The sequence below is a fragment of the Kitasatospora sp. NPDC051702 genome (genome assembly GCF_040681575.1).
Taxonomy (GTDB): Bacteria; Actinomycetota; Actinomycetes; order Streptomycetales; family Streptomycetaceae; genus Kitasatospora.
On record NZ_JBFAZB010000018.1, the window covers coordinates 46,779 to 102,867 of the forward strand.

Annotated in this window: 51 protein-coding genes (1 of these 51 running past the window's edge); 20 read left to right on the forward strand and 31 right to left on the reverse strand. The window is 76.7% G+C overall.

Annotated features, from left to right (window positions below; genetic code table 11):
• Positions 1-111: 111 nt before the first annotated feature.
• From AB0N04_RS17465 to AB0N04_RS17490, 6 genes are all read right to left on the reverse strand, one after another.
• Positions 112-708 carry a TIGR03086 family metal-binding protein gene (locus AB0N04_RS17465; protein WP_360209685.1) on the reverse strand — a complete coding sequence of 199 codons (597 nt, stop codon included), beginning with the start codon at positions 706-708 and terminating at the stop codon, positions 112-114.
• A gap of 236 nt (positions 709-944) precedes the next feature.
• On the reverse strand, positions 945-1,694 hold the full coding sequence (locus tag AB0N04_RS17470) for an SDR family oxidoreductase (protein WP_360209780.1): 750 nt from the start codon (positions 1,692-1,694) through the stop codon (positions 945-947).
• A 303-nt stretch (positions 1,695-1,997) separates the two neighbouring features.
• Positions 1,998-2,762 carry a transglycosylase family protein gene (locus AB0N04_RS17475; RefSeq protein WP_360209683.1) on the reverse strand — a complete coding sequence of 255 codons (765 nt, stop codon included), beginning with the start codon at positions 2,760-2,762 and terminating at the stop codon, positions 1,998-2,000.
• Positions 2,763-3,316: 554 nt separating this feature from the next.
• Entirely contained in the window at positions 3,317-3,985 is a 669-nt protein-coding gene (locus AB0N04_RS17480; protein ID WP_360209681.1) for a response regulator transcription factor, read from the reverse strand.
• Positions 3,986-4,057: 72 nt separating this feature from the next.
• Positions 4,058-5,704, reverse strand: a complete 1,647-nt coding sequence (locus AB0N04_RS17485) for a histidine kinase (protein WP_360209778.1) — start codon at positions 5,702-5,704, stop codon at positions 4,058-4,060.
• Between the two features lie 93 nt (positions 5,705-5,797).
• A complete protein-coding gene (locus AB0N04_RS17490) occupies positions 5,798-8,305 on the reverse strand; it encodes a SpoIIE family protein phosphatase (RefSeq protein ID WP_360209679.1) in 2,508 nt (835 codons plus the stop codon).
• Positions 8,306-8,388: 83 nt separating this feature from the next.
• On the opposite strand from AB0N04_RS17490, the gene AB0N04_RS17495 reads away from it, so the two are divergent.
• The 3 genes from AB0N04_RS17495 (at position 8,389) to AB0N04_RS17505 (ending at position 10,802) form a co-directional block, all read left to right on the forward strand.
• The gene (locus tag AB0N04_RS17495) at positions 8,389-8,709 is read left to right on the forward strand and encodes a DUF4326 domain-containing protein (RefSeq protein ID WP_360209677.1); all 321 of its coding nucleotides are present in this window, start codon (positions 8,389-8,391) and stop codon (positions 8,707-8,709) included.
• A gap of 108 nt (positions 8,710-8,817) precedes the next feature.
• Positions 8,818-10,137, forward strand: a complete 1,320-nt coding sequence (locus tag AB0N04_RS17500) for a PQQ-binding-like beta-propeller repeat protein (RefSeq protein WP_360209675.1) — start codon at positions 8,818-8,820, stop codon at positions 10,135-10,137.
• A 29-nt stretch (positions 10,138-10,166) separates the two neighbouring features.
• Positions 10,167-10,802 carry a uridine kinase gene (locus tag AB0N04_RS17505; RefSeq protein ID WP_360209673.1) on the forward strand — a complete coding sequence of 212 codons (636 nt, stop codon included), beginning with the start codon at positions 10,167-10,169 and terminating at the stop codon, positions 10,800-10,802.
• Here the strand turns inward: AB0N04_RS17505 and AB0N04_RS17510 are convergent.
• From AB0N04_RS17510 to AB0N04_RS17530, 5 genes are all read right to left on the reverse strand, one after another.
• Entirely contained in the window at positions 10,750-11,607 is an 858-nt protein-coding gene (locus tag AB0N04_RS17510; protein ID WP_360209671.1) for a DNA-formamidopyrimidine glycosylase family protein, read from the reverse strand. The genes AB0N04_RS17505 and AB0N04_RS17510 overlap by 53 nt on opposite strands.
• A gap of 37 nt (positions 11,608-11,644) precedes the next feature.
• The gene (locus tag AB0N04_RS17515; RefSeq protein ID WP_360209669.1) at positions 11,645-12,100 is read right to left on the reverse strand and encodes a universal stress protein; all 456 of its coding nucleotides are present in this window, start codon (positions 12,098-12,100) and stop codon (positions 11,645-11,647) included.
• Positions 12,101-12,169: 69 nt separating this feature from the next.
• Positions 12,170-13,141, reverse strand: coding sequence for a zinc metalloprotease (locus tag AB0N04_RS17520; protein ID WP_360209667.1), 972 nt, complete (start codon positions 13,139-13,141; stop codon positions 12,170-12,172).
• Between the two features lie 70 nt (positions 13,142-13,211).
• The gene (locus tag AB0N04_RS17525; protein ID WP_360209665.1) at positions 13,212-13,868 is read right to left on the reverse strand and encodes an AAA family ATPase; all 657 of its coding nucleotides are present in this window, start codon (positions 13,866-13,868) and stop codon (positions 13,212-13,214) included.
• Between the two features lie 113 nt (positions 13,869-13,981).
• Positions 13,982-14,908, reverse strand: coding sequence for an LLM class F420-dependent oxidoreductase (locus AB0N04_RS17530; RefSeq protein WP_360209663.1), 927 nt, complete (start codon positions 14,906-14,908; stop codon positions 13,982-13,984).
• A 141-nt stretch (positions 14,909-15,049) separates the two neighbouring features.
• Here AB0N04_RS17530 and AB0N04_RS17535 point away from each other — a divergent pair, with 141 nt between their 5' ends.
• Together AB0N04_RS17535 and AB0N04_RS17540 are read left to right on the forward strand one after the other, a co-directional pair.
• Complete coding sequence (locus tag AB0N04_RS17535) at positions 15,050-15,403, forward strand: DUF6401 family natural product biosynthesis protein (RefSeq protein WP_360209661.1); 354 nt, start codon at positions 15,050-15,052, stop codon at positions 15,401-15,403.
• 145 nt (positions 15,404-15,548) lie between these two features.
• On the forward strand, positions 15,549-16,322 hold the full coding sequence (locus AB0N04_RS17540; protein WP_360209659.1) for an alpha/beta fold hydrolase: 774 nt from the start codon (positions 15,549-15,551) through the stop codon (positions 16,320-16,322).
• Between the two features lie 16 nt (positions 16,323-16,338).
• On the opposite strand, the gene AB0N04_RS17545 is transcribed toward AB0N04_RS17540, so the two are convergent.
• The 8 genes from AB0N04_RS17545 to AB0N04_RS17580 all read right to left on the reverse strand — a co-directional run bounded on the left by AB0N04_RS17545 (position 16,339) and on the right by AB0N04_RS17580 (position 25,395).
• Positions 16,339-18,171 (reverse strand): serine/threonine-protein kinase, encoded by a 1,833-nt coding sequence (locus tag AB0N04_RS17545; RefSeq protein ID WP_360209657.1) that lies wholly within the window; start codon positions 18,169-18,171, stop codon positions 16,339-16,341.
• A gap of 204 nt (positions 18,172-18,375) precedes the next feature.
• Positions 18,376-18,798, reverse strand: coding sequence for a hypothetical protein (locus AB0N04_RS17550; protein WP_360209655.1), 423 nt, complete (start codon positions 18,796-18,798; stop codon positions 18,376-18,378).
• On the reverse strand, positions 18,795-19,559 hold the full coding sequence (locus AB0N04_RS17555) for a class I SAM-dependent methyltransferase (RefSeq protein WP_360209653.1): 765 nt from the start codon (positions 19,557-19,559) through the stop codon (positions 18,795-18,797). The genes AB0N04_RS17550 and AB0N04_RS17555 overlap by 4 nt, the downstream gene beginning before the upstream one ends.
• On the reverse strand, positions 19,556-20,335 hold the full coding sequence (locus tag AB0N04_RS17560; RefSeq protein WP_360209651.1) for a DUF2071 domain-containing protein: 780 nt from the start codon (positions 20,333-20,335) through the stop codon (positions 19,556-19,558). The genes AB0N04_RS17555 and AB0N04_RS17560 overlap by 4 nt, the downstream gene beginning before the upstream one ends.
• Before the next feature lie 134 nt (positions 20,336-20,469).
• On the reverse strand, positions 20,470-21,432 hold the full coding sequence (locus AB0N04_RS17565; protein WP_360209649.1) for a DUF3419 family protein: 963 nt from the start codon (positions 21,430-21,432) through the stop codon (positions 20,470-20,472).
• Complete coding sequence (locus tag AB0N04_RS17570; RefSeq protein ID WP_360209647.1) at positions 21,429-21,830, reverse strand: DoxX-like family protein; 402 nt, start codon at positions 21,828-21,830, stop codon at positions 21,429-21,431. Before AB0N04_RS17570 ends, AB0N04_RS17565 begins: the two co-directional genes overlap by 4 nt.
• 303 nt (positions 21,831-22,133) lie before the next feature.
• Positions 22,134-23,558: an MFS transporter gene (locus AB0N04_RS17575; RefSeq protein WP_360209645.1), complete on the reverse strand. Its 1,425-nt coding sequence runs from the start codon at positions 23,556-23,558 to the stop codon at positions 22,134-22,136.
• 7 nt (positions 23,559-23,565) lie between these two features.
• Positions 23,566-25,395, reverse strand: a complete 1,830-nt coding sequence (locus AB0N04_RS17580; RefSeq protein WP_360209643.1) for a glycoside hydrolase family 15 protein — start codon at positions 25,393-25,395, stop codon at positions 23,566-23,568.
• A gap of 242 nt (positions 25,396-25,637) precedes the next feature.
• Here AB0N04_RS17580 and AB0N04_RS17585 point away from each other — a divergent pair, with 242 nt between their 5' ends.
• The gene (locus tag AB0N04_RS17585) at positions 25,638-25,838 is read left to right on the forward strand and encodes a hypothetical protein (RefSeq protein ID WP_360209641.1); all 201 of its coding nucleotides are present in this window, start codon (positions 25,638-25,640) and stop codon (positions 25,836-25,838) included.
• A gap of 87 nt (positions 25,839-25,925) precedes the next feature.
• Here AB0N04_RS17585 and AB0N04_RS17590 read toward each other — a convergent pair whose 3' ends face one another.
• Positions 25,926-28,601, reverse strand: coding sequence for a LuxR C-terminal-related transcriptional regulator (locus AB0N04_RS17590; protein ID WP_360209639.1), 2,676 nt, complete (start codon positions 28,599-28,601; stop codon positions 25,926-25,928).
• Between the two features lie 436 nt (positions 28,602-29,037).
• Here AB0N04_RS17590 and AB0N04_RS17595 point away from each other — a divergent pair, with 436 nt between their 5' ends.
• Positions 29,038-29,559 (forward strand): hypothetical protein, encoded by a 522-nt coding sequence (locus tag AB0N04_RS17595; RefSeq protein ID WP_360209637.1) that lies wholly within the window; start codon positions 29,038-29,040, stop codon positions 29,557-29,559.
• 88 nt (positions 29,560-29,647) lie between these two features.
• Complete coding sequence (locus AB0N04_RS17600; protein ID WP_360209635.1) at positions 29,648-30,148, forward strand: hypothetical protein; 501 nt, start codon at positions 29,648-29,650, stop codon at positions 30,146-30,148.
• Positions 30,149-30,219: 71 nt separating this feature from the next.
• Here AB0N04_RS17600 and AB0N04_RS17605 read toward each other — a convergent pair whose 3' ends face one another.
• The 3 genes from AB0N04_RS17605 to AB0N04_RS17615 form a co-directional block, all read right to left on the reverse strand.
• Positions 30,220-30,495: an SHOCT domain-containing protein gene (locus AB0N04_RS17605; RefSeq protein ID WP_360209633.1), complete on the reverse strand. Its 276-nt coding sequence runs from the start codon at positions 30,493-30,495 to the stop codon at positions 30,220-30,222.
• Positions 30,496-30,569: 74 nt separating this feature from the next.
• Positions 30,570-31,037: a DUF6325 family protein gene (locus tag AB0N04_RS17610; protein ID WP_360209631.1), complete on the reverse strand. Its 468-nt coding sequence runs from the start codon at positions 31,035-31,037 to the stop codon at positions 30,570-30,572.
• Positions 31,038-31,242: 205 nt separating this feature from the next.
• Positions 31,243-31,833, reverse strand: coding sequence for an isochorismatase family protein (locus AB0N04_RS17615; RefSeq protein ID WP_360209629.1), 591 nt, complete (start codon positions 31,831-31,833; stop codon positions 31,243-31,245).
• 161 nt (positions 31,834-31,994) lie between these two features.
• Here AB0N04_RS17615 and AB0N04_RS17620 point away from each other — a divergent pair, with 161 nt between their 5' ends.
• On the forward strand, positions 31,995-33,020 hold the full coding sequence (locus AB0N04_RS17620) for a helix-turn-helix domain-containing protein (RefSeq protein ID WP_360209627.1): 1,026 nt from the start codon (positions 31,995-31,997) through the stop codon (positions 33,018-33,020).
• On the opposite strand, the gene AB0N04_RS17625 is transcribed toward AB0N04_RS17620, so the two are convergent.
• Together AB0N04_RS17625 and AB0N04_RS17630 are read right to left on the reverse strand one after the other, a co-directional pair.
• Positions 32,992-34,491 (reverse strand): HAMP domain-containing sensor histidine kinase, encoded by a 1,500-nt coding sequence (locus AB0N04_RS17625; protein WP_360209625.1) that lies wholly within the window; start codon positions 34,489-34,491, stop codon positions 32,992-32,994. The two genes, AB0N04_RS17620 and AB0N04_RS17625, sit on opposite strands and share 29 nt — an antisense overlap.
• Complete coding sequence (locus tag AB0N04_RS17630) at positions 34,488-35,204, reverse strand: response regulator transcription factor (protein ID WP_360209623.1); 717 nt, start codon at positions 35,202-35,204, stop codon at positions 34,488-34,490. The genes AB0N04_RS17625 and AB0N04_RS17630 overlap by 4 nt, the downstream gene beginning before the upstream one ends.
• A 229-nt stretch (positions 35,205-35,433) precedes the next feature.
• On the opposite strand from AB0N04_RS17630, the gene AB0N04_RS17635 reads away from it, so the two are divergent.
• From AB0N04_RS17635 to AB0N04_RS17645, 3 genes are all read left to right on the forward strand, one after another.
• A complete protein-coding gene (locus tag AB0N04_RS17635; protein ID WP_360209621.1) occupies positions 35,434-36,789 on the forward strand; it encodes a ferredoxin reductase family protein in 1,356 nt (451 codons plus the stop codon).
• A gap of 147 nt (positions 36,790-36,936) precedes the next feature.
• Positions 36,937-37,443 carry an FMN-binding protein gene (locus tag AB0N04_RS17640; RefSeq protein ID WP_360209619.1) on the forward strand — a complete coding sequence of 169 codons (507 nt, stop codon included), beginning with the start codon at positions 36,937-36,939 and terminating at the stop codon, positions 37,441-37,443.
• Positions 37,444-37,450: 7 nt separating this feature from the next.
• Positions 37,451-38,221 carry an FAD:protein FMN transferase gene (locus AB0N04_RS17645; RefSeq protein ID WP_360209616.1) on the forward strand — a complete coding sequence of 257 codons (771 nt, stop codon included), beginning with the start codon at positions 37,451-37,453 and terminating at the stop codon, positions 38,219-38,221.
• 46 nt (positions 38,222-38,267) lie between these two features.
• Here the strand turns inward: AB0N04_RS17645 and AB0N04_RS17650 are convergent, their stop codons facing one another.
• Positions 38,268-39,257, reverse strand: coding sequence for an NUDIX domain-containing protein (locus AB0N04_RS17650; RefSeq protein WP_360209613.1), 990 nt, complete (start codon positions 39,255-39,257; stop codon positions 38,268-38,270).
• Between the two features lie 233 nt (positions 39,258-39,490).
• Here AB0N04_RS17650 and AB0N04_RS17655 point away from each other — a divergent pair, with 233 nt between their 5' ends.
• The 6 genes from AB0N04_RS17655 (at position 39,491) to AB0N04_RS17680 (ending at position 47,044) form a co-directional block, all read left to right on the forward strand.
• Positions 39,491-40,327 (forward strand): alpha/beta hydrolase, encoded by an 837-nt coding sequence (locus AB0N04_RS17655; protein WP_360209610.1) that lies wholly within the window; start codon positions 39,491-39,493, stop codon positions 40,325-40,327.
• 374 nt (positions 40,328-40,701) lie between these two features.
• Positions 40,702-42,579, forward strand: a complete 1,878-nt coding sequence (locus AB0N04_RS17660) for an amidohydrolase (RefSeq protein ID WP_360209776.1) — start codon at positions 40,702-40,704, stop codon at positions 42,577-42,579.
• 84 nt (positions 42,580-42,663) lie between these two features.
• Complete coding sequence (locus tag AB0N04_RS17665; protein WP_360209607.1) at positions 42,664-43,326, forward strand: hydrolase; 663 nt, start codon at positions 42,664-42,666, stop codon at positions 43,324-43,326.
• Positions 43,327-43,385: 59 nt separating this feature from the next.
• Positions 43,386-43,910, forward strand: coding sequence for a DoxX family protein (locus tag AB0N04_RS17670; RefSeq protein ID WP_360209604.1), 525 nt, complete (start codon positions 43,386-43,388; stop codon positions 43,908-43,910).
• A complete protein-coding gene (locus tag AB0N04_RS17675; protein WP_360209602.1) occupies positions 43,891-44,634 on the forward strand; it encodes a YoaK family protein in 744 nt (247 codons plus the stop codon). The genes AB0N04_RS17670 and AB0N04_RS17675 overlap by 20 nt, the downstream gene beginning before the upstream one ends.
• 124 nt (positions 44,635-44,758) lie before the next feature.
• Complete coding sequence (locus tag AB0N04_RS17680) at positions 44,759-47,044, forward strand: helix-turn-helix domain-containing protein (RefSeq protein WP_360209599.1); 2,286 nt, start codon at positions 44,759-44,761, stop codon at positions 47,042-47,044.
• Here AB0N04_RS17680 and AB0N04_RS17685 read toward each other — a convergent pair.
• The 4 genes from AB0N04_RS17685 to AB0N04_RS17700 all read right to left on the reverse strand — a co-directional run bounded on the left by AB0N04_RS17685 (position 47,041) and on the right by AB0N04_RS17700 (position 53,398).
• Complete coding sequence (locus tag AB0N04_RS17685) at positions 47,041-48,066, reverse strand: helix-turn-helix domain-containing protein (protein WP_360209597.1); 1,026 nt, start codon at positions 48,064-48,066, stop codon at positions 47,041-47,043. The genes AB0N04_RS17680 and AB0N04_RS17685 overlap by 4 nt on opposite strands.
• Before the next feature lie 196 nt (positions 48,067-48,262).
• Complete coding sequence (locus tag AB0N04_RS17690) at positions 48,263-49,315, reverse strand: alpha/beta hydrolase (RefSeq protein ID WP_360209594.1); 1,053 nt, start codon at positions 49,313-49,315, stop codon at positions 48,263-48,265.
• A gap of 212 nt (positions 49,316-49,527) precedes the next feature.
• Complete coding sequence (locus AB0N04_RS17695) at positions 49,528-50,481, reverse strand: helix-turn-helix domain-containing protein (RefSeq protein ID WP_360209591.1); 954 nt, start codon at positions 50,479-50,481, stop codon at positions 49,528-49,530.
• Positions 50,482-50,632: 151 nt separating this feature from the next.
• Positions 50,633-53,398, reverse strand: a complete 2,766-nt coding sequence (locus AB0N04_RS17700) for a LuxR family transcriptional regulator (protein WP_360209588.1) — start codon at positions 53,396-53,398, stop codon at positions 50,633-50,635.
• A 177-nt stretch (positions 53,399-53,575) separates the two neighbouring features.
• On the opposite strand from AB0N04_RS17700, the gene AB0N04_RS17705 reads away from it, so the two are divergent.
• Positions 53,576-54,589, forward strand: a complete 1,014-nt coding sequence (locus tag AB0N04_RS17705; RefSeq protein WP_360209585.1) for an SPFH domain-containing protein — start codon at positions 53,576-53,578, stop codon at positions 54,587-54,589.
• A complete protein-coding gene (locus AB0N04_RS17710; RefSeq protein WP_360209582.1) occupies positions 54,586-55,485 on the forward strand; it encodes a hypothetical protein in 900 nt (299 codons plus the stop codon). The genes AB0N04_RS17705 and AB0N04_RS17710 overlap by 4 nt, the downstream gene beginning before the upstream one ends.
• 52 nt (positions 55,486-55,537) lie before the next feature.
• Here AB0N04_RS17710 and AB0N04_RS17715 read toward each other — a convergent pair whose 3' ends face one another.
• Positions 55,538-56,089, reverse strand: the 3' portion of a protein-coding gene (locus tag AB0N04_RS17715) for a TetR/AcrR family transcriptional regulator (protein WP_360209774.1). 153 nt of this gene lie beyond the right edge of the window; only the last 552 of its 705 coding nucleotides appear in the window; its start codon lies off the right edge, out of view; it ends in the stop codon at positions 55,538-55,540.

Below are 56,089 nucleotides of genomic sequence, written 5' to 3' on the forward strand. Positions count from 1 at the left end.
CGCGGGGGTTTTTTGCTCGCCGCGGGCGGGCCCCCCCGGCCCCCCCCCCCCCCCCCCCCCCCCCCCGGCGGGATCCGCCGGGCGATCCCCGACCACCCGCGCCGGAACCGGCTACGCGGTGGCCGGGTCGCGACCGAAGAAGGCGGCGAGCCGGTCGTAGGGCGGGGCGCCCTCGGGCGCGGTGACCTCCGGCCCGAAGGCGTGGTGGTCCTCCTCGCCGCCGCGGTACTCGGGTTTGAGGGCGCCATGGGCCCAGGCGAGGGCGGCCAGCGCCACCTCGTGGTCCAGCCCGTCCGTGGACTGGCCGGTGGCCCGGGCCAAATCCCAGCCGTGCACGGCGAATTCGGCGATCTGCTGGTCCACCGGGAAGCGGGCCGGCAGGGTGCCGAACCCGGGGACGTCCACCGTGCCCGAGAGGTCGCCGGCCGCCCGCCAGGCGTCGACGAGGCCCTCGGCACCGGCCTCGAAGGCGTGCAGCCAGTCCTCCTCGACCCGCTCGAAGGACTGCGACCAGTCCGGCTGCCCGCCCTGGGCCCGGACGGTGAACTGCCGCAGGTCGAAGAGCAGGTGGCTGACGAGGTCCCCGACGTCCCAGGAGCGGCAGGCGGTCGGGTGGCCGGCCAGCTCGACGCCGGTGCCGTCGATCAGCCCGGCGGTCTGTGCGAGGGCCCGGGCGAGCAGCACGATCGGGTCTTCCGTGGCGGTCATGGCGCGCCTCTCGGTCGGCGGAGGTCGGGATCACGGGTCGGACCGGGTGATCGTAAACGGCGCCACCGACAACCGCCCGGCGCGACACCGACCCGGTGGTCGCACCACCGGACCGGCACCACGCCCAGCTCCCGCGCCGCGCGAGCCCGCGGGCCCACGAGCCGTCAGGCAGCCAGGCAGCCAAGCACTCAAGCACTCGAGCGCCAAGGCCGGCGAACCCTCGAGCCCTCACACCGTCAGGCCGCGAAGCCCCCGTCCACCGCCAGCTCGGCACCGGTGACGTACCGGCCGTCGCCGCCCACCAGGTAGGCGACGGCCGCCGCGACGTCCGCGCCCGCCCCGAACCGGCCGAGTGCGGTCAGCCCGCTCTGGAACCCGGCGGACGGGCCGTCGGCCGGGTTGAGGTCGGTGTCGATCGGGCCGGGGTGGACGACGTTCGCCGTGATCCCCCGCGGGCCGAGCTCGCGGGCCAGCGCCTTGGTCAGTCCGATCAGCGCCGCCTTGCTGGTCGCGTAGAGGGTGGCGCCGGGGAAGGCGACCCGCTTGGCGATGCAGCTGCCGATGGTGACGATCCGTCCGCCGTCGGCCAGGTGTTCGGAGGCGGCCTGGGCGAACAGGAAGGGCGCCCGGACGTTCACCTCCAGCACCCGGTCGACGTCGGCCGGCGCCAGCTCGCCGATCGGGCCGAGGACGCCGACGCCCGCGTTGTTCACCAGGACGTCGAGCCGCCCGAAGCGCTCGACGACGGCCGCCACCGCCTCGCGCACCGCGCGCGGGTCGGCGCCGTCCGCCCAGACCGCCCAGCCCCGGCGCCCCATCGCGGTGATCTTCCCGACGACCTCCTCGGCCTGCTGCCCGCCGTCGCGGTAGGTGAGGGCGACGTCGGCGCCGTCCTCGGCCAGTCGCAGCGCGATCGCCGCCCCGATGCCCCGGCTGCCGCCGGTCACCAGGGCCACCGTGCCGTCGAGCTCCGCCACACCGTTCATCGTCATATCTCCAGAACTCCTCGTTCCGATCTCGGACATGACTCGATCCTGCGCGCCGGCGGCCGGAAGCTCCGGCGGTATTCAGACGTCGCGTTCAATCTTCAACTACCACCCGGGCGCCCGCCCGCGCCCCTGCACGCCGGCCCGCGCACCACCCGACGCGCACGACCCGACGCACACCACCCGCCACCGTCGAGCCCACTGCCGTCGGACCCATCACCACCGGCATCCGGAGCGCGACCGACGCACCGCGCCGAGCGGCCGCCCGGAGGGGCGACCGCTCGGCGCGGGTGCGGGGAGGCGTCAGACGGCCAGCGTCTGACCCGGGAAGATGAGGTCCGGGTTACCGCCGATGGTGCGGGCGTTCTTGCCGTACAGGCTGTCCGTGTCGATGCCGAACTTGGCCGCGATGCCGCTCAGCGTGTCGCCGCTCCTGACGGTGTAGCCGCCGTGGGAGCCGCTCTGGGCGGTGTTCTTCTCGGTGGACGGGGCCGACTGGGCCGGCTTTGCCGACGGCTGGCCCTTGGGCGCCTGCTGGGGCTTCGGCGCCTGGGCCTGCTGCGGGGTCTTGGCAGCGGGCTTGGCGGCCGGCTTCGCAGCGGGCTTGGAGTCGGGCTTCGGGGCGGGCTTGGCGGGCGCCGCCTCCGAGGTGTCGACGGCGGCGGGGGCGCCGCCCTTGCTGAGACCCGCCTTCGCCGAGCAGACCGGCCAGGCGCCGGGCCCCTGCGAGGCGAGCACCTTCTCGGCGACGGCGATCTGCTGACCCTTCGTCGCCTGGTGGGCCTGGGGGGCGTAGGCGGTCCCGCCGTACGCGGCCCAGGTGGAGGGGGTGAACTGCAGTCCGCCGGAGAAGCCGTTCCCGGTGCTGATGCTCCAGTTCCCACCGCTCTCGCACTGGGCGACGGAGTCCCAGGTCGAGGGGGTGGCGGCGGAGGCCGAGGTGGCCGTGACGAGGCCGGCCACCGGCAGGGCCGCGACGGCGGCGCCCGCGACGACCGCCATCCGCACGCGGTTGCGCTTGGTGACGGCGGTCTGGGTGGCAGCGGCGGTCTCGTGACGGTGAGTCATGAAGGTCCTCTCGACAAGCCCCGGGCGGGCGTGCGGAACCAGACCCGGGACAGGGCCGGCTCGATCGCGCTCACCTCGCTCGACGGGCGGCCGCGCACGTGTCGGACGTGCCGTGCCGCCCCGGCCACCTCCGCTCGCCGACGGCCTGTTCGAGCCGGTCGCGTCGGCGGGCACGGCCCTCGCGCCGGTGGTCAGTCGGCGGGCCGTGCGTCGGGGTGAACCCGGGTGGTGCTCGTTGCACCGCGAAAGAAGCTACGGGCCGTCCAGCGGCGCAGCAAGCAATTCTTGGTCCCCGCAGCTCAGTTGACTGTTACCGGCGGTATCGATCAAGGAAGGCCGTCCAGTTCGACCAGGTTTGACCACATTTTCAAGATCAAACGGTCAATTTCCGTGCCCGCGCTCACATCTGTCCATCCGTGACACCGAGCACACCATCGACGAAGGGTCACGGATCATCGACGGAGGGTGACCGCCATAGCCGGAGTTCCCGGCTCCGCGCACCCAGCGAGTGGCGTGCGCCACATCCGCGACGCTCCGCGACCGGACGGCTGCCCTCAGTCCCGGCCGCCGAGCTCCGCGTCACGCGCCAGCAAGGCCGCCTGGACCCGGTTCTCACAGCCCAACTTGGCGAGGATCCGGCTGACGTACGTCTTCACCGTCGCCTCGCTCATGTGGATCCGGGCCCCGGCGTCCGCGTTGGACAGCCCCTCGCCGAGCAGGGCCAGCACCTCCAGCTCGCGCCCCGTGAGCACCTCCAGGCGGCGCCTGGCCGCCGCGCCGCGGGCCGCCACCGAGGCGCTGCGCCCGGTCGCCAGCGAGTCCACGATGTGCCGGGTCGCGGCCGGGGAGAGGAAGGCGTTCCCGCTGGCGGCCGCGCGCACGGCCTGGATCAGCTCCTCCGGAGCGGTGTCCTTGAGCAGGAAGCCCGCGCCCCCCTCCGTCACGGCGCGCAGGACGTTCTCGCGCTCCCCGAAGGTGGTGAGGATCAGCGCCCGCGCGCCGGGGGCGGCCCTCGACAGCTCCCCGAGCGCCGTCAGCCCGTCCATCACCGGCATCTGGATGTCCAGCAGCAGGACGTCGACCCGGTGCGCCCGGGCCAGTTCCAGCGCCTCCCGGCCGTCGGCGGCCTCCGCGACCACCTCGATGTCGGCGGCGGAGCCCAGGATCATCCTGATCCCGGCGCGGATGAGCGGCTCGTCGTCGGCGACGAGGACTCGGATCACGGCTGGTCATTCCCCTCGAACGGTCTTCCGGCTGGAACACCATCCTCACACCTCCCGGGGAGGGGGCCCGCGTCAGTTCTTCGCGCGGTAGTGCTGCTTGTCCACCAGCACGCCGTCCCTGAAGCAGAACCGGACCACGTTGTCCTCGCCCCAGACCTCGCTGAGGTCACCGGAGAGGTACCAGCGGCAGTGCGCGCCCTCCGGTGGGGTCGGCCCGGTCTTCTTGTAGTCCTCGGTGAAGAAGTCGTTGCCCCGGGGCAGCAGGCGCAGCACGTCCGGCTCCGGGGTGCCGACCTGCAGCTCGTCGTAGACCGACTTCTTCACCGTCGCGTCGTCCGTGCCCTGGACGAAGGCCACTACGCCCCAGATCAGCAGGCCCAGCACCGTCACCCCGACCACGGCCACCCCGACGGCGCAGCCGAGCGCCGGGCTGCGCCGGCCGCGCTCCGCCCCGTCGGCCGGCGGCAGGCCCTCCAGCAGCCAGTCCTCGACCCCGGCGTCGGCCCCGTCCCCGGTGCCCTCCGCCCCCTCGTAGGGCAGCACGCCGGCCAGCCGGAACCCCTGTTCCGGGGTCGGCCCCGCGTGCACCATGCCGCCGACCAGCCGGGCGCGCTCGCGCAGCCCGGTCAGCCCCTGTCCACCGCTGACGGCGGGGCCCGCGCCGGCCCGCGCGCCGACGAGCTCCGGGGCGCGCGGGTTGACCACCTCCACCACCAGGGCGTCCGGCTCGTACCGGAGCGCGACGGCGATCGGTGCGCCGGGGGCGTGCTTGTGCGCGTTGGTGAGCGCCTCCTGGACGATCCGGTACGCCGCGTGGTCGACCGCGGCCGCCAGCGGGCGCTCGTCGCCCTCCCGGGAGAAGGAGACCTCCGCCCCGGCCGCCCGCGAGGACTCCACCAGTTCCCCGATGCCGTCCACCCCGCCGCGGCCCGGCGCCGCGCCGGGCGCCGGAGCCCCCGCCGTCGACTCGTCGTGCAGCACCCCGACCACCTCGCGCAGCTCGCGCATCGCCGCGACCGCCGCCTGCCGCAGCACCCCGACCGCCTCCCGCTGCCGGTCGGTGAGGGTGCGGTCCACCTCGAGCGCCCCCGAGTGGACGGAGATCAGCGCGAGCTGGTGGCCGAGGCTGTCGTGCATGTCCTGGGCGATCCGGTGCCGCTCGCGCAGCCGCGCCTGGTGCACCACCATGACCCGTTCGCGCAGCAGCTGGTCGTTGCGCTCGCGCAGCGCGTCCAGCAGCGCCCGGCGCTGCGCCCGGTAGCGGCCCCAGAGCGCGGGCAGCACGGCGAACAGCAGGAAGCCGCCCAGCGAGAAGCCGAAGATCAGCTTGGGCGAGACCGCGGCGTCCTTGAAGACCCCGGTGACGGTGAACAGCACCCAGCCGAGCAGGAAGGCGCCGATCAGCCGGCCGACCCGGCGGATCCGCGCCCCGGCCGACCAGCCCGCGCAGACCAGCAGCACCACCGGCCCGACGGACCAGCCGGTGGCGGCCGCGGTCAGCACCAGCACCGTCGCCGGGAAGGCCGGCCGCAGCGCCCAGAGCACCGCGACGGCGAGGCCGGCCCCCACCGCCGTCCCGGTGCCCTCGCCGGAGGCCAGCTCCAGCAGGGCGGCGACCGCGCCCATCAGCAGCGCCAGGGCCCCCTGGCCCACCACCCGGCGGGCCGGCCAGGGCCCCGGGAACGCCGTCCGTACCGCCTTGCTCCAGGCCCGTGCCATCGCATCCACCCGTGGAGGCTACCGGGCCGCCGGGCGCCGCGGCCGCCACCGTTCGTCGCCGCCCGCGCCGACGAAAGTCGCGGCCCGGGCCGGTCAGCCGAGGGCGGTGAGCAGCAGCGCCACGTCGTCCACCCGGTGCGAGGAGCCGACCTCCCGCAGCAGCCGCTCCGCGAGCCCCTCCAGGTCCTCCGGGCCCACCGGCCGGCGGCCGCGTCCGAGCGCGGCCGCCAGCCGGTCCACCCCCTGGTCGATCGACACCGCAGGGTCCTCGACCAGCCCGTCCGTGTACAGCGCGAGGACAGCGCCGGGTTCCAGCAGCACTTCGCTCACCGGGTACTCGGCCCGGTCGTCCACCCCCAGCAGCGGCCCGCCCGGCACGTACAGCGCCTCGGTGCGGCCGTCCGGGCGGCACAGCACCGGCGGCAGGTGCCCGGCCCGGGCGATCCGGGCGGTCCGGGCGCCGCCCTCGGCGGGGCCGAGCCGGACCAGGCAGCAGCTGGCGAGCAGGCCCGGGTCGAGGTCGAGGTGCAGCCGGTTGGTGCGGGCGAGCACCTGGCCGGGCGGGTCGCCGCCGGTCGCGAAGGCGCGGACGGCACTGCGCAGCTGGCCCATGGTGGCCGCAGCGCCCACGCTGTGTCCCTCCACGTCGCCGATCACCAGGGTGAGGTCCGATCCGGTGACGATCCCGTCGTACCAGTCGCCGCCGATCTCCATGCCCTGGGTGCCGGGCAGGTAGCGGGCGGCGATCGCGATGCCGGGGACCTGCGGCAGCCGGTGCGGCAGCAGCGCCTGCTGCAGGCCCCGGGCCAGCGCGAACTCGGCGTCGTACAGCCGGGCGCGTTCCAGTGCCTGGGCGATGAAGCCGCCGAGCGCGGTGAGCAGGCCGCGTTCCTCGAGGGTGAAGGGCCGCGCCCGGTCGAAGCCCAGGATGCAGCTGCCGACGGGATGGCCGGAGGCGATCAGCGGCAGGAAGGCCCAGGCGCCCATCTCGTCGAGCTCGATGCCCGGGTAGGCGGCGGCGAGCTCGTGGACGGACTCGAAGAAGATCGGCGTGCCGGTGCTCAGGGCCTCCGCGCCGGGGATGCGGGCGCTGATCGGGGTGCCCTCGAAGCGGTCCAGGAAGCCGTCCGGGTAGCCGCTCTGCGAGACCAGGTTGAGGTGCTTGTCGCGCACCGTGTAGATCGCCAGCTCCTGGCCGCCGAAGGCCGGCAGGATCTCGTCGGCCACCGCGCGGCAGACGTCGCGGACGCTGACCGCCTCGGTGAGCGCGCTGGCGAGCTGCAGCAGGTGGTAGGTGCCCCCGACGCCGGTGCGGATGATCGGCGGGGTGGCGGCCGGCGGCTCGGCCGCGCCCGGCGGCGGCTCGGCGGCGACGACCCGGCCGGTGACGCCGTGCACGTCGGGGTAGAGGGAGAAGGCCAGCCAGCCGTCCGGGCGGGCGGCGAGGAAGGCGGTCGGCCGCTGGGAGAGCAGGGCGGCCCGGTAGCGGCCCTCGTAGAAGGGGTCGGCGAGCCAGGGCAGCACGTCCCACGGGTGGTGGCCGATCAGCTCCTCGCGACGGGCCTGCAGCAGCGGCTCGATGCCCCGGTTGGCGTAGGTGATCCGGCCGTCCGGGTCGAGCGAGAACACGCCGTCGCGCAGCCGCTCGACCGCGGCCGCGGCGGCGGTGAGGGTCCCGGCGTCCAGGACGGCGCCGACCAGGTGGGTGCGGCCGTCGACGATGGCCGAGGGCACCCTGGCCCAGAGCTCCACGGGGTACGGGTGGCCGTGCGGTCCGAGCACCCGCACCCGGGCGGCCAGCACCTCGCCCTTCTGCAGGGCGGTGCGGGCGGCGGCCCGGAACGCGGCGAGGTCGCCGGGGGCGATCCGGCGGCCGAGGGCGGCCACCGTGCCGTCGAACTCGCCGGGCCGGAACCCGAAGATCGCCAGGAAGTGCTCGTCGGCGGCCAGCGCGCCGGTGGCCGTGTTCCAGTCGAAGAGGCCGACCCGGGTGGCCGGTGCGGACTCGGCAGGGATCTCCACCACGGCGGCGCCGCCGTCCGCCTCCGCCGGGTGCCCGGCCGCCTCCAGGCCCGCGAGCCCGGCGGCCAGCCGGCCGGCGACCTCGGTCAGGACCTCCGGGGCGTCCTCCGGCACGCCTTCGTCCGAGGCCGGCCAGAGCACGCTGAGCACCCCGTACCGCTCCTCGCCGCCGGCCACCGGCACGCAGGCGGACGCGAAGTCGTAGGGCATGCCGACGGCGAGCTGCGGGAAGCGCCGCATGGTGTCCTCGGTGCCGGCGAGGGTGATGGTCCCGCCGGTGCGGAAGCTGACCGCGACGGGCAGCGGGCCCGCCGCGGGGATCCGCCGGAACGGGCTCATGATCGACAGCGGCACGCCCGCGATCGTGCAGAGCACCAGCGACCGGCGGTCCGGCGAGCGCAGGTACACCATCGCGCCGTACGCCCCGGTGTCGTGCAGCACCCGGCGGACGGCGCTGCTCAGCAGCTCGTCCCGCCGGTGGCCCGTCGGGTGGGCCGGTGCGGGCGCGTCGGGCGGCTGCGGCGGGTGCGGGTCGGGCCCCTCCGCCCGGGCACGCCCGGCCGCGTGCGGATGGCGCATGCTCTTTTGCTACGCCGGGCCCAGGGGCGTGTCAAGGCGAGCCCGGGGTGCCCGGGGCCACCGCTTGCGCCAGCATGGACGCCATGCCGACCGGCCGCACCACCGTCGTCAACCTCAAGGGCCACCGCGACGACCCGGACTTCACGGACGTCGTCTACGTGGGCCGCGCGATGCACCGCGGCGGCTGGCACCTGCCCGGGTCCCCGTTGCACTGCCCGTTCCGCCCCGGCCCCGGCCTCACCCGGGAACGGATGCTCGTCGAGTACCGCGCGTACCTACTCGACCGCCCCGACCTGCTCGCGCTGGTGCCGCCGCTGCGCGGCCGGCGGCTGGGCTGCTGGTGCGCGCCGCTGCCCTGCCACGCGGACGTGCTCGCCGACCTCGCCGACCACGGGCCCGGCTGACGGGCCCTGACGCTCGCGCGGTGCGCGCCGGACGGTTCGCGCTCGTTCGATATCCTCCGGGCGAACGGCGGCGCACCGGGCGCCCCGGGGGGATGGGGGGCCGGGTCCATGCAGTCACCGTCGACCGAGGAGCCCGCGCGGCAGAGCGCGTGGCAGTGGGACGGCGAGGCCGACGGCGGCGCGCAGGAGGCCGCGGACGTGATCGGCGGTGGCGGCGACGGCCCCCGGCCGAGCCGGCGCCGGCTGCTGATCGGGGCAGGGGTGCTGGCGGCCGGCGGCGCGGCGTGGGCGTTCGGCCGAACGGGCGCCGACCGGACGACTCCCTCCCCCGGCCCGTCCCGGCCGCCGGGGCCGCCGCCCACCGCGCTGTCCGGCCCGCAGCCGGTGTGGACGTACCGCGGCCCGGAGCCGATGACGCCGGAGCGGCTGGTCGCCCCGGCGAAGCGCCCGGTGTTCCTCTCCAGGGCCGGGCTCCAGGTCGTGGACCCGGCCACCGGCAGCGCGTCCCGGCTGGTCGTCGTGGACCCGCCGGAGAGCCGGAGCTGGCCGAGCGACCTCAGCACCCGCAGCAAGGTGCTGCTCGGCCCCGAGCACGCCTTCACCACCGCCTTCGAGGGGCACCTCGACGCCCGCCACCTCACCGACCCGTCGGCCGACTGGAGCCTGCCGCTGCCCGACGGGCTGCAGCCCGGCCCCGAGCTCACCGGGTACGCGGACGGCGTCCTCTACGGCTTCAGCTGGGGCGGCTACCGCGAGGACGGCCAGATCGAGAGCCGGCTCTTCGCCCTGCGGGTCGCGGACCGCTCCCTGCTGTGGAGCGTCCGCAGCGGGCGGATCGAGCAGCCCGTCGCGCCCGCCGTGGCGGGCGGCCGGGTGGCCTGCGTGCGCAGCCTCGGCAACCGCGCCGAGCTGGTCGTGCGGGACGCCGCCGACGGCCGGGAGCTGTGGACCGGCCCCGGCGACGAGGACCTGCGCTGGTGCACCGCCGGACCCGACCACGTCTACGTCCCCGACGGCGGCGGCGGTGTCCGCGCGCTGGGCTCCGACGGCGGGCGGGCCTGGACGCACTCCCCCGCCCGGGGCGAGTCCTGGCGCGCGATGCCGCCCGTCCCGGACGGCCCGCGGGTGTACGTCCCGCGCGACGACGGCCTCGTCACCGGCCACGAGGCGGCGACCGGCGCGGTGCAGTGGACCTGCCGCCTGCCGTTCCTGCTGGACCGCCGCAGCCACCCGGTGCTCGCCGGCACCACCCTGTTCGTCCCCGGCCCCGCCGTGGGCGGGGTCTGTGCGGTCGACACCGCCACCGGCCGGCTGCTCTGGACCTTCCGCGACTCCGGCCCGGGCAAGGACGTCTGGACCCTGGCCGCCGACGCCGACCGCCTCTACGCCGGGCACGACGACGTCCTGCACGCCCTCCCCCTGCACTGACCCGGGACGCGCCGGGGCAGGATGGGCGGATGCAGGTACGACCGATCTCCCCCGACCGACTGGCCGAGCTGCTCGCCGAGCGCATCACCGCCCTGCCCGGCGCCGGCGAGCGGTGGCTGCGGGTGGCCGTGGACGGCGCCGCGGCGGCCCGCCCCGACCTGCTCGCCGACGCGCTGGTGGAGCCGCTGCGGCTGCTCGGTCGCCCGGCCCTGCGGGTGTCGGCGGCGGGCTTCCTGCGCCCGGCCTCGGTCCGCCTGGAGTACGGGCACCAGGACGCGGACGCCTTCCACGACCTGTGGCTGGACGACAACGCCCTGCTGCGCGAGGTGCTGGATCCGCTGGAGCCCGGCGGCAGCGGCCGGGTGCTGCCCTCGCTGCGCGACCCGGTGACGGACCGTTCGACCCGCGCGCCGTACACCGAGCTGCCGCCCGGCGGGGTGCTGCTGCTGGACGGGCCGCTGCTGCTCGGCCGCTGGCTGCCGCTGGAGCTGACCGTCCACCTGGCGCTCTCCCCCGCCGCGCTGGCCCGCCGCACGCCCGCCGACCAGCGGTGGACACTGCCCGCCTTCGCCCGCTACGAGGCGGAGACCGGGCCCGCCGACGCCGCCGACCTCACCGTACGGGTGGACGACCCGCGCCACCCCGCCCTGATCGAACGGCCCTGACGGCCGACCCGGCCGGGGCCGGCCCGCGCTGGCAGAACGGGCACCAGTAGGCCACCCGGTCCTGCGGCGGGGCGCCCTGGCGGGAGGTCAGGACGAGCGTGCCGCAGCGGGGGCAGGGGCGGCCGGCCCGGCCGTAGACCCAGTGCTGGTGGCCGCGCCGGGTGTCGCCGGTGGTGACGTGCCCGGGGCGCAGCTTGTTGGCGTCCAGGAGGTCCCGGGCCCGTGTCACCAGCCGGTCGGGGTTGCGGAGTTCGCCGATCTCCGTCCACGGGGTGACCCCGGCGAGGTAGCAGAGTTCCGCGGCGTAGACGTTGCCGATCCCGGCCAGGTTGCGCTGGTCGAGCAGGGCTTCGGCGAGCGGCCGGGCGGGGCGGGCGAGCAGCCGGCGGACGGCCTCGACCGGGTCCCAGTCGGGGCCGAGCAGGTCGGGCCCGAGGTGGCCGACGGCGCGCTGCTCGTCGGCGGTGCGCAGCAGTTCGACGACGGGCAGCCGGTAGCCGACGGCGGTGCCGCGCTCGGTGCCCAGGACGGCGCGGATCTGCCAGGCGGGGCCGCCGGTCCAGCGCTCGCCGGGGCGGTAGACCTCCCAGCGGCCTTCCATCCGCAGGTGGGTGTGCAGGGTGAGGGCGCCTTCGAGGCGGGTGAGCAGGTGCTTGCCGCGCGGGACGACCTCCAGCACCCGGCGGCCGGCCAGCCCGGCGGTGGCGTGCGCGGGCACCCGCAGGTCGGCGCTGGTCAGCAGCTGCCCGGCGAGGGTGTCGTGCAGCCCGGCCGCCGCGCGGTAGACGGTGTCACCTTCCGGCATGTCTCCATCCTCCTCCACGCGGCGGCCCGGCCGGGCGTCATCGGGCGTCTTCGTCCCGGGGCTCGCGCACCACGACCACGGGGCAGGGCGCGTGCTCGGTGAGGTGGCGGCTGACCGAGCCGAGCAGCACGCCGGAGAAGCCGCCGAGGCCGCGGCTGCCGACGACGAGCAGCGCGGCGCCCTTGGCGGCCTCCAGCAGGGCCCGGGCGGCGCTGCCCGGCATCACGCTCTCGCTGATCGGGACGGCGGGGTCGTCGCCGACCACCCGGACGACGGTCTGCGAGAGGGTCCGGCCGGCCAGCTCCTCGGGGTTGAAGCTCTCGGTGGGCGGCACGGACGTCCCGACCCAGCCGTAGAACGCCGGGTACTCCCAGGTGGTGACGGCGCTGACCGTCCCGCCGACGGCCTTTGCGTAGTCGACCGCCCAGCGCAGCGCCTGCTCCGAGGCGGGCGAGCCGTCCACGCCGACGACGATCCGGGGCTTGCTGCTCATCGCGTTGCTCCGCTCTGCTCGGTGTTCCGGCCCGGTGCCCCGGACCCGGGTGGCCGGTCGGCCGGGGGCTCAGCTCCGGTACGCGGCCCAGGAGTCGGCCATCCGCCGGGCCTGGCCGGGGGTGAACTGGTCCATGCAGTCGTCGTAGCTGTAGTCCATGAAGTTGTGGATCGGGTCCTGGCCGCCGAGCGGGCAGGTGTCCCGGCCGTCGGGGCATCCGTAGGCCGCGCTGCGCTCGGGCGGGGTGTCGTCGACGTAGTCGCCGGGGGGCAGGCAGCCGCCCTGGAAGGTGTGGAAGAGGCCCATCCAGTGGCCGGTCTCGTGGGTGGCGGTGCTGCCCAGGTTGTAGTGGGTGGCGGAGCCGCCGGGCAGCGAGGCGTCGAGCACCACGACCCCGTCGTCCACGGGGTCGGAGCGGTAGGCGTTCGGGAAGGTCGCCCAGCCGAGCAGCGACTGGCCGAGCTTGGCGGTGTAGAGGTTGAGCGTGCCCTGGTCGCCCTTGCGCAGCGCCTTCTTCATCGCCTTCTCGGCGGCGGAGCCCGGGGTCATGCCGGTGTACCAGGAGGCGTTGTCGGTGTAGTCGGTTCCGGCCAGCTCGAAGTGGAACTGGGTCGGGGTGTTGCCGCTGCCCTGGCCTCCGTAGGTGGCGTTGAGGTGGTCGATCTGGGCGGCGACGGTGCCGCCGTCGAGGTTGCCGGCGGCACCGGAGTGGATGACGTGCACGTAGACCGGGATGGTGGTGGTGGAGCCGATCAGCGGGCGGTGGCCGAGCTGGGCGAGCCTGTTCTCCAGGTCGGCCTGCATGGCCCGGGCCTCGGCGTGGGTGACGGCGTTCGGGTCGCCGCCCGCCTGGCTGCCGGCCGGCTTGCGGGCCGCGGCGTCGGCATCGACGGCGGCGCCCGCGCAGGCGGCCGGTGCGGCGGTGGCGTGCGGGTGCGGGGCCGGGGCGGCGAGCTGGCCGAGGCCGGCGGCCGCCACCAGCGCGGCGGCACAGGGGAACAGGCGGGGGGCACGCGAGCGCACCCGGACAGTACGGCGCATCAGCGCTCCTGACGGGGAGTCGACGGGGGGCGGCCGCGCCCCGGACCCGCCCGGCGCGGACCCGCCGAGACTACGACGCCGGGAAGTCGATCTCCCGCAGGGCGCGCGCGGCGGCGCGGTCGAGTACCACGGTCGACGCACACCCGGCCGGCGGCCGGCCCGAACCGGTGAGCCGGCTCCGCAGCCGTCCGACGGCCGCCCGGTGCCGGGCGAAGGCGTAGCGGGAGACCCCCTGCCCCCGGTGCTGCTGGCCGTCCCGCGCCTCGGCCGGCCCGACGTCCAGCAGCAGCAGGTGCACCCGGCGGCCCTGCCGGGCGGCGGCGCGCACCAGCCAGCCCCGCACCCAGGGCTGGGTGCCGCAGTCGTGCACCACCAGGGGCCCGCCGGCCAGCACCGCGCGGCGCAGCCGCCGGTAGTGCGCGATGCGCACCAGCGGGCGGTAGAGGGCGTACGGGAGGCCGGCGGGCAGCCGGGCCGCGTACTCCTCGCGGACCAGCTGGGAGTCGACCAGCGGGACGCGCGCGCAGCGGCGCATCAGGGTGCTCTTGCCGCTGCCGGGCAGCCCGGAGACGACCAGCAGGTCCCCGGCGGGGTAGTGCAGCGCCGCCGGGCCGGGGCCGCGGCGCAGGTCGTGCAGACCGGGCGGCACCCGGACCGCCCGGTGGGCGGGGGCGCGCGGCGGCGGCACCCGGGGCGCCGCCGCCTCCGCCGTTCTCGTCCTGGTCACCGGGCCTCCCCCCGCCGTTCCTCCCCCTGGAGCATTACGCATTCCCAAGGGCGAGTAAAGGCCGGAGGTCGGGGCGGGTACGGACGGCCCGGGCCCGGCCGGGCCGGAACGGTTCAGCCGAGCTGCGGGGCGACCCGGGCGGCGATCAGCTCCAGGTGGTCGAGGTCGTCCAGGTCGAGGATCTGCAGGTAGATCCGCGCGCTGCCGACGGCGGCGTAGCGTCCGATCTTCTCGACCACCTCGTCCGGGGTGCCGGCCAGGCCGTTGGCCCTCAGCTCGTCGGCGTCCCGGCCGATCGCGGCGGCCCGGCGGGCCACCTCGGCGTCGTCCCGGCCGACGCAGGCGACCAGGGCGTTGGAGTACGCCAGCGCGTCGCCCGGGCGCCCGGCCCGCTCGACCGCGGCCCGGACCCGGCCGAACTGGGCGGCGGTGTCCTCCACCGACGCGAAGGGCAGGTTGAACTCGTCGGCGAACCGGGCGGCCAGCGCCGGGGTCCGGCTGGGCCCGTGCCCGCCGACCAGCACCGGGATGCGCTCCTGGGCGGGCTTGGGCAGCGCCGGGGAGTCGGTCAGGGTGTAGTACTGCCCGGCGAAGTCGAAGGTGTCGCCGAGCTTGGTGTTCCACAGGCCGGTGATGATCGCGAGCTGTTCCTCCAGCCGCCCGAACCGCTCCTTGGGGAAGGGGATGCCGTACGCGGTGTGCTCCTCCCCGTACCAGCCGGCGCCGAGGCCGAACTCGACCCGCCCGCCGCTCATCGCGTCCACCTGGGCGACCTGGATCGCGGTGACCCCCGGCAGCCGGAAGGTGGCGGCGGTCATCAGGGTGCCGAGGCGGATGGTGCGGGTGTCGCGGGCGAGGCCGGCCAGGGTGATCCAGGCGTCGGTCGGCCCGGGCAGTCCGGAGGCGTCCCCCATCCTGAGGTAGTGGTCGGAGCGGAAGAAGGCGCTGAAGACGCCGAGGTCCTCGGCGGTCCGGGCGACCGTCAGGAGGGTCTCGTAGCTCGCGCCCTGCTGCGGTTCGGTGAAGATGCGAAGATCCATGGGGACCATTCTGGTACGGACCACCCGCCGCTCAGCACAGAGAACCGGCCATGTCACGGAACGTCCGGAAGGTGGCCAAGCTCTCAGCACGGAACCGTCACGGGGCGCCGATCCGCCACCCGGCTCCCCTACCGTGGACGGATGTTCGCCCACCCCGACGAGTCCTTCCGGCGCTCCCCCGACGAGCCGGCGGCCTGCCCGCTGCCCGGCATCGTCGCCGCCTTCACGCCCCGGCTGGCCGAGCTCGCCTTCGAGCCCGCCCTGGTCGCGGCGGTCGACCAGCACGTCGCGATGCTGCGCGAGCTGCTGTACGCGCAGGGGCCGGAGCTGGCGCCGCAGCGGCTGGAGCGCGCGGAGCTCTCGGACTACGCGGTGGGCTTCCTGGACGCGCTCGCCGAGATCGGCTGGCGGGAGCCGGTGGGGTACGACTACGCGGTGCACCGGCTGACGGCGATCTGCTGGCTGGTGCGCGAGCAGCGCCTGCTGGAGGCCTGACCGGCCCGCACCCGGCACCACCTCACCGCACCCGGCACCCCCGCACCGCGGCCCGGCCTCCTCGGTTGAACGGCCCGACCGGCGGGCCGGAGCCGACGCGTACAGTGACGGTCGGGGACGGACGGCAGGACGGGAGGGTGCGGCCATGAGCAGCGACACGATGGGCGGCCGGACGGTGGGCGGCGGCACGACGGCCGGCGGCGTGCCACTGCACCGGCCGCTGCAGTGGCGGATCCGGCCGGCGGCCCCGAGCGCCGCGGTCGTCGTGCTGCACGGCGGCGAGGAGCACAACCTCTCCCGGCCCGGCCCGGTCAACCTGCCGCTGCTGCGGATGCACGGCTTCCTGCGGTCCCTGGCCCGGGAGACCGCCGGGGCCGGGGTGGCCGTCGCCACCGTCCGCTACCGCCACCGGGGCTGGAACGGCGGGCGCGCCGACGCCGCCCGGGACGCCCTGGCCGCACTGGACGAGCTGGCGCGGGAGCTGGGCGAGGTGCCGACCGTCCTGATCGGGCACTCGATGGGCGGGCGGGCCGCCCTGCAGGCCGGCGGGCACCCCAGCGTCACCGGCCTGGTCGCCCTCGCCCCCTGGTGCCCGCCCGAGGACCCCTGCGAGCAGCTCGCCGGGCGCGACGTGCTGCTCCTGCACGGCGACCGGGACCGCATCACCCCGCCCGCCGAGACCCGGGCCTTCGCCGCCCGCAGCCGGGCCGCCGGCGCCCGGGTCTGCGGCTACAGCGTCACCGGCAGCGGCCACGCGATGCTCCAGCGGATCCCCGACTGGCACCGGGCCACCACCCGGCTGGCCACCGCGGTGCTCGGGCTGCGCCCGCTGCCCGCCGAGACCGCCGCCGCCCTCGCGCTGCCGGCCGCCTCGCCGGAGGCCCTCACCCTCCCGCTGCCCCGTCAGCCGCGCGGCTGACGGGGCCCCGGCCCGGTCAGCCGGCGCGCGGGTAGCTGCGCCGGTTGACGCCCTTGGGGTCTGTCTCCAGGTAGCCGGTGCCGTAGTCGTCGGCCAGGTAGACCTTGATGCTGGGGGTGCCGTCGAACATGTCGGGGTCGATCATCAGGTACCGCATGGTCGGCTTCGGGACGTTCAGGGTGTCCTGGGCGCGCTGGAGCAGCGTGGGGATCACGTCCCAGTTGTAGAGCCCGAGGTCGACCGGCTTGGTGTCGCCGATCAGCGTGCCGCCCGGGGAGCGGGTCGCCTTGCCGTCCCGGATGGTGATGTCGTCGTAGAGCTTTCCGCCGGCCGCGGCGGCGACCTCGGCGGTGGCGTACTCGGGGTAGACGACGAGCTTGTACACCTTGCCGCCGGCGGCGTAGGGCTGCAGCGCGGCGACCGTCCGGCGCACGCCGTCCGGGGTCAGCAGGTTGACCTTGCCCGAGGGCTGGGCGGCCGGGGTCGCGGCGGTGGAGGCCGGGGCCGTCTGGTCCGGCGCCGCCCCGGGGGCCGTCGTCGAGGCGGGCGCCGCGGAGGCGGGCGGGGCCGCGGCGGTGGCCGAGGGGGTGGTCCCGGCGGTCGGGGTCCGGCCGGTGGACGCGTCGCCCTGGCTGAGGTAGAGCGCGCTGCCGCCGCCGGCGAGCAGCACTGCGGCGGCCGTGAGGGCGAGCACCCTCCGCCGGGCCTTCCGGGTGCCCGCCGGCTCGGGGTGGCCGGGGCCGGTCGGGAGCGTCGCGGGGGCCTGGAAGCCGGTCGGCACCCGGTCCGCCGGCGGCGCGAACGGACCGCCGGCGAACGACCCGCTGTCGGAGGGACCTCCGGCGAACGACCCCGTGGCGAAGGACCCGCCGGCGGACGGCCCGGTGATCGGACCGGTGGCGAACGGGCCGGTGGCGAACGGGCCGGTGGCGGGGGGCGCGGGCTGCCCGGCGCCGAGCCGCACGGTGCCGGTCGGGTACGGCGCGCCCTCCCCCGCCCCGTGGGCCGCCTCGTACTCGGCCGCCGCGAGGGCCCGGTCGAGCTGCTCGGCGTCCGGCCGCAGCGCCGGGTCCTTGCCCAGCAGCGCGGACAGCAGCGGCCCGAGCCGCCCGGCCCGGACCGGCGGCGGCAGCGGCTCGTCCAGGACGGCGGCCAGGGTGGCCAGGGTGGTCGCCCGGCGCAGCGGGTGGCTCCCCTCGACCGCGACGTACAGCAGCATGCCGAGGGACCACAGGTCGGAGGACGGGTTGCCCTCCTGGCCGCGGATGCGCTCCGGCGCGATGTACTCGGGCGAGCCGATCAGCGCACCCGTCGCGGTGAGGGCGGTGGCGTCCTGGATCGCGGCGATGCCGAAGTCCGCGAGCACCGGGGTGCCGTCCGGGCGCAGCAGCACGTTGGCGGGCTTGACGTCCCGGTGCTGGATGCCGACGGCGTGGGCGGCCCGCAGCGCGGACAGCACGCCGCGCCCGATCCGGGCCGCCTCCGCGGTGCCGAGCGGGCCGTGCGCCAGCCGGTCGGCGAGGCTGCCGCCGCTGACCAGCTCCATCACCAGCCAGGGGTGCGGGTGTTCCGGGGTGTCGACGATGTGGTGGATGACCACCACGTTCGGGTGCTGGAGGCGGGCGAGCGCCCGCGCCTCGCGCAGCACCCGCTCGCGCAGCTCGCGGGCGGCGTCCGGGTCGGCGGCGGCCATCGCCGGGTCGGGCGGGCGGACCTCCTTGAGCACCACCTCGCGGTGCAGCGCGTTGTCGCGGGCCCGCCAGACCACGCCCATGCCGCCGCCACCGAGCTGCTGGAGCAGTTCGAAGCGGCCGTCGACGAGGCGCTGTTCCGCCCCAGCTGTGTTCATGGCGGCCATCGTAGGAGGCGCCACCGACCGCGCGGACGGCGGCGGGGGCCAGCGACGCGGCCGGGTACGCACGATGCCGTCGCCGCACCGGTGCGGCCGTCGGCGCCGCAGCTGCGGACGGGCCCTGGCCCCGGGTGCGGACGGGCGGCGGTCACCGGACCGGTCGTACACCGTCCGGTCCGGGCCGGGGTGCCCCGGCGCCGCTCACCACACCTGCCAGAGGGCGGCCGCGAAGACCGCCGTCACCCACGTCCAGAGCACGGACAGCGCGACGTGCGCGGCGGTGCGCAGGGCGTCGCCGCGCCACAGCTTCGGGGAGAACACCACGAACTCGAAGAGCCAGCGCAGCCCCCAGAACACGGTCTGACCGGCCAGCAGCACGGTGCCCAGCCGGCCGCCGGCCAGCAGGTCGGGGGCGAGGCAGAGCGGCAGCAGGCCGAACAGGGCGCAGACCAGGCCGATGAAGAAGACGTGGACGTAGGAGACCTGGCGGGTCAGCAGGGTGGTGCCGGCCAGGTCGGCGGGCCAGCCGACCGCCCAGGGCAGCACCGCGTGGCCCACCCCGAGCCCGACCAGGACCAGCCCGACCAGGCGCAACTGGCCTTCCACGGTCAGGAGTTCGCTCATCCCTCGGCGCTCCGGAAGGCGACGGCGGCGACCAGCCCGGCGATCCGGCGTTCGGCGGCGGGCCGCAGCCCGGCCTCGGCGGCGTGCCCCAGCCACACCGACCGGGGCAGGAAGTGCCAGGCCCCGGGGCCGTAGGCGGCGATGTTGGCGGCGTCGCGCAGGTGCTCGACCAGCAACAGCGTGCCGCCCGGCCGCAGCGCCCTGGCGACCTCGGCGAACAGCGCGCGGCGGTCCGCGGGGCGGCGCAGCTCGTGGGCGGCGAAGACGGCGAACACGGTGTCCAGCGAGTCGGTCGCGGCGGGCAGCTCGCCCGGGCGGGCGGGCACGGTGCCGGGGGCGGGCGGCACGTGCCGGCGGGCCCGCCGGATCGAGCCCTCGGTGGTCAGCGCCGGGTCGTAGAGGTCGGCGACGCGCTGGTGCGCGGCGGGGTGGCGGGCGGCGATCGGGCGGCTCACCTCGTCGAGCCCGGCGGAGACCACCAGGTGGGTGCCGGGGCCGTCGGGCAGCAGCGCGGGCAGCCAGTCGTAGGTGTGGAGCTCGGAGCGGTCGTAGACGCACCAGGTGGCGAGGGTGCTGACGAGGAGGTGGGCCGCCGCGGTGGCGGCACCGGCCCGGGCGAGCGCGGCGGCCGGCCCCGGCAGGCGGCGGGCCGCCGCCCAGCCGCCGGCCGCGGTCAGGACGCCGGCCGTGTACAGCGGCCAGTTGTAGCGGATCACCTCGCGGACGCCGGAGGGGCGCCGCGCCGGCGGGGCGGCGGTCACCGGGCCGCCCCCTCGAGGGTGCGGCGGCTGCCGCGCTCCCAGCCGTAGTCGAGGTCGGCGACGTGGAAGGCGTTGGCGAGCACCGGGCGGCTCCCGGCCAGCGGGCCGTGGTCGAAGAAGGTCAGCCGCGGCACCTCGACGCTCACCGGGACGGGCTGCCAGGCGGTGCGGGTGGCCTTGACCACGATCACCGACCGGGTCTGCGGCTCGTACTCGAAGGTGTAGGGCAACGGGCCGGCGAACCGGCGGGCGGCCCGGGCGTCCGCGAAGGGGCTGCCCGGCGGCAGGGCGGCCGGGGCGCCGCCCAGGTCGGCGCGCACGTGCAGGTCGGCGTGGCCGTCGCCGCTGAGGACCTTGAACTCCAGGGTGTCGCCGACCACCCGGGTGCCGATCCGGGCGTGGCGGTAGTGGTAGCGGGTGAGGAGGTTGCCGCCGACGGTCATCAGCCGGCTGTCGGTGTCGGAGCGCAGGATCCGCAGGCCCCGCATGGTCCGCCCGCCGGGGGTGGGGAAGCGGGTGAAGACCCGGTAGCCGGTGAGGATGAAGTCGCGGCCGAACCGGGCCGGCAGCCCGGCCGGGCGCAGCGCGCGGGTGTCGACCACGGCGGCCGCGACGAAGCCGTGCTCGGTGCCGGCCGGGTCGGTGTAGGTGTCCAGGGCGAGCCCGGGCGGCACCAGCGGGGCCAGCAGCCGGGGCGGCAGCGCGTAGGTGAGGACGAGGGAGTGCGCGAAGCGGGTGCGGATCGGCACGGGATGGCGCTGGAGGAGGTGTCGCATGGTCGACTCCGTTGGTCGGTCGCGGTGTTCGGGCGGGCTGCACCGGTGTCGGGGTGGGCTACGCCGGTGTCGGGGTGGGCTACGCCGGTGTCGGGCCGGGATCGGCCGGTGTCGGGCTGGGCTGCGCCGGAACCTCAGAGGCGGACGACCCGGACGACGCCCCACAGCGGGCAGCGGTCCTCGGCGGCGGCGCCGGGGCCGGCGGGGCCCGGTTCGCGGATGCTGCGCAGCACCGCGACGCCGCCGGGCCGGACGGCGTGCCGCACGGCGGCGCGCAGCCGGCGGGCGAAGGCCTGGTCGGGGCCGTCCAGGACGTTGGAGAGCGTCACCGCGTCGTAGCTCCCGACCGGGGAGCGTTCGAGGTGGCCGAGGACGTCGCCCCGGAGCAGCCGGACGGGCGGTGCGCCGCCGCCCTGGTCGTGGCCGGGCGGTGCGCCGACGGGCAGCTCGCCGGCGGGCGGTCCGGCGACGAGCGGTCCGCCGACGGGCAGTTCGCGGCCGAGCAGGAGCCGCCAGGCCCACGGGTTGTCGGCGTTGGGGTGGCGGGCGAAGCCGCGGGCCAGTCGGGCCCGCAGCACCGTGTCGAAGCGGCGCGGCAGTACGGCCCGGAACGCCGGGTGCAGGCCGCCCGCGAGCGCGCCGGCCGGGCGGAGCGCGGCGCCGAGCAGCAGCCGCAGGCCCGGGCCGTCGAGGTGGCGGTGCCAGTGGCGGGCCTGCGCCGCCGGGTCGTCGAGGCGCAGGAACCGTTCCAGTGCCGCCGGGCGCCAGGCCGGCAGGGCGGTCGCGGCGGCGGCCCTGCCGAGGGCGAGCAGGCGTTCCGCGGCGCCGGTGGCGGCGGGCGCACCGGCGGTCAGCCTGGCCCGGGCGTAGGCGAGTTGGGCGGGGTTGAGGTCCACCGCGGTGACCCGGTGCCCGGCGGCGGCCAGCGCGGCGGCGGTGTCCCCGGCGGAGGCGATGCACAGGACGCGGGCGCCGGGCGCCGGGAAGGCGGCGAGTTCAACGCCGGGGTCCTCGTACATCCGGCCGAACAGCAGGCCGGGCCGGCGGGGTTGCAGACTGAGCAGCCGGCCGTCGGCCCAGGGGGTCCGGGCGCTCACGCGGTCACCGCCGCGCGGGGGGCGGGGTGGCGCCGGGTGGCGGCGACGGTCCAGATCAGCGCGAGGAAGGCGAGGTCCTGGACGATCAGCCGGCCGGGTTCGGGGATCTCGTCGGAGCCGAAGAGCAGGCCGCCGGTGTTGAAGGCGACCACCAGGGCGGTCTGCACGAGGGCCGCGAGGCGGGCCCGGCGGCCGGTCAGCACCCAGAGGCCGAGGGCGAGTTCGGCCGCCCCGATGGCCAGCAGCAGGGGTGTCACCGCCCACCCCGGGAGCAGCGGCACGGACTCCACGATGGCCCGCTGGTCCGCCCGGCCCGGCCAGATCTTGCACCAGAGCCCTTCGTAGGCCCACATCAGCGCCACCGCCCCGGCGGCGAACCTGTTCTGCCACGGTGTCACGGCTCCCCCTTCCTCCTGCTGCCTCGCCGGGGCGCGACGGCGCCGGGGTGCGGCGGGGCAGCACGGGACGGCCCCGCACCGCCGGTCACGGCCGGGAGCGTCCGCTCGGCATCATCATGGCGCACGCCTTTGAACGCGTTCAACTCGGGGTTCTCCCCCTGAGCCCGGTCGCCGCCCGTCACCCTCCCAGCAGCGGCGGGCCCGGCACCGGCCGGTGCCCGGCGGGTCGCCGGGGCCTCACCCCATCGGACCAACCCCCGGGCCGGCCCGCCGCCCGGCACGCCCCCGACCGGGCCGGGGCGCTCACCCCTCCCGGCTGCCGGCCGGCCCGGATCCGGGATCGGCGCCGCGCGGCAGCAGCAGGGCGGCGCCGAGCCCGACCAGGCCCAGCAGCGCGAGCGCCAGCATGGCCGCGCCGTAGCTGTCGCGGGTGAGTTCGGCGACCAGGATGGTGCCGGCGACGGCGGTGCCGAGCGAGGAGCCGAGGTTGGAGATGCTCCGGGAGAGCCCGGAGATCGCGCCCTGCTGACTGTCAGGGAAGCTCGACTGCACCACGTTGACGGAGGCCGTCAGCATCAGGCCCAGCCCCAGGCCGATCAGCAGCAGTCCGGGGGTGAACGCCCACACCCCGTCGAAGGACCGCACGAGCAGGAGCAGCAGCAGGATGCCGGCGACGGTGACGACGAACCCCGTGACGATGAGCGTGCGCTGGCTCCAGCGCCGGGCCAGCCGCTCGGCGCTGAGGGAGGTGGCGAGCAGCCCGACCGTCGCCGCGGTGAAGACGGCGCCGGAGGCGATCGCGCTGTAGCCGCGGACCACCTGGAGGTAGGCGCCGACGGTGAACGACGCGCCCATCAGGACCAGCCACTGGGCGTTCTGGGTGACCAGGCCCAGGTTGGCGGTGCGGTCGCGGAAGAGGGCGAGCGGGAGCAGCGGTTCGCGGCCGGCCCGTTCCCGGCCGCGGATCCAGAGGAAGAACCCGGCCAGCACGGCGGCACCGGCGACCAGCAGGGCGATCATCAGCCAGGCGTTGGTGTCGGCGGCGAGGATGCCGGTGACCACGAGGACCAGGCCCACCGCGGACAGCACCGCCCCGACGACGTCGAAGCGGACGGACGGATCGGGCGGCCGCGGGTCCTTCAGCTTCCGGCTGAGCCACATGATCACCACGATGACCAGGACCTGGAAGCCGAAGTTGGCGCGCCAGCTGATCCAGGTGGTCAGCAGTCCGCCGATGAGCGGCCCGGCGGCCGCGCCGATCCCGCCGAGGGCCATGATCGCGCCGAAGGCCCGGGCCCGGACGGCCGTCCCGGTGAACAGCAGGGTCGTCAGGATGTAGACGGGCGGGATGAGCAGGGCGGTGCCGACGCCCTCCAGGATCGAGTTGCCGACGATCAGGCCCGCCAGGCCCGGGGTGAGCGCGCTGATCAGCGCGCCGATCCCGTAGACGCCGAGCCCGGTCATCAGGCAGCGCTTGCGGCCGTAGCGGTCGGCGAGCTTGCCGCCGGGGATCATCAGCGCGGCCATCACCAGCAGGAACACCGTGATGGCGACCTGGATGCCCTGGACCGTCGTGTCGAGGTCCTCGCTCATGTCGTTGATCATCACGTTCATGCTGGACCCGGCGAAGCTGCAGATGAACTGGGCCAGGGCCAGCGGCACCAGGACCGCGCGGGCCGCCCCGGCGGGCGCGGCGGGTACGGATGCAGGTGCGGATGCGGGTGCCACGGCGGCCTCAGGCCGAGTGCCGGCGGTCGAGCTCCTCGTCGAGCGCCATGGCGGCGTCGATGAGGGCGAGGTGGGTGAACGCCTGCGGGAAGTTGCCCAGTTGCTCGCCGGACGGGCCGATCTCCTCGGCGAAGAGGCCGACGTGGTTGGCGTAGGTGAGCATCTTGTCGAAGGCGTAGCGGGCCTGCTGCAGCCGCCCGGCCCGGGCGAGGGCCTCGACGTACAGGAAGCTGCACAGGTTGAAGGTGCCCTCCGAGCCGCGCAGGCCGTCGGGCGAGGCGGCCGGGTCGTAGCGGTAGACGAGGCTGTCGCTGACGAGCTCGCGGTCCATCGCGTCGAGCGTGGAGAGCCAGGCCGGGTCGTTCGGGGCGAGGAAGCCCACCTTGGGCATGAGCAGCAGGGAGGCGTCCAGGACGTCGGTGGCGTAGTGCTGGGTGAAGGCCGCCCGGTCGGCGTTCCAGCCGCGGTCGACGATCTGGTCCAGGACGGCGTCCCGGGTCTCCTCCCAGCGGTCCAGGTCGGCGGGGCGGGAGAACGTGCGGGCGGTCCGGACGGCCCGGTCGAAGGCGACCCAGCACATCAGCCGGCTGTAGGTGAAGTCCTGACGGCCGCCGCGGGTCTCCCAGATGCCCTCGTCGGGGCGGTCCCAGTGCTCGGTGAGCCAGTCGACCAGGCCGCGGAAGGCGCGCCAGCCCTCCAGGGTGCCCATGGTGCCGTCGGTGGCGAAGGCGTAGGCGGCCTCCCCGTAGATGTCGAGCTGGAGCTGGTCGGAGGCGGCGTTCCCGGCCCGGACCGGCGCCGAGCCGCGGTAGCCCTCCCAGTGGCCGAGGACCTCCTCCGTGAGGTGGGGGTCGCCGTCGATCCGGTACATGATCTGCAGCGGTTCGCCGGCGCGGCCGGCCGAGGCCTCGACCCGCTCGCGGACCCAGCGGCGGAAGGCGAGCGCCTCCTCCTCGAAACCCAGGCCGGTCAGCGCGTGCAGGGACAGCGAGGCGTCGCGGATCCAGGTGTAGCGGTAATCCCAGTTGCGTTCGCCGCCGACCTGCTCCGGCAGGCCCATGGTGAGGGCGGCGATCGGCGCACCGGTGGGGTGGTAGGTCAGGAGCTTGAGGGTGACCGCGGACCGGTCCACCATCTGGTGCCAGCGCCCCTGGTAGCGGGACCGCGCCAGCCAGCCGTACCAGAAGTCGCGGCAGCGGTCGAAGTCGGCGGTGGTGGGCTCGTCGCCGGGCGGCGGGGGCGCGGCGTCGCCCGCGGGCGCGGCGGTGAGGGCCACGATCGCCGTCCCGCCGGCGTCCAGGGTGAACCGGGCGGTGACGTCCTCGCCGTCCGGCTGCAGCACGACCGGGGCGGTGGTCTGGAGGAAGAGGTCCTGGTCCGGGCCGTGCAGCACCGCGTTGCGCTCGTCCGTCAGGGTGAGCCGGTGCCGGGCCCGGCCGTAGTCGAAGCGCGGCCGGCACTCCAGCACGAAGGGCACGCTGCCGCGGATGACCCGGGCGACCCGGACGATCCGGTGCCGCGGGCTCGGCGTGCGCGAGGTGTCGGGGACCATGAAGTCGACGACCTCGGCGACGCCGCCGGCCGACAGGAACCTGGTCACCAGGATCGCCGTCCCGGGCAGGTAGAGCTGCTTCACCGCGGCGTCGGTGATCACGCCCCGGTCGACGGCCAGCCGGCAGCGCCCGCCCCCGGCGTGGTCCAGCAGGGAGGCGAACAGGCTGGGCGAGTCGAAGCGCGGCGCGCACCACCAGTCGATGTCGCCGTCGGTGGACACCAGGGCGGCCGTCTGGAGGTCGCCCACCATGCCGTGCTCCGCGATCGGGGGGTAGTGGCTCATGGGACCTCCCTGGCCGGGGCCGTGGACCTGCCTGCCCGGTCACGGTAGGAGCGGCGCGCGGGTGCCCGGATCACCCCCGGGGGGTGACCGGCGGGGGCGGTGGGCGGACGGGCCCGCCGCCCGGCCGGGCCGGGGCCTCGGTCACCTCGGGGGGGTGATGCGGGGCCCGGGCCGGGCGGCGCAGGCTGGGTCCGACGGTCGAAGGACGACCGCGGGGTCCGGCCGGAGGGAGGAGAGGCCCGGTGCGTTACGAGATCCGTGTCGCCGGACTGCTGCAGGACATCACCGTGCGCGAGGGGTTCCCCGAGCTGGACAGCACGATCGTCGCCGGCCAGACGGTGCTCTTCGGCGACGTGGTCGACGAGGCCCACCTGTACGGGCTGCTGAACCGCTGCCAGGCCCTCGGACTGACGGTGACGGAGTTCCGCCGGCTGCAGGAGTGACCGGCGGCGGGAACGACCGACCACAGGAGCGAGCAGCTGCAGGAGTGACCGCCGGCGGGAATGACCGACCGCAGGAGCGAGCGGCCGTCACTCCTCGTCGAGCAGGTGCATCCGGGCGGCCGTCCGCAGGGCTTCCCGGCGGGTGGTGGTCGCCAGCTTGCGGTTGATGCTCTTCAGGTGCGTCTTGACGGTGTTCGGGGACAGGAAGAGGTCGTCGGCGATCTCCTGGGTGGACATCATCCGCCCGACCCGGGCCAGGACGTCGCGCTCCCGCTCGGTCAGCGGGTCGACGGGCCCGGCGGGGCCCGGCGCCGCCTCGCCGACGGCCTGCCGGCGCGTGCGGGCCGGCCCCGCGGGCGGCAGCAGGTCGTCGGGGAGCCAGGGGTGCGCCTCGGCGAGGCTCGGGTGGCGCAGCAGCTGGTGGCGGACCCAGGGGCCGCACTCGCGGAAGGGCCGGCGGAGCCGCTCGGGTTCGGCGGCCCGGAGCGCCTGGGCCAGCAGCTGCGGCCCGGCGGCGTCCGCGTGGGCGGCGCCGGCCCGGGCGAGCAGCAGCAGGGCCCTGGTCCTGGTGGTGCTGCCGATCGCCGCGTCGGTGCGCAGCAGGTCGAGCCGGGAGAGCGCGTCGTCCGCGTCGTGGCCGGCCGCCAGCCGGGCGCTGCAGGACGCGAGGACGGAGTCCGGGGCGCCCCCGGGCACCTCGGCGACCGCGTCCACCGCGGCCTCGACGCGTCCGGCGGCGAGGTGCGCGGCGCAGGCGGCGACGGCGATCCGCTCGGCGCACCAGGGCGAGGGGTGCTCGGCGAGGTCGAGCCGCCTGGTCCGCTCCAGCTCGCTCAGCGCCGCGTCCGGGTCCCCCTGGGCGAGCCGCAGGTCGGCGTGGACCAGGCCGAGGCCGACGGCGAGCACCGGGTCGCCGGACGGCTCCGCGTGCCGCAGCGCGTCACGGGCCGCCGCGACGTCGTCGTGCTCGAGCGCCGCGCCCGCCAGCACCACGTCGCCGAGGTCGGTGCGGGCCTCCGCGGGCAGGCCGCACCGGTCCGCCTCCTCGTCCGCCCGGCGGACCCGGCGCTCCGCCCGGCCGGGCCGGCCCCGCAGGTAGTCGATGAGGGCGAGGCGGCACTGGCTGTCGTGGCGCAGCCGTGCGGTGGTGGCGGTGGCCGGGGCGGCCGCCGCCGCGGCGAGCGCCTCCCCCGCCTCGTCGAACCGGCCCTCCCAGAGCAGGGCCGAGCCGAGGTCGGCGTCGGCCTGGCCGAGCAGTTCGGGGTGCCGGTGCAGCGGCCCGGCCGGGGCCGAGCGCCCGAGCCGGTGGGCCCGCCGGGCGGCGCCGCCGGCCAGCTCGGCCGAGCCGAGCAGCCGGCCCGCCCCGGCCCGCAGGCCGGCGGCCGTGATCCGGGCGGTGGTGTCCTCGGGCGACAGCCGCGGTTCGGCGCGGTCCAGCGCCCGGACACCGGCGGCCACGTCCTCGTCGGAGAGCCGGACGGCCGCCCGGACCAGTTCGGCGTCCGGGGTGTGCGCGGTGGGCGGCATCCGGGAGAACAGCGCGCGCAGTCGGCCCGCGGAGGGGCCCGCGGAGAGTTCGCCGACGGCCAGCTGGTCGATGAGCAGCCGGGCGGCGAAGTCCCAGGCCCCGCCCGCGACGGCGTGTTCCAGGGCGGCGCGCTGCTGCCCGTCCTCGTCGAACCAGTGGGCCGCGCGCCGGTGCAGCTCCTCCGGCAGGCCCGGGTCGGCGGCGTGCAGGTGCAGCCGGAGCGTCTCGGCGAACAGCGGGTGCAACCGGTACCAGCCGCCGGGAAGCAGGTCGACGAAGGCGTTGGCCCGGTGCAGGCCGGCCAGGATGCGGCCGCCGTCCTGCCGGCCGGTGAGCGCGTCGGCGAGCCCGGGGTGCAGCCGCGGGAAGAGGCTGGTGCGCAGCAGCAGGTCCTGGGTGTGCGCCGGCTGGGTGCGCAGCACCTCGGCGAGCAGGAAGTCCGGCACGCCGGTGTGTTCGGCCCCGATCTGCTTCAGGTAGGTGTCGGGGTCGTCGGCGTGCTGGGCGGCCAGGGCCAGCAGGCGCAGTCCGGCGCTCCAGCCCGCCACCCGCTCGTGGACCGCAGCGACGGTGTCCGGGCCGAGGTCCAGCCCGTGCCGGCGCAGGACGCCCTCGGCCTCGGGCAGCCGCATCGCGAGGTCGGCGGCGCGGATCTCGCCGAGCCGGCCCTCGGCGCGGTAGCGGTGCAGCGGCAGCAGCGGCTCGGTGCGACCGACCAGGACGAGGCGCAGGCGGCCGCGGGTGTGGCGGACCAGTTCGTGCAGCTGCTCGGCCGGCCGCGGGTCGGTGATCTGCTCGAACTCGTCCAGGACGAGCACGACCGGTTCGTCGCGGCCGCCGATCCAGTCGGCGAGGCGGAGCAGCAGGGAGGGTTCGACCCGGTCGGCGTCGGCCGGTGCGCCGATGCGCGCGGGCAGCGGCTGCCCCGCGTGGCGCAGGGCCGCGAGCACGTACGACCAGAAGCAGCCGGGGCTGTCGTCGGAGGCCTCCACCGTCAGCCAGGCGGGCCGCCCGGGGGGCCGGCCGTGCTCGGTCCAGTCCGCGACCAGCAGGGTCTTGCCGGCGCCCGCCGGTCCGTTGACCAGCGTGACCGGGAGCCGCACGGCCTCGTCGAGCCGCCGGACGAGGCGGTCCCGGCGGAGGAAGGCGGCCGGGGCCAGCGGGGGCTCCAGCCGGGTGACGAGCACCGGGTCGCCGTTGGGGAGCTCCACCGGCGGGAGCGGGGTCCTGCGCATGTGAACCATCGGGAGCCACCGCCTGACGGCCTCGGCACGGGGGTTCCGCGGCCGGGGGCGGGTGTCGGGGAACGGACGGGGCGGGGGCCGCCCGGGGTGGAACCGCCGCCGGCCCGGCGAAGATCCACCCGAACCACGGTAGCCCCGGCGGGCCGCCGACCGCCATCGCAGTCGGTGACGGCCGCGGGGCCGACGGCCTCACCTGATCCGGGTGAAGCCGCCCGCCCGGCGGCGGCGCATGATCGCGGGAGAGGGCCCGTCGCACCGGCGCCCGAACGGGTGGCCGCGGGCGGGGTGACCGGCCGGCCGGTGACCCGGGCCGAAAAACCAGCCGGCCGGTGACCCGGGCCGGGAGAACCGACCACCGGCAGACCATCGGCACCGCGCCGGCGCCCGTCCGGCCCTCCGGAGCACCCGCCGGAACAGGAGAGCGACCTTGACCCACTCGGAACGGTCACCGGCCCGCGCGCCCGCCCGGGACCGGGCCCGGGGCCCGCAGCGCACCGACTACGCCGGTGCCGTGTACGGCTCCCTGCTCGCCGCCTCGGTGATCGCCGCCTCCGGCGTGAACGCGTCGATGCCGCGGCTCTCGCTGATCGTGCTGCTGGTGGTCACCGGTGTCGTGTTCTGGCTGGCCCACGTGTACGCCCGCCTCGCCGGGGACCGCGAGGCCGGGCGCACGGTGGGCTGGCGGGACGCCCGCGAGGTGGGCCGGCACGAGTGGTCCATCGTGGAGGCGGCCGCGCTGCCGGCCCTCGCGGTGCTGGTCAGCCCCTGGCTCGGCTCCGGCGACAGCGCCTGGCTGGCGCTCGGCGTCGCGGTGGCCCAGCAGGTGGCCTGGGCCACCCTGGGCGCGCACCGGGCCGGTGCGTCCCGGCGCCAGGTCGTCGCCGAAGGCTTCGTCAACCTCCTCCTCGGTCTGCTCATCGTCGCCGCGAAGGTGGCGGTCGGGCACTGACCGACCCACCGGACTCCGGCCCGGACGGCGGAGACCGGTCGCACAACCGAAAACCGGCAGGCACCCCCCTCGACACCCGGAGGAACCCATGGCCGCCACCGCCCCGAAGTGGGGACCCCGTCCCCCGATCAGCTACACCGAGTCCGACCTGGCCGGCTCCGGCCTGGTGGTCTTCGCCGGCGTGCTGCTGTCGCTGCTGGCCCTGTTCAACGGTCTGGACGGCATCGCCGCCATCGCCAACTCGCACGTCTTCATCGGCGACGCCCACTACGTCTTCGGCGACCTGCGGATCTGGGGCTGGGTCGTCCTGGCCGTGGCAGCCGTCCAGGCCGCCGCCGCGGTGGGCATCCTCGTCCAGCGGGCGCAGTGGGCGCGCTGGACCGGCGTGGTGGCCCTGGTCGTCAACGCCTTCGTCCAGATGGCCTTCCTGCCGTCCTACCCGCTGTGGTCGCTGACGATCATCGCCGTGGACGTCGTGGGCATCTACGGCCTGACCGCCCACGGCGCACCGGTCGCACCGCCCGTGGCCGACCCCGGGCCGCCGCCGCCCGTCGCGGGCGCCCCGCGCGGAGACGGCGGAGGCGTCTGAGGTTCCGCGTCCCGTGCGGATGACCGCCCCCGGCCCGTCCGGCCGGGGGCGGTCATCCGCCGTTCGACGACTCAGCCCGCGAGCACCCGCTGCTTCTGCGCCGCGAACTCCTCGTCGGTCAGCACCCCCTGTTCGTGCAGCTGTGCCAGCTGCTGCAGCTGGCCGATCTTGTCGTCCATCCCCGGCTGGGGCGCAGCCGCGGGCGGCGGCGCGGCGGGCGCGGGCTCGGGCGGCGCCTCCTGGGCGGCCCACCGGCCGGCCTGGCGACGCGACACCCGGTTGGACACGGCGGTCGCCGTCCCGGCGACGACCGCGGTACGCGCGACTCCGCGCAACAGTCCCGGCATGACCGAGCTCCTTCCTCGTACGTGTGCGTGCTCCGCGTCCGCGTGCGTCCTGCTCGTACGCGGGCGTGGCGGTGTCAGCCGCCGGACGGCTCCCGGGCCTCCAGGGCCTCCAGCGACTGCAGCAGCTGCGGGACCGGGATCCGGCCGCTGGCGACGACCTGCGCCTCGGACCGGCGCAGGGCGGCGGCGAGCGGTCCCGCCCAGGCGTTCTCGTACACCAGCACCCCGGCGGAGTTGCCGGGCGCCAGCAGGGCCGCGGCCTCGTCGAGGTCCTCGGCGTCCAGGATCCCGGACGACACGCCCTCGAACACGGCCAGGTCGAAGGTCCCGTCGCCGTCCAGGTCGGTGAGCTCCATCGCCAGGACGCTGCCGTCCTCGTCCCTGCGGACGAACGCGAAGTCGAGGATCCGGATGATGCCCCGGTCCACGAGGTCGACCAGCAGCGGAAGCCCTTCGCCCGTCATGCGGTTGCCCGGGAACTCCACGACCAGATAGTCGATGGGCCCGATCTCCCTGAGTTCCTCGTCCTGCTCCTCGGACATCGCACCGCTCCCTCCGCGGTCGTCACCCGGCCCGCTCCGCTGCCGGACCGGTTCTCTGCTGTCGACGCTACGGCTCCCGGCGCCGCCGGGGATCACCTGCACCGGGTGACGCGGAGGCCCCGGCCGGGCGCCGCGGCCCTTACCGCGCGGGTGCCGCCGCGGCCCGCCCGACCCCCGTGACGGGCGGGCCGCGGCACGGTGCGGGTCAGCCCAGGTCCGCCGGCGACTCGACGACCACCCCGTAGAGGTCGCCGATCGTCGCCAGCGCGGCGCGGTGGACCTGCTCGGCGCTCAGCCCGGTGCCGCCCGAGCTCAGCGGCCGGGTGGCGCAGGCCCGGGCGACGACGGTGGGCCGGTTGCCGCGCAGGAAGGCACCCGCGGTGGTGAAGGCCACGCACATGTGCGTCATGAAGCCGGCCACCACGACGTCCCGGTGCCCGGCGGCGTCGACCAGCTCGCCCAGCCCGGTGCCGACGAAGGCGTCCGGGGCCTTCTTGACCACGACCCGCTCGCCCTGCGCCGGCGCCACGCCGGGGTGGATCCGGCCGATCTCGGCGCGGACGTCGTACGGGGTGCCCTCCCCGCCGTCGTTGACCACGTGGATCACGGTGGCCCCCGCGGCCCGCGCCCGGGCGAGCAGCGCGGCGGCCTCGTCCAGCGCCTCGCGCCAGCCGTCGAGCTCCATCACCCCGCCGACGTAGGTGTTCTGGTAGTCGATCAGGATCAGGGTGGCGTCGGCGAGCGCGGCGGGCGTCTCGTCGAGGCCGTCGAGGGTGCGCAGGGTGGTCGTGGGCATGGGGTACCGCCTCGGGTCGGGTGTCTGGAGGATGGGCGGCCACGGCTGCGGTGGCCCGCATCGGAACGCTATGGCCGGCCCTCCGGTGTCGGCAATGTCGCCTAACATGCAGATTCCGACATCGCGTGTGAGCGGCCGAACCGGCCGGGGCAGGACCGGAGATGACCACCGTGACGCAGCAACGACTGATCGTCGTCGTCCTCTTCGAGGGCGTCGACCTGCTCGACGTCACCGGACCGCCGGAGGTGTTCTCGCTGGTCCGGCGGGAGACCGACGACGCGACGGGCTACCGCGTCGTCCTCGCCGCCGAGACCACGGCCCCGGTGACCACCGCCGCGGGCGTGCGGATCCTGCCCGACCTCACCTTCGACGAGGCCGCCGCCGCGGGCCCCATCGACACCCTGCTGGTGCCCGGGTCGGTCGAGGTCGACGAACTGCGCCGGGTCCACCCGCTCACCGACCCGGCCGTGGTGGACCGGGTGCGCACGCTCGCCGGGCGCTCGCGCCGGGTCGCCTCGGTGTGCGTCGGCGCGCACATCCTCGCCGCCGCGGGGCTTCTCGACGGCCGGCGCGCCACCACCCACTGGTCGACGGCCGCGCGGCTCGCCGCCGAGTACCCGCAGATCGAGGTGGACGCCGATCCGATCTTCATCCGCGAGGGCGAGGTCTGGACCGGCGCCGGCATCAGCGCCTGCCTCGACCTCGCCCTCGCCCTGGTCGCCGACGACTTCGGCGAGGCCCTCGCGCTGCGGGTCGCCCGCCAGCTCGTGATGTACCTCAAGCGCCCCGGCGGGCAGAGCCAGTTCAGCGTCCCGCTGGAGCCGGTGTCCACCACCCGGCGGGTCGAGGAGCTGCGCCACCACATCCTGCGCAACCTGCCCGGCCGGCTCACCGTGCCCGACCTCGCCGCCCACGCGCACATCGGCGAACGGCAGCTGACGAGGATCTTCAAGACCGAACTCGGCACCACCCCGAGCGCCTACGTGGAGTCCGCCCGGCTCGAACTCGCCCGCCGGCACCTCGAGTCCACCGACGCCACGCTCGACCGGATCGCCACCGACTGCGGGTTCGGCACCACCGACACCCTGGTCCGCGCCTTCCGCCGGCGCCTGGACACCACCCCGACCGAGTACCGGCAGCGCTTCCGCACCGGAGCCGCTACGGAGGGGCCGGCAGCCGCACGGTGAACGCGGTGCGCCCCGGGCCGCTGGCCGCGTCCACCGTGCCGCCGTGCGCCCGGACCACCGCGCGCACGATCGACAGGCCCAGCCCGGTCGAGCCGGTCGACCGCGAGCGGGCCCGGTCGCCCCGGACGAAACGCTCGAACATCCGCTCCGCCAGCTCGGGGGCGATCCCCGGCCCGTCGTCGACGACCGCCAGCCGCACCTCGGCCCCGGCGCGCTCCAGGCTCAGCTCGACCCCCGTCCCGGCCGGGGTGTGGGCCCGGGCGTTCGCCAGCAGGTTGACCACCACCTGGCTCAGCCGGTGCTCGTCCCCGCGCACCAGCACCGGCTCCGCCGGCAGCGCCAGCCGCCAGCGGTGCCCCGGCCCGGCCGCCCGCGCGTCCGCCAGCGCGTTCAGCGCCACCCGGGTGAGGTCCACCTCGGCGTCGGCCAGCGGCCGGCCCGCGTCCAGGCGCGCGAGCAGCAGCAGGTCCTCGACGATCGCGCCCATCCGCACCGCCTCGGCGTCGATCCGCTCCAGCGAGTGCCGCACCGGCCCCGGCACCGCACCGGGGTGGCGCAGCGCGAGCTCGGCGTGCCCGCGGACCGCCGCCACCGGGGTGCGCAGCTCGTGGCTGGCGTCGGCGGCGAAGGCCCGCAGCCGCTCCTCCACCGCGTGCCGGCTGGCCAGGGCGTCCCCCACGTGCCCGAGCATCCGGTTGAGCGCCGTGCCCACCCGGCCGACCTCGGTGCGCGGGTCGTCGTCCGGCACCCGCTCCGCCAGGGTGACGGCGCCGCTGGCCAGCGGCAGGCCGGCGACCCGTTCGGCGGTGCCCACCACCCGGTCCAGCGGGCGCAGCGACCAGCGCACCCAGACCGCTCCGGCGGCGCCCGCCCCGGCCACGGCGAGCGCGAAGACCGTCAGCTCCAGGGTCGCCAGCCGGTCCACGGTGTCCTCCGCCGGGCGCAGCGGCAGCCCGCTGACCAGCACGTCGCCGTCCCGGCCGGCGACCGCGCGGACCCGGTAGCGCCCCTGCGCCCCGCCCAGGTCGACGGTGCCCGCCGACCCGCCGACCGGGAGCGCGGCCAGCGCCCGCTGCTCGGCGGGCGAGAGCGCCACCCTGTCGTCGTCGCCCAGGCCGTCCGCGTCGTCGGCGTCGCCGTCGACCACGCCGGCCGCGGTGACCCGGCCGTCCAGCAGCCGCACGCCCAGGGTGCCCGGGGTCTGCGCCCGGGTGTCGGTGCCGCCGCCGCCCTGGCCGGCGTGTTCGAGGCTGGCGGCGTAGCGACCGCCCGAGTCGGTGAGCTGCTGGTCCAGCCGGTCCACCAGGAAGTGCCGCAGGGCGGCCGTGGTGGCCAGGCCCACCGCCGCGCAGGTCACCACCAGCAGCACCAGCAGGCCGGCGATCAGCCGGGCCCGCAGCGTCCGCGGCACCAGCCGGGCGGCCCGGCGGCGCAGACCGCGGCGCCGGCGACCGGCGGGCCCGCCGCTCACGGCGCGGCCTTGATCAGGTACCCGGCACCGCGCACGGTGTGGATCATCGGGGGCCGGCCGGCGTCCAGCTTCTTGCGCAGGTAGCTGATGTACAGCTCGACGACGTGCGCCTGCCCGCCGAAGTCGTAGGACCAGACGGCGTCCAGGATCTGCGCCTTGCTCAGCACCTGGCGGGGGTGGCGCATCAGGTGGACGAGCAGCGCGTACTCGGTCGGGCTGAGGTCGACCGCCTCCCCGCCGCGGGTGACCTCGCGGGCCCGCTCGTCGAGCACCAGGTCGCCGAGCACCAGGGCGTGCGCGGGCGGCGGACCGGCCGCACCCGGCGGGGCCGCCCGGCGCAGCAGCCCGCGCAGCCGCACGACCACCTCGGCCAGACTGAACGGCTTGGTCACGTAGTCGTCGCCGCCCGCCGCGATCCCGGCGATCCGGTCCTCGACGGCGTCCCGGGCGGTCAGGAAGAGCACGCGCACCTCGGGCCGCTCGGCGTGCAGCCGGCGCAGCACCTCCATGCCGTCGAGGTCGGGCAGCATCATGTCCAGGACCACGGCGTGCGGGCGCCAGAGCGCCGCGGCGCGCACGGCCGCCCCGCCGGTGGTCGCGCCGCGCGCCTGCCAGCCCTCGTAGCGGACGGCGCCGCAGACCACCTCGACCAGGTCCGGCTCGTCGTCGACGACGAGGACCCTCCACTCCTGCCGCTCGGCGGTGTCGTCCACGGTGCTCCCTCGGTACGCGGTCGGCGGCGTTCATTCTGACCGCCCGCGATGAGAAAGTCCTGAGACCGCGGGGCCCGGTGGGCACCCCGTCGCACCGGCTCCGACCTGCGGGAACGCGGCCCGGGCGGCCGCCGGGAGCGGCCCCGGTTCAGAGGCGGCTCAGAGGTTGCGGTGCGATCGTGGTGCGCCCCGGCGGTGCTCGCCGCCGGGACGGAAGGAGTGATCCCCGATGGCCACCGCAGCACCACCGCGACCCGCCGGCCCGGCCCACCGGGCGGCGCGCCGCCCACCCGTGGCCGCCCCGCCCCGCCTGGTGCTCGCCCTGGTCGCCGCCGGCGCGCTCGGCGTCCTCGCGCTCTGGTGGTCAGACACCCCGGTGGTGGCAGGCCCGGCCGGGTGGCTGACCGGAGCGGGCCGGATCACCGGCCTGCTCGCCGGCTACGCGGCCCCGGTGCTGCTCCTGCTGATGGCCCGACTGCCGCCGCTGGAACGCGGGGTCGGTGCCGACCGGCTGGCCCGCTGGCACGCCTTCGGCGGTCGCTGGCTGGTGGCCGCGGTGTCCGTGCACGTGCTGTCCGTCGTCTGGGGCTACGCGCTGACCGACGGGCGCGGCCCGCTCGCCGAGGGCGTGGAGATCGTCCTCCACTTCCCCGAGATGCTCAAGGCCGCCCTGGCCACCCTGCTGATGCTGGGCACCGGCGCGGTGTCCGCCCGCGCCGCCCGCCGCCGGCTCTCCTACGAGACCTGGTACTACCTGCACCTGGCGACCTATCTCGCCGTCGCCCTGGCCTTCGGCCACCAGTTGGCCACCGGGGCCGACCTCGGCGACGGCCCGGCCCGCGCCGCCTGGTACGCCCTCTACCTCGGCACCGCCGCCCTGATCGGCTGGTACCGGCTGGCCGGACCGTGGCTGCTCGACCGCCGCCACCGGCTGCGGGTGGCCGAGGTCCGGCCGGAGGGCCCCGGCGTGGTGTCGCTCTTCGTCACCGGTCGGCGGCTGGACCTCCTGCGGGCCGAGCCCGGCCAGTTCTTCCGGCTGCAGTTCCAGGCGCCCGGGCTGCGCTGGGCCGCCAACCCGTACTCGCTGTCCGCACCGCCGCACCCGGACTTCCTGCGCTTCACCGTCAAGGACCTCGGCGGGCACAGCGCCGCGGTGGCCGCGCTGCGCCCCGGCACCCCGGTGCGCGCCGAGGGCCCGTACGGGGCGTTCACCGGGCGGCTGCAGCGGCGCGAGCGGGTGCTGCTGTTCGGGGCGGGGGTGGGCATCACCCCGCTGCGGGCACTGTTCGAGACGCTGCCGGGGGAGCTCACCCTCGTCCAGCGGGCCGCCCGGCCGCAGGACCTGCTGTTCCGGGCGGAGCTGGCGCAGGTCGCCCGGCGGCGCGGCGGCACGGTGCACGAACTGGTCGGCCCGCGGGAACGGGTCGGCGACCTGGGCGCCGCGCTCGCCCGGCTCGTCCCCGACCTCGCCGAGCACGAGGTCTACCTGTGCGGGCCGGAGGCGCTGACCGGGGAGGCGGTGCGGGCGCTGCGGGCCGCCGGGGTGCGGGCGGGGCGGATCCACCACGAGTCCTTCGCCCTCTGAGCCCGCCCCCACCGGCCCGGCCCGGCCACGCCGCCGTCCCGCCCGTCGCCGTCCTGCCCGTCGTCGTCCCGGCCGTCGCGTCCCGGCCGTCGTCGTCCCGGCGAACCACTGAACCGCCGAACCACCGAACCCCGAGGAGGCCCGCCCATGCGCCGAGCCGTCGTCAGCACCGCCGCCACCGCCGCCGGAGTGGTCCTGCTGCTCTCCCTCAAACCGCACGGCGCCGCCGGGCCCGCCCCGGTGATCAGCTCGGGCGGGGCCGCCGGCTCCGACGGCTCCGCGTCCGGCTCGGCCGGGTCCGCCGCCGGGGCCTCCGACGCCACCCCGGCCCCGTCCGCCTCCCCCACCGGGGCCGGCGGGACGGGCGGCGCGGGTACCGTCCGGAAGGTCACCGGAGACGCCGTGAACACCCGCTACGGGCCGGTCCAGGTCGCGGTCACCCTCAGCGGGAGCAGGATCACCGCCGTCGACGTGGTCGAGTACCCCACCGAGGACCGCCGCGACCGGGAGATCAACAGCTCCGCGCTGCCGCTGCTCAACCAGGAGGCGCTGGCCGCCCAGAGCGCGCACGTCGACGTGGTCAGCGGCGCCACCTTCACCAGCGACGGCTACGCCCGCTCCCTGCAGAGCGCGCTCGACCGCGCCGGGCGGTGAGGCCGCCGTGCTCCGCCACGCCGAGCCCGTCATGGGCACCGTCTTCTCCTTCGCCGTCCGCGACCCGGGCCCGGACACCGCCGACGTGCTGCGCCGGATCGCCCGGCGGCTGCACCGGATCGACGCGGTCTTCTCGCCCTACCGGACGGACAGCCAGATCAGCCGCCTCGACCGGGGCGAGCTCGGCGTCGACGACTGCGACCCCGAGGTCCGTGCCGCCCTGGCGGCCTGCCGCGAGGTCGCCGACGAGACCGACGGCTACTTCACCGAACGCCCCGGCGGCCGGCTCGACCCGAGCGGCTGGGTCAAGGGCCGGGCCGTCGAGGAGGCCGCCGGGATGCTGGGCGACGCCGGGGCCCGGCAGTACTGCGTCAGCGGCGGCGGGGACGTGCAGACGGCCGGCGGGCCCTGGCGGATCGGCGTCGCCCACCCGCTGCGCACCGGCCGGCTCGCCGCCGTCCTGGCCGGCGACGGCCTGGCCGTGGCCACCTCCGGCACCGCCGAACGCGGCGCGCACGTCCTCGACCCGCACACCGGCCGCCCCGCGACCGGCCTCGCCTCGCTGACCCTGGTCGGCTCCCCCGGCACCGGCATCGCCCGCGTCGACGCCTGGGCCACCGCCGCGTTCGCGATGGGCCCCGACCGCGCCCTCGCCTGGGCCGGGCGACGCCCCGGCGTCGAAGCCCTGGCCGTGCTGCCCGACGGCACCAAGCGCTGGACGCCCGGCCTGCCCCGGCACCTCCCGGCCGTCGGCCCCGCCGACTTCCGGCCGGTCTGAGCCGCCCGGGCCTGCGTTCGAGGAGGAACCCGGGCCGCGGCCGCGCTCAGCGGACCGACGCGGCCCGCCACGCCTCCCGGGCGACCAACGGCGCCAGGTAGGACCACCGCCGCGAGCCGTCCGGGCAGTCGCCGCCCTCCACCAGCGCCGACACGGCCTTGCGGGTGAACGGCACCCAGGCCGCCATGTCGTGCTCGAAGGTGCTGTGGCAGGCCTCGCGGCGCAGGTCGATCTCGGCGGCGTCGAGCCCGGAGCGGACGGTGGCGACCAGGGTGAAGCAGGACGCCGGCGCGCTCCAGCCCAGCCAGCTGATCACCGGCGGCCCGACGTCCTCCGGGCGCAGCCCCAGCTCCTCCTCCAGCCCGCGGTGCACCAGGCCGTAGAAGTCCTCCGCCGCACCGGGCTCGTCCCGGTACTTCATCGTCTCGTTGATGCCGACCGTCCACTGCGCCGGGAAGGTGTTCACCGCCAGCGAGCGCCGCAGCAGCAGCAACCGGCCCGCGCGGTCCCGCACCGCGACGCAGGCGCTGACCATGGTCGGCGGGGCGACGGCCACGAACCCGGTCAGGCCGAGCTCCAGGGCCTCCCGCACCCGCCGCGCCGAGTCCGCGTCCTCCCGGCCGAGCCGGGTCGTGGCCATGCACTCCGCGTAGTCGCTCTCCGCGATCCGCACCTCGCACACCCGGGCCCGGCTGTGCTCGCCGTGATCGACCGTCAGCCGCGAGACGTACGCCGTCCGCCCGGCCGCCCCGGCGGCGCGCTGCCGGTCCACCTCGTCCCGCCAGGCTGGGGTGGACAGCGCGTGCGGGCGCTCCACCCGGCCGCCGTAGTCCGTCACCAGCGTCGCGGGCGACAGCGGCCGCGTCGCCGACCAGGTGATCAGCGGCACCAGCCCGTCGGCCTCCGGGTCGTGCGCCCGCGCCCCCGGTGTCAGGCTCGCCCGCCGCACCCGGGCCAGCGGCACCCGCGAGCCCCCGTACTTGGCGAAGTCGTAGACCAGGTTGGTCACCACCCCGAGCAGCAGTGCCCCGCCCATCCCCAACCACCACTCCACAGAGGTCCCCCCGCCTCGAAGCCGACTCCCATTCTGGAGTTCCGGCGCCCCGGGCGACACCCGTTTCCGACGCCGGCCGACGGAGCGTCGGGCGGCCCCGGCAGCACGGCGCTCCGGGAGCACAGGCCGTTCCCTCAGGGGCAAACCGCCCGGCCCGCCCGCTCCTAGCGTGGAGCGCGTCACCACCCCACCCCGTCCCCGAGGGAGCACGCACCATGCCGTTCATCACCGTCGGCCAGGAGAACACCGCCGCCATCGAGCTCTACTACGAGGACCACGGCTCCGGTCAGCCGGTCGTCCTCATCCACGGCTTCCCCCTCGACGGGCACTCCTGGGAGCGGCAGAGCGCCGCCCTGCTCGACGCCGGGTACCGGGTCGTCACCTACGACCGCCGCGGGTTCGGGCGGTCCTCCCAGCCGACCACCGGCTACGACTACGACACCTTCGCCGCCGACCTGCACACCGTGCTGGAGACGCTGGACCTGCGGGACGCCGTGCTGGTCGGCTTCTCGATGGGCACCGGCGAGGTCGCCCGGTACGTGTCCGCCCACGGCTCGGACCGGATCGCCAAGGTCGCCTTCCTGGCCTCCCTGGAGCCCTGCCTGCTCAAGACCGACGACAACCCGGACGGCGCCGCCCCGAAGGAGTTCTTCGACGGCGTCGTCGCAGCGGTGAAGGCCGACCGCTACGCCTACTACCGCGACTTCTTCCAGGACTTCTTCAACCTCGACGAGAACCTCGGCAGCCGGATCAGCGAGGAGGCCGTCCGCAACAGCTGGAACACCGCGGCGAGCGGCGGCTCCTTCGCGGCCTCGGCCGCGCCCTCGACCTGGTACACCGACTTCCGGGCGGACATCCCGCGCGTCGACGTGCCCGCCCTGATCCTGCACGGCACCGGCGACCGCATCCTGCCGGTCGAGAACACCGGCCGCCCGTTCCACCGGGCGCTCCCCTCCGCCGAGTACGTGGAGATCGAGGGCGCGCCGCACGGCCTGCTCTGGACCCACGCCGAGGAGGTCAACGCGGCGCTGCTGGCCTTCCTGGCGAAGTGACCGCCGCGGCGGGGTGACTCCCCCGCGGCCCCGTCACCGCACGGGCGGGCCCGCCGACCGCCCCCACCGCACCCCGACCGGCCGAGCCCCGAGCCCCGTACCGGACGTCCCCCCGAGGACGCCCGGTACGGGGCTCCGTCGCGTTCCCGGGGCTCCCGCGGGCCGGCCCGCGCACCCCGGCCGGGACCGGTGCGCTCCGGGGACGGGGGCGGTGCACGGAGCGCCAACTCCGTTGTGCGGAGCCGACTTAACGTCAAGTCAGGCGGCCGGACGGGCCGCCCCCGTACATCCCGGCCCGTCCGGCCGCCACCACCGCCGCCCGCGCCCGGGCCGGCGGTCCGGAGCCACCACAGGAGGTAGTCGAGGTGCCTGCAATGCCGGTCAGCGGGCTCGTCCCGCGCGCCGTCGAGGCCGCCGCGGACGTCGTCGTCCGCAACGCGCGGATCCACACCGGGGACGCCCGCCGTCCGCAGGCGGGCGCCCTGGCCGTCCGCGACGGGCTGTTCACCGTCGTGGGCGAGGACGCCGACGTCGCCGCCGTGGTCGGGCCGTCCACCGTCGTGGTGGACGCGCTGGGCCGCCGGGTGGTGCCCGGCCTCAACGACGCCCACCTGCACGTGATCCGGGGCGGCCTCAACTACGTCCTGGAACTGCGCTGGGACGGCGTGCCCTCGCTGCGCCTGGCCCTGGCGATGCTCCGCGAGCAGGCCGCCCGCACGCCCGCGGGCCAGTGGGTGCGGGTCGTCGGCGGCTGGTCGGCCGAGCAGTTCGCCGAGAAGCGGCTGCCCACGCCCGCCGAACTGAACGAGGCCGCGCCGGACACCCCGGTGTTCGTGCTGCACCTCTACCAGTCGGCGATCCTCAACCGCGCGGCGCTGCGGGCCGTCGGGTACACCCGTGACACGCCCGACCCCAGGGGCGGCCAGATCGTCCGCGGCCGGGGCGGCGAGCCCAACGGCGTGCTGCTGGCGGCGCCGAGCGCGCTCGTCCTCTACTCCACCCTGGCCAAGGCCCCGGCCCTGGAGGGCGAGGACCGCCGCACCTCCACCCGGCACTTCCTGCGCGAGCTGAACCGGTTCGGGCTGACCTCGGCGATCGACGCGGCCGGGGGCTTCCAGAACTTCCCCGAGAACTACGGCACGGTGACCGAACTGGCCCGGGACGGCCTGCTGTCGCTGCGCATCGCCTACCACCTGTTCCCGCAGACCCCCGGCCAGGAGCTCGACGACCTGGCCCGCTGGGTCGCGACCGTGCGCCCCGGCGAGGGCGACGCCTGGCTGCGGCTGAACGGGGCCGGCGAGAACCTCACCTGGGCCGCCGCGGACTTCGAGAACTTCGCCGAGCCGCGGCCCGAACTCGGCCCCTACGAAGCCGAGTTCGAGAAGGCCGTCCGCCTGCTCATGGAGCACGGCTGGGGCTTCCGGCTGCACGCCACCTACGACGAGACGATCCGGCGCGACCTCGCGGTGTTCGAACGGCTCGCCGCGGAGGGGCTCTTCCCCGCCGGCAACCGGTGGCTCTTCGACCACGCCGAGACCGTCTCCCCGGACAGCCTCGACCGCATCGCGGCGCTCGGCGGCTCGCTCTCCGTGCAGAACCGGCTGTCCTTCCAGGGCGGGGCGTTCGCCCGCCGGTACGGCGCCGACGCCGCCGCCGGGGCCCCGCCGCTGCGAGCCATGCTGGAGCGCGGCCTGACCGTGGCCGCCGGGACGGACGCGACCCGGGTGTCCTCCTACAACCCCTGGGTCGCCCTGCACTGGCTGGTCTCCGGGCGCACCGTCGGCGGGCAGGCGACGCGCCCGCCGCGGAACCGGGTGGACCGTGCGACCGCGCTCGCCCTGTACACCAGGGCCGGCGCCGAACTGACCGGCGAGCAGGACGTCAAGGGCGTGCTCCGGGAGGGCTGCTACGCCGACCTCGCGGTGCTCTCCGCGGACTACTTCACCGTCCCCGAGCCGGACATCCCGCACATCGAGTCCGTGCTGACCGTCGTCGGCGGCCGGATCGTCCACGCCGCCGCCGAGTACGAGGGCATGGCGGAGGAGCTCCCGCCGGTCAGCCCCGACTGGAGCCCGGTCGCCCGCTTCGGCGGCTACCAGGCCCACCACCCGGGCACCAGCGGCGCGGGCGCCCGCCAGGCGGAGCTGCTCGGACAGGTCGTCGCCGAGTCGGAGCTGCAGCGCCGGTGGCGCGCGGACCGCGGCGACCTGACGGAGCACGCCCAGCCGTTCGACCCCTGCTTCCTGCTCTGACGCCGTCCGGCTCCCCGGACCGCCCCACCCCGACCTCCTCCACCCCACCGGCGTGGAGGCTCCCCCGACCGAAGGGAAACCCCCATGTTCGACGCGAACCAGGTCAGCGCCACCCCGAGCCCGGACCTGCTGACCCCCGACAACGCCGTCGTCCTCTTCGTGGACCACCAGCCGCAGATGTTCTTCGGCACCGGCAGCGGCGACCGGACCGCGATCATCAACGCCACGGTCGGCCTCGCCAAGGCCGCCAGGGCCTTCGACGTGCCGGTGGTGCTGACCACCGTCGCCGCCGAGTCCTTCTCCGGCCCGCTGCTGCCGCAGCTGGCCGCCGTCTTCCCCGACGCGGAGGTCCTCGACCGCACCTCGATGAACGCCTGGGAGGACCGGGCCGTCGTCGACGCCGTCAAGGCCACCGGCCGCGGGAAGGTCGTCATCGCCGGCCTGTGGACCGAGGTCTGCCTGGTGCTGCCGGTGCTCTCCATGCTCGCCCAGGGCTACGAGGTGTACGTCGTCACCGACGCCTCGGGCGGCGTCTCCCCGCAGGCCCACGAGCACGCCGTGCAGCGCATGACGCAGGGCGGCGCCGTCCCGGTGACCTGGGTGCAGGTGCTGCTGGAACTGCAGCGCGACTGGGCCCGGGCGGAGACGTACGGCGCCGTCATGGAGGTCGTCAAGGAGCACGCCGGCGCGTACGGCCTGGGCGTCGTCTACGCGCAGACCGTCATCGGGGCGCACGCGGCGGGCTGAGCCCCGCCGGCGCGCGACACCCGATCAGGAACCAGGGACAGGAACAGGAAGCGGACACGATGGATACCGGACTGCTGGTCCTCCGGCTGGTGGTGGGCCTGCTCATCGCCGGGCACGGGGTACAGAAGGTGAGCCACCGCCTCGGCGGCCACGGCCTGGCGGGCGGGACGGAGGAGTTCCGGCACGACGGCTTCCTCGGCGGCCCGCTCACCGCGCTCGCCGCGGGGGCCGGCCAGATCGGCTCGGGCCTGTTCCTGGCCCTGGGGGCGCTCACGCCCCTGGCGGCCATGGTCGCCATCGGCGTGATGACGGTGGCGATCACCGTCAAGCGCCCGAACGGGCTCTGGGTGCAGGACGACGGCTACGAGTACCCGCTGGTGCTGGTCGTGGTCACGGGCTCGCTGGCGCTCACCGGCCCGGGCCGGTGGTCCGCCGACCACGCGCTCGGCCTGCCCGGGTGGCCGCTCTGGCTGCCCGCCCTGGCCGTCGCCCTCGGCCTCGCCAGCGGCCTGCTGACCCGGGCTGTGCTGCACCGCCCCCCGACCGGGGAGGAGGCGGCCGCCGGTGCGCGCCCTGCTGGCTGACGCGCTGCGGACGGTGCGGCCGCCCCGGGCGGACCGGCACGGCCCGCTGCCGCCGCTGATGCTGCTGCTGACGGTGGCCACCGGTCTGGTCGACGCGGTGAGCTACCTCGGCCTCGGGCACGTCTTCGTGGCGAACATGACGGGCAACGTGGTCTTCCTGGGGTTCGCCCTGGCGGGGGCCTCCGGGCTGTCCGTCCCGGCCTCGCTGGTCTCGCTGGCGGCGTTCCTGACCGGTGCGCTCACCGGCGGCCGGCTCGGCACCCGGCTGGCGGCGCACCGCGGGCGCCTGCTGGCCCGGGCCGCCGCCGTCCAGGCCGTCCTGGCCGCCGCCGCCACCGCCACGGCGGCCGCCTCCGGCACCGGGGCCACCGCGTCCGGCGGCGCCGGGTACGCGCTGATCGTGCTGCTGGGGCTGGGCATGGGGCTGCAGAACGCGGTGGCCCGGCGGCTGGGCGTGCCCGACCTGACGACCACGGTGCTCACCCTGACGCTGACCGGGCTCGCCGCCGACTCGGCTCCGGCCGGGGGCGGCGCGCCCCGCCCGGGCCGGCGGATCCTCTCCGCGCTGGCGATGATGCTCGGCGGCGTCGCGGGCGGGGTCCTCGTCCTGCACGGGCTGCTGGTGGCGGCCCTCGGACTCGCCTCGGCGCTGCTGCTGGCCACCGCCGTGACGGCCCACCGAGTCTCGGCCCCCGACGCCCCGTGGGCGCCGCCGGTGGCCTGAGCCGCGGGTCGGTACCGCTGAAGGGCCGCCAGGCGGCGGTCCTTCAGCGGTGTGCCCCCGTCGTCGCCGCGGCACAACCGCCCATACCCCTCTGTATGATGATCTTTCAACAGTTGGGGGGTTCATGGACCAGCAGGCGCCGCAGGCCCTGGGGCCGCTGCTGCGCGCCCACCGGCACGCCGCCACGCTGACCCTGGAGGAGCTCTCGGAGCGCTCCGGCGTCAGTGCGCGAGCCATCGGCGACATGGAACGCGGCCACAGCCGGGGCCCCCAGCCCCGCACCGTCGACGCCCTCGCCACCGCCCTCGGCCTCCCCCCGGACGACGCCGCGGCCCTGCTCGCCGCCGCCCGCTCCGGCCGCCGGCGGCAGCCGGCCGTCACCGCCCGGCCCTGCGAACTCCCGCCCGCCGTACCCGACTTCACCGGCCGTGCGACCGAGACCGACTGGCTCGCCCGGACCACCACCGACCCCCGGGCGCACCGGGTGTCGATCGTCTCCGGCGCCCCCGGCCTCGGCAAGACCGCACTCGTCCTGCACGCCGGCCGGGCCCTCGGCGAGCGCTTCGCCGACGGCTGCCTCTTCCTCGACCTGCGCGGACTGGACACCGACCCGGTCCCCCCGCACGACGCCCTGGCGAGCCTGCTCCGGGCCCTGGGGGTGCGCGAACGCGACCTCCCGGTCGACACCGCCGAACGCCAGACGCTCTACCGCGGCCTGCTGCGGGAGCGGGACGCCCTCGTCGTCCTGGACAACGCCGCGCACGAGGGCCAGCTGCGCGCCCTGCTGCCCGGGCCCGGCCGGGGCACCGTCTGGGTCACCAGCCGCCGCTCGCTCACCGGCATCGAACACGCCCGGCGCCTCGTCCTGGAGCCGCTGCCCGCCGAGTCCGCCACCACCCTGCTCGGCGCGATCCTCGCCCAACGCGACGACCACCCGGCCCGGGACGACCGGCCGGCCGGCGGCGGCCACCCGGCCGACCCCGCCGCCCTGGCCCGGGTCGCCGACCTGTGCGGACACCTGCCGCTGGCCCTGCGCATCGCCGGCAACCGGCTGCTCAGCCGGCCCGCCTGGGACGCCCGCGACCTCGCCGACCGCCTCGACGACGAGGACCTGCGGCTCCACCGCCTCGCCGCCGGCGACCTGCGGATCCGCTCCGCCTTCCGGCTCTCCTACGAGCAGCTCGGGGAGCCCGAGCGCCGTCTGTTCCGCCGCCTGGCCCTCGTCCCCGGCCCGGACTTCGACGCCGCCGCCGGCGCCGTGCTCACCGGTCTGCGCCCCGGCCCGGTGGAGGAGATGCTGGACGAACTGCTCGAACTCGGCCTGCTCGGCACCACCGCCGGCGACCGGATGCTGTTCCACGACCTCCTCCGCCTCTACGCGCGCGAGCGGCTCGACGAGGAGGAGGGCGCGCAGGAGCGCCTGGCCGCCGACACCGCCCTGCACCGCTGGCTGCTCGACACCGCCGCCGCCGCGGGCCAGTGCTTCCAGCCCGACGGCCCCCGGCCCGGCAGCGCCTTCGCCACGCCGCGGGCCGCCCAGCTGTGGCTGGAGGCGGAGAGCGCCAACTGGCTCGCCGCACTGCGGCGGGCCGCGGTGGAGGGCCGGCACCCCGAGGTGGTGCGGACCGCCGAGTCCATGCACTGGTTCTCCGACCGCTGGACGTACTGGGGGCACTGGCCCGAGGTGTTCGGTCTCTCCCGCACCGCCGCCCGCGCGCTCGGCGACACCGCCGCGGAGGCGACCCACACCAACTACCTCGCCTGGGCGCAACTCTCCTGCCTGGGCCGCCCCCGCGAGGCGCTCGCCACCGCCGGCCAGGCCGCGGACCTCGCCGACCGGGCGGGGGACACCGTCCAGCAGGCCTGGGCGCGCTTCTACGCGGCCAGCGCCGCCAACCGGCTCGGGGACCTCGACACCGCGGTCCGGCGGGCCCGGCACTCCGCCGAGCTGTTCGCCGCGGCCGGCGACCGCGAGGGCCACCCGCAGGCGCTGATGGCGCTCTCCGCCGCCCAGCACCGGCAGGGCGCGGAGGCGGACTCGCTGGCCACCGCCGACACCATCCTCGGGCTGCTGGCCGACCCCGCCACCGCGCCGGGCGCGGCGCACATCGTCGACTTCACCACGGCCAACGCGCTGATCGGCAAGGGGCGGGCGCTGCTCGGCCTCGACCGACCGGCCGAGGCCGAGGCCGCCTTCACGCAGGCCCGCCGGGTGAGCGACCGCGTCGGCGTCCCGATGCTGACCGGCATCGCCGCGGTCGGGCAGGCCCGGGCCCTGGACGCCCTCGGCGAGCGGGACCGCGCGGTCGCCGCGGCGCGCGAGGCCCGGGCGGCCGCGGAAACCGCCGGCGACACCGTCCGGCAGGCCGAGGCCACGGCCCTGCTCGCCGACTGGACCGACCGTCCCTAAGCGCCGTCCCGGCGGGTGGGCGCGCCGGGCCCGGCCACCGGGCGGGGCAGCCCGGCCCGCAGGGCGGGTTCCGCCGCCGTGCTCGCCGACCACTCGCTCGGCGAGACGCCGTAGGCGGCCCGGAACGCCCGGCTGAAGTGACTGGCGCTGACGAACCCCCAGCGGCCCGCGACCGCCGCCACGGTGGGCCGCCCCGCGGCCGGGCGGGCCAGGTCGCGCCGGCACATGTCGAGCCGCTGGCGCTGGATCCAGCGGACCACCGTGACGCCCTCGAAGCGGAAGAGCTTGTGCAGGTAGCGCACCGACACGTGGTGGGCGGCCGCGATCCGCTCCGGCCCGAGGTCGCGGTCCCCCAGGTGGCGCAGGATGTGGTCCTTGATCCGCGCCAGGGTGGCCAGCGCCGCCTCCGGGGCCGGCGGGGCCGACCGGCCGCGGCGTTCCTGGGCCAGCACGGCCAGCAGGTCCAGCGCCGTGGTGGCGAGCCGGCCGGCCACCGCCGGCTCCAGCTCCCCGGCCGAGCGGGCCAGCCGTTCCAGGTAGGCGGCCACCAGCCCGGCGGTGCCGGCGGAGCCGTCGAAGGCCGTCGCGGTGAGCACCCGCAGGTCCTCGTCGGAGACGCCGACCGCCGTCCTCGGCCAGTGGAAGGCGGTGAACTCGAAGTGCTCCGGGAGCTCCTTGACGAACGGCCGGCCGGCGTCGGAGATCGCGAAGGTGCCCGGGTCCAGCGGCACCTGGCGGTCGTTCTGGAGCAGCCGGGCCCGGCCGCGGTGCTGCAGGGCCAGCGTGATGTGGTCCTCACCGCCCCGGGCGATCAGGCCGGCGCTGCGCACCACCCGCTGCGGGCCGCCCCGCACCCGGGAGACCTGCAGTGCGCCCAGCCGCCGGCTGGTGATGGTCGCGGCCGCGGGCTCGGCCTCGAGCAGGGACACGTCCAGCGGGATGAAGGTGCGGGAGACCGCCTCGTGCCAGTACTCGGCGCGTTCGGCGGGCGGGATCGGGGCGGTATCGAGGACGACAGTCATCAACGCTCCTACGACGGCTGTCGGGCACGTCGGACCAGCCGGTCCGGCGGCACGGGCGGGGAGGGCGGCGGGCGCGGGGACCGCGCCCGCCGGCTCCTCCATCACACCCCGCAGCGGTGCCCCGGACCAGGAGGAACAACAGGAGGAACTTCGCCCGCCGCCCGGACCGGAACGCCCCCGCCGGCCCGGCGGGTCGTCACCAGGAGTGCCGGTGCAGGGCGACGTGCACCGTGTCGACGGCCTGGATCAGCGCCGCGCGGGCCGTCCCGGTGGGGCAGTGGCCGGCGAGCAGCAGGAAGCCGTGCACCGCGCCCTGGTAGCGGGTCGCCACCACCGGGACGCCCGCCGCGCGCAGCCTGGCCGCGTACGCCTCCCCCTCGTCCCGCAGGACGTCGGCCTCGGCGGTGAGCACCAGCGCCGGGGGCAGCCCGGCGAGCTGGTCCAGCCCGGCCCGCAGCGGGGCGGCGGTGGGCTCCAGCCGCCGCTCCGGCTCCGGGACGTAGGCGTCCCAGAAGCGGCGCATGTGGTCGCGGTGCAGGAAGTAGCCCGTCGCGTAGCGGTGGTAGGACGGGGTGTCCAGGTCGGCGTCGGTCACCGGGCAGACCAGCACCTGGTGCAGCAGCGGGGCGTCGCCGTGCCGGCGGGCGAGCAGGGTCAGCGCCGCCACCAGGTTGGCGCCGGCCGAGTCCCCCACCGCGGCGATCCGCCGCCCGTCCAGGCCGAGCAGGTCGCCGTGCGCGTGGATCCAGCGGACGACGGCGTGGCACTGCTCGACGGCCACCGGGTAGCGGGCGAGCGGGGCGGCGGCGTAGTCGACGTAGACCACCGCGGCGTCGGCGCCCAGGGCGAACTCGGCGATCAGCCGGTGGTAGGAGGCGGCGTCCCCGAGCGCCCAGCCGAGGCCGGGCAGGAGGAGCACCACCGGGCTCGGTTCGACGGTGCCGGCCGGTCTGGTGACCTGGACGCGCACCCGCCCGGTCGGCCCGCAGGGCAGCTCGAACCAGCGGGTGGTGGTGCCGTACGGGTCGTCCGCTCCGCCGTCCCCCGGCAGCCGCCCGGCCGGCTCCCCCGGCCATGACGCCGGCCCCGCCGTCGGACCGGGCGTCGGGGCCGGGCCGTCCGCCACGGCCAGGAAGCCGAGGTCCGGGAGCTCCGCCGCCGGGCTCCCGGCCCGGGCGTCCAGGAACTCCTGGAGCGCCCGGTCGAGCACCGGTCGGCCGCCGTGCGAGGGGGTGGTGGTGTCGGACAACGCTGATCTCCTGGCGTGGACGGATGGACGCCGCCGCGCCCGACGGGCGCCACGGCCGGAGCCCGGTGCGCACCGGGCGGGGCGTCGGCCCGCGGCCCCCGCCGCCGACGCGCCGCTCGACCGTACTGCGGGCGGGCCGCCCCGCCTGGTCTGTCCGCGCACGGATTTCCCGCCGGGGCAGGACCGGGGAGCGGCCGTCGGCGTGCGACCGGTCAGCCGGCCGTGCCGCCCCCGGTCGCCCGCCACTCGCGCGGCGACACCCCGTAGGCGGCGCGGAAGGCCCGGCTGAAGTGCGCCGGGTTGACGAAGCCCCAGCGCTGGGCCACGGAGGAGACGGTCGGCGCGGTGCGCCCGCGGCGGGCCAGCTCCTCGGCACAGGCCTCCAGCCGGCGCCGCTGGACGAACCTGCTCACCGTCAGCCCCTCGCCCTCGAAGAGCCGGTGCAGGTAGCGCACCGAGATGTGGTGGGCGCCCGCGACGCTCTCCGGCGACAGCCCCGGGTCCTGCAGGTGGCGGTCGATGTGCGCGCGGATCCGGCGGACCAGGTGGTCGTTCGGGGCTTCCGGCTCCTCCACCGCCCGGCCGGTCAGCTGCCCGACGAGCGTGCTGAGCAGGTCCGCCACGCTGCCGGCCAGCCGGTCGCCGATCGGCGCGGGGTAGGAGTGGGCGGACGCCGCCAGCGTGCCCAGGAAGGGCAGCAGGACGGAGCCGCACCCCTCGCCGGGCGTGACGGCCGTGCCCGCCACCTGCCGCAGCTCCCCCTCCGACACCCCCAGCAGCCGGCGCGGCAGGTGGAACAGGTGGGTGCGGAAGCGTTCCGGATAGTCGAGCGAGTAGGGCCGCGCGGTGTCGTACAGCACCAGCCCGCCCCCGGCCACCTCGGCCCGTCGGCCGTCCTGTTCCAGCACGGCCCGCCCGGACACCTGCACCCCGACGCCCACCTGCGGTTCGGTCCGCGACCGGGCGATCAGGCCGGCGGTCCGGGACACCCGCGCCGCGTCCGCCTCCAGCGTGGAGACCCGGACGTACCCGAGCCGGTGCGACGCCAGACGGCCGTCGAACGGCCGCGCGGCGAGCGGGACCACCTCCACCGGCACCACCGTCCGTGACACCGCCTCGCCCCAGAACGCCGCCTTCTCACCGTCCGCCACCGACGCGGTCGTCACCTGCCAGCCCACCCGGCCGCCCTTTCCCCGAAGCCCTGCGCGGCCAGCCTGCTCCGCGGGTCGGACGCCGAGTTAGGTCATCTGACTGCCCCGTCGCGGCGGTGCGCCCCGGGGCCGGGCACGGTGCACGGGGAGGACAGGACCGGGCCGGTCAGCCGGGGTCGAGGGCGTGCGCGAGCGCGGCCCGCGAGGTGATGCCGAGCTTCGGGAAGACCTTGTAGAGGTGCGCGGCGACGGTGCGCGGCGACAGCTGCAGCAGCCCGCCGATCTCCTTGTTGGTCAGGCCGGTCGCCGCCAGCCGGGCGATCCGCAGCTCCTGCCCGGTCAGGGCCGCGGGGCCTGCGCCCTCCTCGGCGGCCGCGGCGGGGCCGCCCGGCTCGGGCGCCACCTGCTCGCCCGCGGCCCGGAGCTCCTCCTGGCAGCGCCGCGCCCAGGGGTCGGCCCGCAGCCGGCGGAAGGCGTGGTACGCCGCGCGCAGCACCTCGCGGGCGCCCGGCCGGTGCCGCCGGCGCAGCCAGGAGCCGTGCGCGAGCCGCAGCCGGGCGGCGTCGAACACCCACCGCTCGGCGTCGGGTACGGCGAAGGCCGCCCGGTACGCCTCGTCGGCACCGGCGTCGTCGGCGGCCACCGCGGCGGCGGCCGCGACCAGGAAGGCGTGGTGGCCGGAGATCCCGGCCGCGCCGACGGCCTGCGCGGCCGCCAGGTGCGCCCGCGCCTGGGCGTGGCGGCCGGTGTGCACGGCGGCCGTCACCAGGTCGAGGACCAGCGCGTGCCGCCAGGGCGGCCCGACGGGCGGCCGCTCGGCCGGAGCCGCCGGGGGGACTGCGGAGCCCGGGGCGACCGGGGCGAGCTGCGCGTACGCCTCCTCGTACCGCCCGTGGGCGAGGGCGGCGAGGCCCCGCAGGTGGGCGAGCCGGTCGAGGACGAAACGCATCCTGGCCCGGGTGGCGGTCGGCCCGATCGCCCGCTCGACCTCCCGCAGCCCCTCTTCGTCACCGCGGCCGGCCAGGAACTGGGCGTGGTAGTAGCGGAACATCAGCGCGTTGGCGTGGTAGCCGAGTTCGTCCGCGACCGCCGCCTCGCGCAGGCAGACGGCGGCCTGCTCCCAGCGGCCGAGCAGGAAGTCCTCGTGGCACTTGGCCTTCGCCACCGAGCCCTGGGTGGCGAAGCCGTGCAGGCCGGTGAGCCGCTGCCAGAGGTCGCCGCCGGGGCAGTCGAGCGCCGACGCGGTCCACAGCAGCAGCCAGGAGGCGCCCGCCTCCTGCTCCTCGGTCATCCCGTCGGCGACGGCGCGCAGTTCCCCGGCCACCGCCGGGTCCGGGTCGGTCCAGGCCCGCAGGCAGAGCCGGCCCGCCTCGGAGACGCTCCCCCGGTGGCGTTCCAGGGCCCGCCAGGCGCAGGGGTCGTCGGTGTGGGTGGCGGACAGCAGCAGCTTGAAGTAGACCTGCTCGACCAGCCCGCCGAAGGTGTCGGCGCCCGGCGCGGTCATCGCGTCGAGGGCTGCGGGCAGCAGCGCCGCGGAGGACGCGAAGTCGACCCGGTGGCTCTGGTCGACGTACACCCGGGCGTAGGCGAACAGCGGGGCGACGTCCGCCGGGACGGGTGCGCCGGACAGCCCGGCGACCAGCTCGGCGCTGTGCCGCAGCTGCCCGCCGCGGGCCGCCATCACGGCGGCCCAGGTGAGCCTGCGGGCGCGGTCGGCCGGGTCCGGGCTGAGGGCCGCGGCGCGCTCCAGCAGCAGCGCGCCCTCCGCGTCGCCGCCGCGGCGGGCCAGCCGGCGGCCGACCTCCTGGAGGCGGTCGGCGAGGGCGGCGTCCGGGAACAGGGCCGCCGAGGCCTCGTGGACCAGCCGACGCGGGTCGTCCGGGGCGAGGGCGGCGGCGAGCGTGCGGTGGGCCGCGCGCCGGTCGGCGTCGGAGGCGCCCGCGACCACCGCGCTGCGCACCAGCGGGTGGCGGAACACCAGCCGGCCGGCCGGGTCGAGCCGGGCGAGCCCGTCGGCCTCGATCCGCTCCAGGCTGCGGCGGGCGTCCTCGTCCGCGAGGGCGCTCAGCCACCCACTACCGGCGTCCGCGCCGGTGGCCAGGGCGCCGAGCAGCAGCAGGCGGCCGGCCTCCGGGGTCGTCCCGCCGAGCCGCTCGGCGAACATCCGCTCCAGCGTGCGCCCGAGCGGCAGGTGGTCCGGCAGCGGGGCGGCGCCGCGCTGCTGGGCGCCGGCCAGCTGCCGGGGCAGTTCGACCAGTGCCAGCGGGTTGCCGACGGCCTCGGCCAGCACCCGGTCGGCCGTGGTCGCGGCCAGCCCCGGGTGCCGGTCGGCCAGCAGTGCCGCCGCGTCGGCCCGGTCGAGCGCGCGCACGTCGACCGGCTCGTCCGACCAGCTCGAGGCCGCCGAACCCGCCGGGCGGCCGGCCCCGACGATCACCAGGGGCAGTTCGGCGCAGCGGCGGCGCAGGAAGGCGAAGACGGCCGCGCTGGAGGAGTCCACCCAGTGCAGGTCGTCCAGGAGGAGCAGGACCGGGGCGGTGCGCGCCGCGTCGCCCAGCAGCGCGAGGGTGGCGGCGCCGACGGCGAAGCCGCTCGGGGTGCCGGCCCGGACGCCGAGCGCGCTCTCCAGGGTGTCCCGCTGGTGGGGTGACAGGCCGTCCGAGCGCCGCAGGAGGGCCCAGACGGCCTGGTGCAGCGCGCCGAACGCGAAGTCGGTCTCCGCTTCGGCGCCGACGGCCCGCAGGACGGTGAAGCCGCGTCCGCGCGCCTGCCGCTCGGTCCAGGCCAGCAGGGTGCTCTTGCCGACCCCGGCCTCGCCGCGCAGCAGCACGGCGGTGCCGCCGGCGCCGCCGGCCGCCCGGACCAGGGCGGCCTCCAGGAGCCCGGTCTCCCGCCGCCGGCCGATCAGGGCGGGGCCCCGCGTCTCGTCCACCACTCTCGTTCCTCCCGGGTCGGCCGGCCTGCTCGCTGCCCCGGCCTCCCCAGGTTATCGCTCGTCAGCGGGCCTGGCGGACGTGCGCGACGGGCCCTCACCACCCCTTCTCGTCATCTTGACGAGATGCACCCGGGACCTTTATCGTCCTCATGACGAGAAGAGGTGCTCCTCCCCATGGCCGACATCACCAGACGCTTCGGACTGCGCCACCTGCGCGCCGTCCCCACCGCCCACATCCGCCACCTGAACCGCGGCAAGGTCGTCCACGACGGCACCGGCCTGGCGTTCTGGTTCCGGCCGCTCACCGCCGCCCTCTCCGAGGTGCCCGTGGACGACCGCGAGCTCGCCATGCTCTTCCACGCCCGCACCTCCGACTTCCAGGACGTCACCGTGCAGGCCACGCTGACCTACCGGATCACCGAACCCGCCGTCGCCGCGAGCCGCGTCGACTTCGGCATCGACCCGGACACCGGCGCCTGGCGCGCCGCCCCGCTCGACCAGCTCGCCACCCTGCTCACCGAGACCGCCCAGCAGCACGCGCTCGGACTGCTCGCCCGCACCACCCTCGCCGCCGCCCTGGTCGACGGCGTCAGCGCCGTGCGGGACCGGATGGCCGAGGGGCTCGCCGCCGAACCCCGGATCGCCGAGACCGGCCTCGCCGTGATCGCCGTCCGGGTCGTCGCCCTGCGCCCCGAACCCGAGGTGGAGCGGGCCCTGCGCACGCCCGCCCGGGAGCTGGTCCAGCAGGAGGCCGACCGGGCCACCTTCGAACGGCGCGCCGTCGCCGTCGAGCACGAGCGCGGCATCGCCGAGAACGAGCTCGCCAACCGGATCGAACTCGCCCGCCGGGAGGAACAGCTGCTCGCCCAGCAGGGCGCCAACAGCCGGCTCCAGGCCGAGGAGGAGGCCGTCGCCGGGCGGGTCCGCACCGACGCCGAGGCCGAACGCCGCATCCGGCTCGCCGGCGCCGAGGCGGACGCCGCCCGCGCCCTCGGCGACGCCCGCGCCGCCGCCGAGGCGGCCTGGCTCACCGCCCACCAGCAGGCCGACCCGGCCGTGCTGCGGGCCCTCGCCCTGATGCGGCTGGCCGAGCACCTGCCGCAGATCGACAGCATCACGCTCACCCCCGACGTGCTGACCGGGCTGCTGGCCAAGCTCGGCGGCCCCGCGGGCGGGACGGACCGGTGAGCCTCGCCCCCCGGGCGGTGCTGGTGCACCGCCGGACGGAGTACGAGGAGCTGCTCGCCCACCACGGCACGCCCGGGCAGGCCGCATTCTTCCTCTCCTCCCGCGGCCGCTCGGTCGAGGAGGTGGAGCAGCGCCACCACCGGCAGGCCGCCGCGCTGGCCCGGGCCGCCGCCGCCGTCCCGCTGGACTGGCGGCGCACCCGGGTCGAGCGCGCCGACCTGCCGCGCTTCCTGTTCGAACCGGGGGACGTGGTGGTCGTGGTCGGCCAGGACGGGCTGGTCGCCAACGCCGCCAAGTACCTCGACGGGCAGCCGGTGATCGGGGTCGACGCCGATCCCGGCCGCAACCCCGGCATCCTGGTCCGCCACCGCGCCTCCGCACTGCCCGTCCTGCTGGCGGCCGCCGTCTCCCGCGGCGGCGACCGGCACGTCGAGGAGCGCACCATGGTCGAGGCCGTCGCGGACGACACCCAGCGGCTGCTCGCGCTCAACGAGGTGTACCTCGGTCAGCCCGGCCACCAGACCGCGCGGTACCGGCTGGCGGTGGACGGGGAGGAGGCCGAGCCGCAGGCCTCCTCGGGCGTCCTGATCGGCACCGGGACCGGGGCCACCGGCTGGTGCCGCTCCGCCTGGCTGGAGCGCGGCGGCCCCGTGCCGCTGCCGGAGGCGGTGGCGCCGTCGCTCGCCTGGTTCGTCCGCGAGGCCTGGCCCTCGCCCACCACCGGCACCAGCCGGGTGCACGGCGTGCTCGACGACGGCCGCGGGCTGGTGCTGACCGTCGAGTCGGACCGGCTGGTGGCCTTCGGCGACGGCGTCGAGTCGGACGCCCTGGAGCTGACCTGGGGGCAGAGCGTCCGGGTCGGCGTGGCGGAGAACCGGCTGCGGCTGGTGGTCTGACGGCCCGTCGGCGGATCCCGGCCCACAGGCGGGTGCCGGCGGTCCGCAGGGCCTACGGCGCGTCGGAGGCGCCCGACGGGCCGGGCGCCTCGCCGGGGTCGGACGGGCCGGACGGGCCGGACGCGTCCGCGAGGCCGGACGGGCCGGGCGGGAGCACCCCGCCGAGCAGGGCCCGGACGGTCGCCCTCGCGAACTCCTCGGCCCCGGCCGGCCGGAGCGCCTCGGCGGGGGCCTCGGCGGCGTAGAAGAGCTCCAGGAAGGCCCGGTGGAAGCAGGCCCCGATCAGCAGCATGGCGGCGGCGTCCGGGTCGACGGCGGAGGAGACCCGGCCCAGCCGCTGTTCGGCGCGCAGGTAGTCGGCGAGCCGGGCACTGACGTTGTGCGGGCCGGCGTCGCCCAGCTTGCCGCGGTGGGCGGCGAGCAGCTCGGGGCTCGCGAACAGCGATCCGGCCATCGGGAAGGACTGCCGGTAGAACGGGACGGCGACCCGGACCACCTCCTCCAGGTGCTCGCCGACCGAGCCCAGGCCGGCCCGGCCCGGCAGGTCGGCCACCGCGTCGGCGAGGCGCGGGGCGCGCTCGCGCAGCACCCGGACGAAGATCTC

Bases quoted from the DNA above. Each gene is read 5' to 3' on its own strand.
- AB0N04_RS17485 (WP_360209778.1), bottom strand. From the start codon at position 5,704: ATGGCACGGGCCTGGAGCAAGGCGGTACGGACGGCGTTCCCGGGGCCC.
- AB0N04_RS17640 (WP_360209619.1), top strand. From the start codon at position 36,937: ATGCGCCGAGCCGTCGTCAGCACCGCCGCCACCGCCGCCGGAGTGGTC.
- AB0N04_RS17605 (WP_360209633.1), bottom strand. From the start codon at position 30,495: ATGCCGGGACTGTTGCGCGGAGTCGCGCGTACCGCGGTCGTCGCCGGG.
- AB0N04_RS17520 (WP_360209667.1), bottom strand. From the start codon at position 13,141: ATGCGCCGTACTGTCCGGGTGCGCTCGCGTGCCCCCCGCCTGTTCCCC.
- AB0N04_RS17500 (WP_360209675.1), top strand. From the start codon at position 8,818: ATGCAGTCACCGTCGACCGAGGAGCCCGCGCGGCAGAGCGCGTGGCAG.
- AB0N04_RS17615 (WP_360209629.1), bottom strand. From the start codon at position 31,833: ATGCCCACGACCACCCTGCGCACCCTCGACGGCCTCGACGAGACGCCC.
- AB0N04_RS17505 (WP_360209673.1), top strand. From the start codon at position 10,167: ATGCAGGTACGACCGATCTCCCCCGACCGACTGGCCGAGCTGCTCGCC.
- AB0N04_RS17510 (WP_360209671.1), bottom strand. From the start codon at position 11,607: ATGCCGGAAGGTGACACCGTCTACCGCGCGGCGGCCGGGCTGCACGAC.
- AB0N04_RS17660 (WP_360209776.1), top strand. From the start codon at position 40,702: ATGCCGGTCAGCGGGCTCGTCCCGCGCGCCGTCGAGGCCGCCGCGGAC.
- AB0N04_RS17610 (WP_360209631.1), bottom strand. From the start codon at position 31,037: ATGTCCGAGGAGCAGGACGAGGAACTCAGGGAGATCGGGCCCATCGAC.
- AB0N04_RS17650 (WP_360209613.1), bottom strand. From the start codon at position 39,257: ATGGGCGGGGCACTGCTGCTCGGGGTGGTGACCAACCTGGTCTACGAC.
- AB0N04_RS17620 (WP_360209627.1), top strand. From the start codon at position 31,995: ATGACCACCGTGACGCAGCAACGACTGATCGTCGTCGTCCTCTTCGAG.
- AB0N04_RS17685 (WP_360209597.1), bottom strand. From the start codon at position 48,066: ATGACTGTCGTCCTCGATACCGCCCCGATCCCGCCCGCCGAACGCGCC.
- AB0N04_RS17475 (WP_360209683.1), bottom strand. From the start codon at position 2,762: ATGACTCACCGTCACGAGACCGCCGCTGCCACCCAGACCGCCGTCACC.
- AB0N04_RS17540 (WP_360209659.1), top strand. From the start codon at position 15,549: ATGAGCAGCGACACGATGGGCGGCCGGACGGTGGGCGGCGGCACGACG.
- AB0N04_RS17655 (WP_360209610.1), top strand. From the start codon at position 39,491: ATGCCGTTCATCACCGTCGGCCAGGAGAACACCGCCGCCATCGAGCTC.
- AB0N04_RS17465 (WP_360209685.1), bottom strand. From the start codon at position 708: ATGACCGCCACGGAAGACCCGATCGTGCTGCTCGCCCGGGCCCTCGCA.
- AB0N04_RS17550 (WP_360209655.1), bottom strand. From the start codon at position 18,798: ATGAGCGAACTCCTGACCGTGGAAGGCCAGTTGCGCCTGGTCGGGCTG.
- AB0N04_RS17600 (WP_360209635.1), top strand. From the start codon at position 29,648: ATGGCCGCCACCGCCCCGAAGTGGGGACCCCGTCCCCCGATCAGCTAC.
- AB0N04_RS17580 (WP_360209643.1), bottom strand. From the start codon at position 25,395: ATGAGCCACTACCCCCCGATCGCGGAGCACGGCATGGTGGGCGACCTC.
- AB0N04_RS17470 (WP_360209780.1), bottom strand. From the start codon at position 1,694: ATGAACGGTGTGGCGGAGCTCGACGGCACGGTGGCCCTGGTGACCGGC.
- AB0N04_RS17590 (WP_360209639.1), bottom strand. From the start codon at position 28,601: ATGCGCAGGACCCCGCTCCCGCCGGTGGAGCTCCCCAACGGCGACCCG.
- AB0N04_RS17635 (WP_360209621.1), top strand. From the start codon at position 35,434: ATGGCCACCGCAGCACCACCGCGACCCGCCGGCCCGGCCCACCGGGCG.
- AB0N04_RS17560 (WP_360209651.1), bottom strand. From the start codon at position 20,335: ATGCGACACCTCCTCCAGCGCCATCCCGTGCCGATCCGCACCCGCTTC.
- AB0N04_RS17535 (WP_360209661.1), top strand. From the start codon at position 15,050: ATGTTCGCCCACCCCGACGAGTCCTTCCGGCGCTCCCCCGACGAGCCG.
- AB0N04_RS17490 (WP_360209679.1), bottom strand. From the start codon at position 8,305: ATGCGCCATCCGCACGCGGCCGGGCGTGCCCGGGCGGAGGGGCCCGAC.
- AB0N04_RS17680 (WP_360209599.1), top strand. From the start codon at position 44,759: ATGGACCAGCAGGCGCCGCAGGCCCTGGGGCCGCTGCTGCGCGCCCAC.
- AB0N04_RS17705 (WP_360209585.1), top strand. From the start codon at position 53,576: ATGGCCGACATCACCAGACGCTTCGGACTGCGCCACCTGCGCGCCGTC.
- AB0N04_RS17670 (WP_360209604.1), top strand. From the start codon at position 43,386: ATGGATACCGGACTGCTGGTCCTCCGGCTGGTGGTGGGCCTGCTCATC.
- AB0N04_RS17495 (WP_360209677.1), top strand. From the start codon at position 8,389: ATGCCGACCGGCCGCACCACCGTCGTCAACCTCAAGGGCCACCGCGAC.
- AB0N04_RS17545 (WP_360209657.1), bottom strand. From the start codon at position 18,171: ATGAACACAGCTGGGGCGGAACAGCGCCTCGTCGACGGCCGCTTCGAA.
- AB0N04_RS17665 (WP_360209607.1), top strand. From the start codon at position 42,664: ATGTTCGACGCGAACCAGGTCAGCGCCACCCCGAGCCCGGACCTGCTG.
- AB0N04_RS17530 (WP_360209663.1), bottom strand. From the start codon at position 14,908: ATGGATCTTCGCATCTTCACCGAACCGCAGCAGGGCGCGAGCTACGAG.
- AB0N04_RS17515 (WP_360209669.1), bottom strand. From the start codon at position 12,100: ATGAGCAGCAAGCCCCGGATCGTCGTCGGCGTGGACGGCTCGCCCGCC.